The organism is Longimicrobium sp. (genome assembly GCF_036388275.1).
Lineage (GTDB): Bacteria > Gemmatimonadota > Gemmatimonadetes > Longimicrobiales > Longimicrobiaceae > Longimicrobium.
In genome coordinates this window covers 1-56745 of record NZ_DASVSF010000055.1, presented here as the reverse complement: position 1 = coordinate 56745, position 56745 = coordinate 1, and the positions used below count along the sequence as shown (strand labels likewise).

Sequence of the window (56745 nt, the reverse complement as noted above, 5' to 3'; positions counted from 1 at the left end):
TCCTCGGAAGCGTCGTCCACCACGACCACCCGCAGGCGGAGATACGCGGACGCCAGCAGCCCGCTCACGCAGTCGCCCACGTTGTGCGCCTCGTTCCGCGCGGGGACGATCACCGTCACCAGCGGGGCGTCTCCATCCGCCACCGGCGGGCACTCGTCCAGTCGGGGCCGCCGCCGGACGAACGCGGCCACCAGCACGGGAAGGAGCAGCCACGGAAGGGAGTAGAGCAGAGCCGCGAGCAACGGAATCCGGGTCTAGGGTGATCGGTGCGCCGCTCGAAGCTATGTCCAACCGCCGCCGCGTGGAAAGGGCCGCAAACCGCCTTTCCCCCACGCCCGTGCGCGGATTCACCACGACTCACCAGACGGGAAGGATCCATACCGCCGCGGACAGGCACGTCTCTACTAACGGCCGTCCACCCGAATCAAAAACTTGCATCTTCGGTTTTCATTCGGTACATTGACGCCCTCACGACGGCGGGTGTCAACCGGCGACTCTGGGGGGTGGATGGCGATGATCGGAGGTGAGCGAGCGGAGCTTGCGGCGTGCGCCGACAGTCGCGTCTCTCCCGCGCTCCAGCGGCGGATGGACGACGTGTTCGCGACGCTCTTCGCCAGTCGCCGGCCGCTGCCCGTCGACACGGAGGACGCGGACGAGCGGATGCGGATCTCGCCGCCGCGCCCGGAGCGGATCGCGATCCCGGCCGCCGATCCCGCGCCGCGGTGGGCGGATGCGGAGCCGGGCGAGGTACCCGCGATCGTCACTCGATGATCCGCCAGCACCGATCCGCTCACGCGGACCTCGTCCCATGGCGCTGTGGGCGCGCGGATGCACGCGCCTTGCCGTAGCCGCCGGCAGCGCGGACATTTCCGCCCCACGGAGCGCGTGCGAACGGGAGACGAGGACGGATGCAGAAAACGCTGCTGGTGGGGCTGGCCCACCCGGACGACGAGGTGGGGGCCGCGGGAACCATCCTGGCCCAGCGGGCGCGGGGCGACCGCGTGGTGGTGGTGTGGCTGACGCGCGGAGAGATGACGGAGGCGCTGGGCCCCATCCCCACCGCCGAGGTGGCCGCCCGGCGCGAGGAGCACGGCCGCCGCGCGGGCGAAATCCTGGGTGTGGAAACGCGGTTCATGGACTTCGCGGACTGCTCGATCGACGCCAGTCCCGAGAGCGCCCACCGCGTCGCCCGGCTGTTAGCGGAGATTCGCCCCGACGCGCTGCTCACCTGGGGCGACGCCTGGGGGCGCGGCATGCGCCACCCCGACCACCAGGCCAGCGGCAAGATCTTCCGCGACGCCATCACCCTGGCCCGCATCGCCAAGGTGGTGGGCCCCGGGCAGCCGCACCGCGCACCGGTGCCCGTCTTCACCTTTCGCGGCGCCCACTCCGCGCTGCCCGCCGTGGCGGTGGACGTGGAGCCCTTCCGCGAGCAGATCCACGAGCTGGGCCGCTTCTACCGGGAAAACATCGGCTTCGGCAACGCGGAATGGATCGACCGGCGGCTGCGCGTGACGGGCGAGCCGTACGGCCTGCGCTACGCCGAGGTGTTCGATGCCTGGGAAACGCGCGGCGGCATCGTTCCCTCGCTGCTCCCCGCCGAGTTCGACGATGGCGAGGTGCAGCACCCGGACCGCGAGGCGGGGGCGTAAGGTGCCGGGAACGAGAAAGGCGGCCCTCGCGGGGCCGCCTTTCTCGTTCGTCCGACGACTCCGTGCGGAGCTTACCGCGCGCGGTTGTACACCAGGCGGTAGGTAAGCGGCTGCGGCAGGCGCGGGCTGGTGATGGTGACGTTCATCGTCAGCGTGTTGCCGTCGGCGCTCACGGTGTAGACGTTCACGCGGCGGCCGTCCTCGGCCTGAAAGGTCTGCTCCAGGCGGCCGTTCTCCCACTCGGTGCTCACGCGGACGCAGTCGCCCTTCATCTGCGGGCAGGTGCGGCCGGTTTCGCGGTGCCACAGCACCGGCTGGCCGTTGGCGGGGCTGGAAACCGAGGGGCGCCCCTGCATGTCGACGCGGATGTTGGTGGCGTCGTGCGTCAGCACCAGCTGCGGGTACGCGGTGTTGGTGCTGCGCAGGCGCGGACGGGCGATCTGGCGAACGACCATGTTCATCCGCGCCACGGTGGTGTTGATCTTGGCGTTGATGTCGTCGCTCTGCTGACGATTGAGCGTCCACGTGCCCCGGAGCTGCGACTGCTGCGCCTGTACCGCCGACGGCAGGCCAAAGGCGAACAGGGCAACCAGCGACAGGCTCAGGATGCGTTGACGGCGCATGGCAAATCCTCCAAGATGCAGAGAGAAGTGGAACCGCGGCGTGCACCGCCCGCGGGCGGCGATGACCGTTCGAACGTTCGGTCGTGATGCAGGATGGGGGAAATCTAAACGTTTCCCCTCCAACGCGATAGTGGCGCGAAAGCACCAGGTACTGCGTACCCCGTGCGTCCGTCCTTTGGTTCCCTGCTGAAACCCGCGGCCCCGCCTTCCGTACGCAGGTTCCGTCCCCGCGCCGCCCCGGCGCGCCGTTTCGCTGCATCCGCATCCGTGAGCCCCGCATGACCGAGGCGCGCCAGACCCGCATCCTCACCGGCATCGACCCCCGCAGCTGGGAGCACCCGGCCGACCGCGCCGCGCTGAACGCGCTTCGCAAGATCCCCGTCTTCGACGAGGTGCTGCGGGCGGTGTTCGGCTTCTTCGGTGAAAAGCCGCTGCGGCTGGCCTTTCTTTCCGCCTCGGTGCGCGTGAGCCCCACCCAGTTCGGCCGGGTGCACCGGCTGTACGGCGAAGCCTGCCGCACCCTCGACGCGGAGCCCTGTCCGCTGTACGTGCGCCAGGACGTAACGTTCAACGCCTTTGCGTACGGCATGCAGAAGCCGTTCATCGTCATCACCTCGGCCACGGTCGACGCGCTGGACGACGACGAGCTGCGGTTCATCCTGGGGCACGAGATCGGCCACGTGATGAGCGGCCACACGCTGTACCTGACGATGATGACGGTGCTGTACCAGCTGGCGACGATGGGCTTTCCCATCGTGGGGCTGGCCGCCCGCGCGGTGCTCGCCGCACTGATGGAGTGGCACCGCAAGGCCGAGCTCAGCTGCGACCGCGCGGGGATCCTGGCGGTGCAGAACCCCCAGCCGGCCATGCGCACCATGCTGAAGTTCGCCGGCGGCGACTCCGGCGACACCAACCTGGCCGACTTCCTGGCCCAGGCCGAGGAGTACCGCGAAACCGGCGACCTGGCCGACCAGGTGTTCAAGGTGCTCAACGTGCTGGCGCTCACGCACCCGGCGCCGGTGATCCGCGTGGCCGAAATGCGCACCTGGTTCGAGAGCGGCGCCTACGAGCGCATCCTTGCGGGCGACTACAAACGCCGCGGCGAACCCGAGCCCGCATACGCGCAGGACCTGTCCGCCGCCGCCGCGAGCTACCGCGACAGCGCCCGCGAAACCTTCGCCAACGCCCAGCAGGCGGCCCGCCGCGTGGTGGACTCGTTCCGGCAGGGGTTCAGCGGCCCGCGGTAGCACCGGGCTCCTTCAGACGCCACGATGCGCACTCCCGCAGGTTTCCTTTCGGCGGCGTGTTTTCAGGGTTTTTGCGCGGCGCGGGGCGCTCTTCGGACCGCTGGACATTCAGCCTAACATCCTTCGCTACAAGAAGTTGGCGCCAGTGGACGAGAACTCCCGGCGCTTGTCCGGGCGCAGCGGCCCGTGCACTTTGCAGCCTGATGGGCCTTAAACCCAGCAATGGCGCCGCCGGAAGTGGAACCGGGTTTGCATCAGGGGTGCGCGGGGCGGCCGAGCGGCCGCGCCTTATCTCAACAGCCACTCGTGGAGAGGCCCAATGAACAAGTCGCAGTTCATCGATCAGGTCGCGGACAAGGCCCAGTTGAGCAAGGCGGCGGCGCAGCGAGCGGTAGACGCCATCTTCGACACGGCCGAGGGTGCCATCTCGGGCGCGGTGCACTCGCTCGGTGAGGTTTCCATCCCCGGCTTCGGCAAGTTCAGCAAGAAGACGCGCGCCGCCCGCACGGGCCGCAACCCGCGCACCGGTGCGGAAATCCAGATCCCGGAGCGCAGCACCATCTCGTTCTCGGCCGGCAAGAACTTCCGCGAGGGCACGCCCTCGGGCAGGCGGCGCGCGGCGGGTGCCGCGGCCGGCGCGGCGGTGGGCGCGGCCGCGGGTGCGGCGGTGGCGGGTGCCGTGGCGGCGAGCGGCGGCAGCAAGGGTCGCGGCAAGAGCACCGGCGGCACGGCTTCGGCCAGCACGTCGGGCGGAACCGGCACGCGCAGCGGCGGCGCCTCGAGCGGCACGACCGGCGGCAGCACCGGAGGGTCGACGGGTGGCAGCACCGGCGGCACCACGGGCAGCGGCGCCAAGGGCGGATCGAGCGGCGGCGCGGCCAAGACGGCCCGCGGCGGCGGCAGCGGCGGGGGCACCCGCGGCGGGCGTGGCGGCGGCGGCGCGAGCTGACCCACCGCACCGCGCAGGCGAGGCCGCGTCCCACCGGGGGCGCGGCCTCGCGCCGTTCTGGGGGCGGCCGCGGCGTTCACGCCCGAATCGTGCATCCACCCGGCGAAGTCCGTTTTCCGAGCAGGCCAGTCAACCGCATCGCGCCGCCGTCTGAATGTCAGAAGCCCAGGTTCGCCGCGTAGTCTGGAGATCCGCCGACGTCGCGCGGATCTTCGTCATGGGAATGCTGTTCCTGTTCCTGTGGCGCTTCTTCTGGTTGGTGCACGGCGCGGTGTTCGTCGTGCTGCTGGCCATCCTGATCGCCATCGTCATCCACCAGCCGGCGCGGTGGCTGGCCAAACACGGGCTGCCGTTCCGCATCGGCCTGGTGCTGATGGTGATTCTGTTCGTGGGCAGCATGGTGGGGCTGCTGTGGGCCATGATCCCGCAGGTGGTCAGCCAGATGCGCGTGCTGGCGGTTCAGCTTCCCGCGACGGTCGAGCACGCCCAGACGTGGCTGGGCGAAGAGACGGGCCAGGGACCCAACTCGGAGTTCGCGCGGAACGTCACCCGCCAGTTCACGGACTTCGTTGGGCGGTTCGTTCCGCTGGCGTTCAACATGATCACCACGGTGCTGGGCTCGTTCGCCATCATCGTGCTGGCCAGCTTCTTCGCCGCGCAGCCCAACCTGTACCGCTCGCTGCTGCTGGGGCTGATCTCGCCCGAGGTGCGGCCGCAGTGGACGCGCATCTACGACGAGGCGGGCCGCAGCCTGCGTTCGTGGGTGATCGGCAAGGCGCTCACCATGCTGCTGATCGGCGTGGTGACGTACGTGGGGCTTACGCTGTTCAAGATTCCCGGCGCCCTGGCCCTGGCCGCGTTCGCGGCGCTGATGGAGTTCATTCCCAACTTCGGCCCGACGATCGCCGCGGCACCGGCCATGATGGTGGCGCTCACCATCTCGCCCATGACGGCGGTGTACGTGGCGCTGTTCTACTTTCTGCTCCAGCAGGTGCAGAACGCCATCACGGTTCCGCTGGTGGAGCAGCGGGCGGTGAACATTCCTCCCGCCGTGCTGCTGGTGTGGCAGCTGATGCTGGCGTTGGGGTTCGGGCTGATGGCGCTGTTCGTGGCCACGCCGCTGCTGGCCGTGATCGTGGTGGCCGTGCGGGTACTCTACGTGGAACCGCAGGAGGCGCGAAGCCAGTGGGACCGCCGCGAGGCGCTGGCGGCGCAGGAGCGGAGCGAGGCCTTGGCCGATCCCGCGTCCACCGTGCTCGACCCGCCAGTCGCGCCACCCCTTGGCGAGGACCGGCCGCCCTCCTCGTGACGAGGACGAGCCCGGCGATGTCATCCCGACGGAGCGGCCACGGAGAACCAGCGGCCACAACGAGGACCGCAGCGACCGAGGGATCCGCCACACACCTCGCGTGATGCGTCCCAGCGGCCGGAACGCCCGAGCCTATCTCCCGTGGTCGCCTCGGAGGTGAGGGAGTTGATGCCAGGTTGGGCGACGCATGGGGTACCGCACAGCCTGACATCCGACGCAACGGCCGGTGCGGTGCGTCAGGGCGAGTGTGTGGCGGATCCCTCGGTCGCTGCAAAATGTGATGCAGACGCAGCTTACGCGTGGCCGCTCCGTCGGGATGACATGTGCGCTTCGGCAGGTTCGGTCACATGGCGGGATGACAGGTGCGCTTCGGCAGGTTTGGCATGCGCGATCTACGGCCCGACCGGGACGCGCCAGCGGACCGCTTGGAGCGATCTGTGGCGATCCCTCAGAGCCTCTCGCAGGGAAGGGCGCGCATCATCATCTCTTCCTGACGGTACTGCTCCGCCAGCCGCTTCCCGAAGGCGGACCACCAGTCACGATCCAGCTTTTCCGCCATCACCTCGACGGTCACCACGTCGTCGCGCGCCAGGTCGCCATCGTCGTCCTTCCACGCGCCGGCCGCAGGTGCGCGCAGGTGAGCCGTCACCCCGCCGAATCGCTCCGTCAGTTCCACGCGCAGCGCGTCCAGCCACGCCCGGGGGAACGGGTTCCCGTCGTTGTCGCGCAGCGGAACCAGGATCTGAACCAGGTGCATGGGCGATGTCGGGTGAAATGAGAACGGGGCCCGCATCCACTGGGCCCCGTCCAAGAATCTCAAATCGCGCGGCTACTCGCGTATCCGTAGCGTGACCGGCGACGAGAGCCCCACCTCGGCGGTGGACCGCACGCGGTTGATCACCTGCTGAAACCAACTGGGGCTGCGGCGCGCGCCGCCGTTCTCCATCACCATCTGCGCAAGCTCGATCACGTCGGCGTTGCGCATGCGGATGCAGCCGTGGCTTTCGGCCTGGCCCAGGGAATCTTCCTGGTGCGTGCCGTGGATGTAGTAGTCCGGCGCGCGGAAGAAGATCTTCACCCGGCCCATGGGGTTGCGCGGGTCGCCCGGCGCGCGCGCCCGGCGGTTGCGCGCCCACGCGGCATCGGGCGGAACCCACCGCGGATTCCAGATCAGCCGGCGGACGTTGAACGAGCCGCGGGGCGTGGGGTGCTCGGGCTTTCCGATCGCCACCTGGTACGTCCGCTCCACCTCGTCGCCCCGCATCACGTACAACTCGCGCTCCGACAGGTCGACGACGAGCGCGAACGGGCCGGTAGGAGTCCGGCGCTCCTCCGCCGCCTCGCTGCGCACCGTGGTACTGTCCTGCGCCCGGGCCAGCCCTCCCCCGAACAGCACACCCGCAAACGCCAGCGCCAACGACACTCCCCGGACTCGTGCTCTCAGCATAGATAGCGCTTCTGCAACGGGTTACGAGACACCTTCTGGACAGCTCCAAGGGAAGGATCGTGCCAAACATCTGAAATCCTTCGCATCGGCTACCATCGTGCCCCTCTTCCCCGGCCCTGCCCCGCCCCGTATCCTTCCGCCGCATCCACCCGATGATCCGCCGGACTCCCATGCGCTACGCGCTGATCTCCGACATTCACGCCAACCTCCCGGCGCTGCAGGCGGTGCTGGCGTCCATCGCAGCCCGGGGCGACGTGGACGCGACGTATCACCTGGGCGACCTGGTGGGATACGCGCCGTGGCCGCACGAAAGCGTCGACACCATCCGCGCGGCCGGCATCGCGGGCGTGGCGGGAAACTACGACTCCACCGTGGCCGCGGATTACAAGCACTGCGGCTGCAAGTACGAGGACGCCCGGCAGGAGGAGCTTTCGCACCTGAGCTACGCGTGGACGCGCGAGCACGTGTCGCGGGAAACGAAGGCGTTCCTGGCCGCGCTTCCGTTTCGCCTGGACCTGCGGCCCAACGGCGGCCACGCGCCGGGGCCCCGCGTGATCCTGGTGCACGGTACGCCCACCCTCAACACGCTGTACTGGACGGCGGACCGCCCGGACGACTTCTGCCTGAAGATGGCCGCGCAGGCGGGCGCGTCGGCCGGTGACGTGATCTGTTTCGGCCACACGCACGTGCCGTGGCACCGGGAGGTGGGCGGCATCCATTTCGTGAACACCGGCTCGGTGGGGCGCCCCAAGGATGGCGACTGGCGCGCGGGCTACGTCGTGCTGACGGTGGATGGCAGCGTGCTCGTGGAGGTGGTGCGCGTGGAGTACGACGTGGAGCGGGCGATGGAGGGCATCCGCCAGAGCGAACTGCCCGACGACTTTGCCGATCAACTGCGCCGGGGCGGATCGCCGCGGCCGGACACCAACACCGGAGGCGACACGTGACGGACCTGTACAGGCGCGCCGGCGCCGAGGCGCTGGGCACATTCTTTCTCGTCCTGATCGGCCCCGGGGCGGTGATGGTGAATGCGCGGACCGACGCGCTGGGCCACCCCGGCGTGGCGCTCGCCTTCGCCTTCGTGGTGACCGCGATGGTGTATGCGCTGGGGCACCTTTCGGGCGCGCACATCAACCCGGCGGTGACCATCGGGCTGGCGTCGCGCGGCCGGTTCCCCGCACGCGAGGTACTGCCCTACGTCCTCGCCCAGTGCGCGGGCGCCACCCTGGCGTCGTTCGCCTCGCGCGCGGCGCTGGGCAGCGTCGGCGACGTGGGTGCCAGCCTACCCTCGGTGCCGCACGGGGCGGCGTTCGGCGTGGAGTTCCTGCTTTCGTTCGTGCTGATGTTCGTGATCATGGGCGTGGCCACGGACGAGCGCGCCACGGCGGGCGCGTCCGGGCTGGCCGTGGGCGTGACGATCGGCTTCTGCGCGATGGTAGGCGGGCCGCTGACGGGCGCGTCGATGAATCCAGCGCGGACGCTGGGTCCGGCGCTGGCGGGAGGTGGATGGGAGGGGCACTGGATCTACTGGATCGCGCCGATCGCCGGGATGCTCGCGGCGGCGTGGGTGTACGATGCGCTCCGGCCGGCGGGTCGCGCGGGCGTTGTCCCGACGGGCGTGCCGCTGGGCACCGAGGGACCGATCGACCAGGGACGGCGCGTGTAGCTCGGGCTCGAGGGTCGGCTGAAGAAAAGAGGCGCGGGGGAATGCTCCCTCCGCGCCTCGTCGTCGTTCCCGAGCCGCCACCGGCCGATCAGATCTCGCCTGCGTCCGAGAGCGCGTGGTGGTCCTTGTACATGCAGCGGTCCTGCACCACGCGGATGCCGGCCTCCTGCAGCCGCGCCGCGGCCTCGTCGTTCCGGATGCCGAGCTGGAGCCAGACGGCCTTCGGCTTGAGCGCCAGGAGCTCGTCCACGTGCTTCGCCACCTGGTCCGAGCCGCGGAACACCTGCACCAGGTCCGGCGCGGCGGGCAGGTCGCCCAGGCTGGCGACCGCGCCGGGGTAGCCGTCCCGGGCCAGCTTGGGGTTCACGGGAGTGATCTGGTACCCGTGGGCGGCCAGGTACATCGGCACGCCGTGCGCGGGGGCCATCGCATCGTCGTCGCCCTTCATCCCCAGCACGGCGATGGTCCTGGTGCTCTTGAGGATCTCCACCGCTTCCTGCGGTACCGCTTCCATCCGTATCTCCCGATTGCTGGTCGACCGCTGATTGCTCGGCGGCCCGGCGGGCCAGTTCCGTGCCGCGTGGCGAGGGGCGTTTCAAATAGCTGCGGCGCATGCCTCGGCGGGCCCCTCCCCCGCCCCTCCCCCGGCAAACTGCGCCGGGAGAGGGGAGAACTTCGAACCGGGTGAGGCTGGCAGCCGGTGAATGCCTTGGCAGCCCCCTCTCCCCGACCCTCTCCCCCGCTTCGCAGGGGAAAGGGAGAATTCGATCGCGCGTCGGCTGGCCTGGTGCACTGGATTTCGCGCGCAGTCCGCGAAGGCGGACTTTGGGCCGTCGTTGCCGCGACGCCGCGACTTCAGTCGCCCCAGCAGGGCTGGCGGCCTCGAGATGCTAATACGTGATCAGCGAGTGCACGGGATCGTCGACCAGGCGCTCGCGGCCGCGCAGGAAGCCGAGTTCCACCACGAAGGCGAGCTCCACGACGTGCGCACCCAGCGCGCGGACCAGCGAAGCGGCGGCATTGGCTGTGCCGCCGGTGGCCAGCAGATCGTCGACCACCACCACCGACTCGCCCGGGAGCAGCGCGTCGCGGTGGATCTCCAGCGTGTTGGTGCCGTATTCCAGCTCGTACGACTGGCTGATGCGGTCGGCCGGCAGCTTCCCCGGCTTGCGCACCGGCACGAAACCCACGCCGAGCGCCACGGCCAGCGGCGCACCGAAGAGGAAGCCGCGCGACTCGATGCCCACCACCGCGTCCACGTCGCGGCCTCGGTACCGCTGGGCGAACGCGTCCACCACGTCCGCCAAACCGCGCGGGTGCCGCAGCAGGGGGGTAACGTCGCGGAACAGGATGCCCGGAAGAGGGAAGTCGGGAACGTCGCGGATCAGCGCCTTCAGGTGCTCCATGAGTGTGTTCGGATCGCGGGGGTAGATGCGCGGCGATGGCCGAAAATGTAGAAGGCAGCGCGGGTGATGAACAGCCTGAGCGTTGACCCGGGCCGGTGCGCGCCCTATCTATCCCGCCGAGCGCACACCGACCCGGGCACGCCATGCTGTTCTACCGCATCACCGACGGAATTCGCGTCACCGCGACGCCCTACTACCTGGAGGCGCACTCGGACCCGTCCGAGCCGCGCTTCGTTTTCGCGTACGGCATCCGCATCGAGAACGTGGGCGACCAGCCGGCGCGCCTCCGGTGGCGGCACTGGTTCATCCACGACCCCGCCGCGGGCGACAGCGAGGTGCAGGGCGAGGGCGTGGTGGGACAGGAGCCGCTGATCGCGCCGGGAGGCGTGCACGAATACCAGAGCTTTTGCGTGCTGCGCGGGCCCGAGGGCCACATGGAGGGATACTACGTGATGGAGCGGCCCGACGGCGCCACCTTCCAGGCCGCCATCCCCCGCTTTCTGCTCAGGAGAAACCAGGCATGACCCGCCGCCTCCCGGCGTTCGCCGCGCTGCTCCTGGCGCTCGCCGCCTGCGAAACCGGCAGCGAAAGGAAGCCGGCGGTCAGCGTGCGCCTGCGCACCACCCCGGGCGATACCATCGCGCCGGGCGATTCGCTGCACATGAGCGCCTGGGTGATCAACCGCGAGCGCGAGCCGCTGAAGCTGGAGTTCGAAAGCCAGTGCCAGGTAGAGATGTTCGTGCTGACGGAGGACAAGTCGATCGTCCACCCGCCCGGCGGCGGCAGCACCTGCATCAGCACGCCCACGTCGCTGGAGGTGCCGGCGAACGACTCCGTGCGCGTGGACGATGCATGGCTGGCGGCGGCGCCCCAGCCGGGCGAGTACGCGGCCTACGCGGTGGTCTCCAGCTATCACGTCACCCGCGGCGAGCGCCGGGACTACAAGCTCAGCCACCGCTCGAACATCGTGACCTTCCAGGTCGCCCGGCCCCCGAGCTGAACCGTCTGACGAACTAACCGAACAACGGCCCGGCGCTCGTGCGTCGGGCCGCTTTCGTCTGCGCATCCGCTCGGCCGGACCGAATCAGGCGGCGCCGGACTCCAGGGTGGCCTGCAGCTGGATGTCGACCCCGGCGAGCGCCTGCGACACGGGGCACCCCACCTTCGTGGCCTGCGCGATGGACTGGAACGTCGCGTCGTCGATCCCGTCCACCCGCGCCGTCACCTGCAGCTGCATGGTAGTGATCTTGAAGCCCTCGCCCACCTTGTCGATGGTGCAGGCGGCATCGGTGTGCACCCGCGTGGGCGGCGTTCCATTCTTCTCCAGCCCGAGGGACAGAGCCATGCTGAAGCACGCCGCCTCGGCCGCGGCCAGCAGTTCCTCGGGGTTGGTCCCCGGCTCGCCCCCGAATCGGGTGCCGAACGAGTAGGCGCCCGCGATGGCGCCGCTCTCGCCGCTGAAGCTGCCGTTCCCCTTCTGCAGTCCGCCTTCCCACGTCGCGCTCGCCCTGCGTGTCGGCATCGAGATCTCCCCGTTCCAAAGGTTTGGTCGCTGATCGCGAAAGCCGCCGGGTGGAAGCACGAACCGGGCCTTTGGCAACGGGAGCCGAGGCGTCGACGCAACCCGTTGGCAGATTGACAGATGCGCCCACGTGGGCACACCGTTTGCCACTGCGTGCGGCCCCAACGTCCACGAAACCAGGAGGATGACGATGAAGAAACCGCTGAACGCGCGGGCGCACGGAATGATCGACTACACCACGGTGGCCACGGTAGCCGCGGCGCCGCGGGCCCTCGGCTTTCCGCGCTCGGCCGAGGGGCTGGCGTACGGGCTGGCCGCCGGGTACCTGGGCCTTTCGCTGATGACCGACTATCCGCTCGCGGCCAAGCGCCTGCTGCCCTTCAAGGGCCACGGCGCCGCCGAGGTGGCCATCGGGGCCGCCCTTCCCTTCCTGCCCTGGCTGCTGGGCTTCGCCGACAACCGGCGCGCCCGCAACTTCTTCCTGGGGCTGACGGCGGTGACGGCCGTTTCGGCGGCGCTCACCGACTGGGACGCGCCCGACGCCGACCACGAGTCGGGCGGGACCATGGAAGTGAACCTGGACCGCGACCTCGCCCGCGCCTGAGGTCTCCCGGGGGACGAAAGAAGGGCGGGCGCCGCGAGGTGCCCGCCCTTTCTGCCGCCAAGAACGAGGAGAGGCGCCGACCCGCGGGGGCCGGCGCCTCTCCTCGTCCCGGTAGTCCGCTACTGGTACTGCACGTAGAGCGGTTCCGGGTACAACTGGATCAGGTCCCGCGGCGTGGTCAGCGGGCCGCCGCCCTTGGTGTCGTTGTGGTAGAAGTTCTTCCACCCCGTGAACTGCACCGGGTGCCGCAGGATGTAGTCCCGGTACGAGTCGTACTTCAGCCACGGCGCGCCCCAGCCGTCCATGTGCATCACCACCTGCACCTCGGGACGCAGCTGCACGTTCTCGGCGTCGGGCACCATGCCGCGGGTGAAGCGGTGGATGATCAGCACCTTCGGGGGCAGGTTGTGCTGCCGCACCATGTTGGCCAGGTACTCCGAGACGTAGTTGATGTCGCGGGCGTACATCGTCCCGATCTTCCGGCCGGGAACCACCCCTTCGCGCATGTAGAACTCCGGGTCCACCGCCAGGTGCACGTCGGGGTTCTTCAGGATGTACTCGAAGCGCGGCAGGATGTTGCGGATGTCGTCGGTTCCTACCTGGATGTCGACGAAGAAGATGCCGTTGATGGACTTCGCCATCTGGTAGATGGAATCCACCGTCTTGTCGCGGGCCTGGATCCGGTACTTGCCCGAGGGGCCGGGGTCGCCCTGCGCCACCACGGCCACCATGTGCAGCCCCGGGATCACCGGCGTGCCGGGATCGGCCTGCGCCCACGCGTCGGCCTGGCGCCGCAGCCGGGCCAGCATGTCGTCCCGGGGGAACTCGCCCAGGGCGCCCATCTTCTTGGAGCTCGGGTTGCCGTAGTACACGATGATACGGTTGCACGGCAGGAGCACCCCGTCGCGGAACTCCGGCATCCGCGGATACCACTTCTGCTCCTTGGCGAAGACGGGGTTGCGCCCCGCCCCGGGTGCCTTGGCCGCGGAGTCGGCCTGCATCGCCTGGGCCGCCGAGTCCAGCCGCGCCTGGCGCCGCTGCATGCACTGCTGCGCCTCGGCCGCGCTGTTGCCCATGGCGTACTTGACGGCCGGGCGCGCCGCGGCGCTGTCGTTCCCCGACTTGGCCGCGCCCGTGTCGCCCTTGGCGGCACCCTTTCCTTTTTCCGTCCCGCCGCCGTTGTCGCCACCGCACGCGGCAAGCGAACTAACCAGCGCGGCCAGGGCCAGGCTACGCGAAATTCCGTGCTTCAACGTTTCTCTCCTCCGTTCGGGGCCGCCGCCGGGGCGCCCGTCGCCATTTCGAACCCACGACCTTCCCCCGCGAACGGCAAGGGCCGCGCCGCGCCGCCGGACTACTGCCGTACGGGGTGCCCCCGCGCCGCCAGGTACCGGCGCGCCTCGGCCAGCGTGTACTCGCCGAAGTGGAAGATCGAGGCCGCCAGCACGGCGTGCGCGCCGGCCGCCAGGGCGCTGTCCAGGTGCTCCAGCGCCCCCGCGCCCCCGGACGCGATCACGGGAATGCGCACCTCGCGGGTGACCGCCTCCAGCAGCGGCAGGTCATAGCCGTCGCGGGTGCCGTCCCGGTCCATGGAGGTCAGCAGGATCTCTCCCGCGCCCAGCTCCTGCGCCCGCCGCGCCCAAGCGACGGCGTCGATGCCCGTCGGCTTCCGGCCGCCGTGCGTGTACACCTCCCACCCGCTCTCCGCCTGACCCGTGGTGGTGCGCCGCGCGTCGACGGCCACCACCACGCACTGCGAGCCGAAGTGGTCTGCCGCCCGCCGCACCAGGTCAGGGTCGGCCAGCGCGGCGGTGTTGACGGCGACCTTGTCGGCCCCGGCGCCCAGGATGGCGTTGAAGTCGTCGACCGAGCGAATGCCGCCGCCCACGGTGAACGGAATGAAGATGCTCTCCGCCGTCCGGCGGATGACGTCGAGCATCGACGCCCGGCCCTCGTGGCTGGCGGTGATGTCCAGGAAGCAGAGCTCGTCCGCGCGCTCGGCGTCGTAGCGGACGGCCTGCTCCACGGGGTCGCCCGCGTCGCGCAGCCCCACGAACTGGATGCCCTTCACCACCCGCCCGTCCTTGACGTCCAGGCAGGGGATGATGCGCTTCGCCAGGCTCATCCCAAAATCTCCAACCGGCGCAGCATCCCTTCCGTGAGCGTGCCGCGATAGACGGACTCCACCGGGCCCCGCAGCACGAGCGACCAGTCGTCGCGCACGTGCACGTGCAGGGTGCCCCCCGGCATGCGCACCGCCACCTGCCGCTCCGACACCATGCCGCGCCTCACCGCCGCCGCGGCCACCGCGCAGGCGCTGGACCCGGAGGCGCGCGTCTCGCCCGCCCCGCGCTCCCACACCCAGGCCTCCACCCCGTCCGGCTCCATCGGCACGGCGAACTGCACGTTGACGCCGCGCTCGAAGTTCGGGTGGGTGCTGATCTGCGGCGCCCGGCGGCGCAGGTCGTCCAGGTCCAGCTCGTCGGCGAACACCACGCAGTGCGGGTTGCCGATGGACACGGTGTTGATGCGCACCACGTCGCCCGACGCCAGTTCCAGCGGCTCGTCCTCCGTTTCGCGGTCCGGCCCGGGAAGGCCCACGTCGGCGCTGCGGAAGGTGGCGGTGCCCATCTCCACCTCCACCGACAGCACGCCGTCGCTCGACACCTGCAGCACCTCCATGCGCACGATTCCGCCGGGCGTTTCCACCGTGAAGGGCGCGCGCTCTTCCACGTCGCCCTGCTCCAGCAGGTACGCTGCGAAGATGCGCAGGCCGTTGCCGCTCTTCTCGGCCTCGCTGCCGTCGGGGTTGAAGATGCGCACGCCGAAGTCGGCGGCGGACGAGGGGACGCGCGCCAGGATGCCATCGGAGCCCACTCCCGTGTGCCGGTCGCAGAGCAGGCGCACGGCGGGCGGCGTCAACTCGAAGCCCAGGCCCTCCATCGCCAGGGCGACGTAGTCGTTGCCTAAGCCATGTCCCTTGAAGAAATCAGTCACGCGTTTCGCCAGACCACGGGTTGATGAGCGGTGCGCCCCACCCCGCGCAGTGCCGCTCGTTGCGGGTGACCAGCGTCAGGTTCAGCACGATCGCCGTCGCGACAAGCAGGCCATCCGATTCGGGGAGCCCGCGGCCGGTGCGAACCGCGTCCGCGGAGATTCGTCCCCACTCCAGCGCAATCGCCTCGTCTACGGGGATCGTCCGGTCCTTGTAGTTCACCGGGAGTTGCTCCCCCAGCCACAGCCAGAGCATGTCGGTACGCGGGCCTGGAGGGCGGAGAATCACGCCCCGCCGGATCTCCCCGTACGAGAGCACACTAATCGCGAGTTCGTTCGGAGGCTGAGCGTTGATCCATTCAGTCACGCCCAGGTTGGGGCGTTGGCGCACCGTCTCGGAGAGCACGTTCGTGTCGAGGAGGAAGCGCATCTCACTGATCGTTGCGCCGCATGGCCGCGTCCCACTCTTCTTCCGAGATCTCTCCCGTGCGAAGCGCATCCGCAAGGGGGGAGTTCTGCATGAAGTTCATGAACTCCAGACCGGGATATTCGCCCGGGGCCAGATCCTTCTCCCAGGGCAGAGCCCAGCGTTGGGCCCCTTCATCCCACTCCCATACCCACTGCCGATCGCTGCCTGGCTCGCCCGGGGCTGGCCGCTGCGCCGAGTGGACGGGAGCGTCACGGCGCTCTGCCGGAACGTCTGGCTCACGCTTCGCGACTGATCCGCCGTCCCGCAGGTTCTTGATACGCGCGAGGAACGACGGCCGCGTTCTCCGCTCTCCAGCCGCAGCTGGCATCGCCTGTGACGCCCGTTTGGCCGAGACGCCGAGCAAGCGATCGTACTCGCTCGCTGCGATCACGACCACGGCGTCCTTGCCGTTGGACAGGCGCTGCGGCTCCTTCGTCAGCGCCAGCCGAACCAGTTCCCGCAATCGATGCTGCGCGTTCTTCAGCTTCCAGGTGTGCATCGGCCTCCTCCCGTAGACGTCGCCCCCACTCTCCTAAGCGGAACGGTAAACGGGATTTACGAGCCGCGCAACGAGCCCGAAGCCGCCACAAGCGGGCACTCCGTACGCACCAGCGGCGCCATCGGAGCGTCCGGGTTCAGAGCCGCGAGAAGTTCCCCAGGATCCGCAGCCCGTCTTCCTGGCTCTTTTCGGGGTGGAACTGGATTCCCCACACGTTGTTGCGCCCCACGATGCTGGCGAAGGCGGCGTCGTACCGGCAGCGGCCCAAAACGGTCTCGCTGTCATCCTCCATCACGGCGAACGAGTGCACGTGGTAGAACCAGCGCGGCTCCGGCCCCGCCACGCCAGCCAGCACGGGATCGGCCTCGGCGCCGCGGATGAACTCCACCGAGTTCCACCCCACGTGCGGCAGCGGCAGGTCCGTGGGAATGCGGCGCACGGTGCCGGCCAGCATCCCCAGGCCGCTCACCCCCGGCGCCTCGTCGCTGCCCTCGTACAGCAGCTGCATCCCCACGCAGATGCCAATGAAGGGCCGTCCGGCCGCCACGTGCTCGCGGATGGCGTCGCCCAGCCCTTTCTCCTCCAGCCGCGTCATGCACTGCCCGAAGTGCCCCTGGCCGGGCAGCACGAGCCGGTCGGCCGCGCGCGCCACGGCGGGGTCGTCCGTCATCGTGACGGCCGCGCCCTCGTGCTCGAACGCCTTGGCGACGGAGCGCAGGTTTCCCGCGCCGTAGTCCAGCAGAACGACGTGCGGACGGGTCACAGCGCGCCCTTGGTGGAGGGCACCTCGCCCGCGCGGCGCTCATCCATGCGGGTGGCGGCGTCCAGCGCGCGCGCTGCGGCCTTGAAGGTGGCCTCCACCACGTGATGCGCGTTGTCGCCGCGCAGCCCGTCCAGGTGCATGGTCAAGCGCGCCTCCATGGCGAATCCGCGCCAGAACTCGGCAGAGAGCGCCGCGTCGAACTGGCCGATCATCGGCTGGTCCATCGGCAGGGGCACGTCGAAGTGCAGGAACGGCCGGCCTGACACGTCCACCACGGCGCGGACCAGCGCCTCGTCCAGCGGTACGGTCGCGTCCGCGTAGCGCACGATGCCGCGCTTGTCGCCCAGCGCGTCCAGGAAGGCGCCGCCCAGCGCGATTCCCACGTCTTCCACCGTGTGGTGCGCGTCGATGTGAAGGTCGCCCGCGCACTCCACCTCCAGGCTGAACATGCCGTGGCGGGCCAGCGCGTCCAGCATGTGGTCGAAGAACCCGACCCCCGTGCGGACGCTGGCTTCGCCCGTCCCGTCCAGGTCGATGCGGACGCGGATCTCCGTTTCGCGCGTCTTCCGCTGGCGCTCTCCCGTGCGGCTCATCCCTGTTCCTCCGTCATGATCGTACGGACCGCGTGCAGGAACGCGTCGTTCTCCGCCAGCGTACCTGCGTTCACGCGCAGGCACCTGTCGAGCATGGGATACTTGGATACGTCGCGCACCAGGATTCCGTACTCCGCCAGCAGCCGATCGAACAATTCCGTGTGCGTAATCCGGGGCGACTCCACGCGGAACACCAGGAAGTTGGCCGCGCTGGGATACACGTGGAGGCCGGGGATCGCGCGCAGTGCTTCGTGGATGCGGTCGCGCTCCGCCGCGATCTCGTGCACCATGGGCGCCAGCTCGGCGCGGCAGCGCAGCACCTCGGCAGCGGCCACTTCGGTGAAGAAGTTGATGTTGTACGGCAGCTTGGCCTTGTGCACCTCCGCGGCGAGAGACGGATGGGCCAGCATGTACCCCGCGCGCAGCCCCGCCATCGCCATCGCCTTGCTGAAGGTGCGCAGCACCACCAGCCGGGGGCGCGCATCCAGCATGGGAATGGCGTCGAACCCGCCGAACTCCACGTACGCCTGGTCCAGCAGGATCAGCGCATCCGTCTCGTCGTGAATGCAGCGGATCTCGTCTTCACCCAGCGCCGCACCGCTGGGATTGTTGGGCGTGCAGAGGACGATGACGGCGGCGTCCGTCTCGCGCGCGGCGCCGATGATCGCCTCCACGTCGAACGACAGGTCGTCCTTCAGGGGAACGGAGGCGACGGTGCCGCCGTTCACCTCCGTCATCAGCCGGTAGAGCGTGAAGGTGGGCTCGGGGATGACCACCGACACGCCGGGGCCCACGGTGACGGAGAGCACCGCCTGGATCAGCTCGTTGGAGCCGTTGGCCACCAGGATGCCCGTCGACGGCCAGCGCGTGGCTTCGCTGACGGCCTGGATGAAGTTGGAGGCCACGAACGGCGGATAGCGGTTCCACGGCCGCTCGGCGAGCTGGGCCTGGATGCGCTCCTTGAGCGCCCGGGGCACGTCGTACGGGCTCTCGTTCTGGTTGAGCTTGATGCGCGGCTCGTACGGCTTGAGCGTGTACGCGCCCAGGGACCGCACCGACGGCTTTACGTGCCGCAGCGCCGCGTCGACGTCAGGGGACTCAGTGGGATCGATTAATTCGGTCATCTCGACTGCCATTTCCTTCCTGAAACGACGGCGGGCGCAGTGAGTGCGCCCGCCGTGCCAAGCCGCCCGGACCCTCCGTGCGGCTCAGGGCCGTACGTGGATGATCTGGTCGCGGCGCGTGCCAACCGACACGTACCAGATGGGCGTCTCCGTCAGCTCCGAGAGGCGGCGGAGATACGCCTGCGCCGCCTCGGGCAGGTCTTCCCAGCGGCGCGCGCCGGCCGTGGACGCCTGCCATCCCGGCAACGTCTCGTACACCGGCTCGGCGGCCTCCAGCAGCCCCAGGTCGCCCGGAAAATCATCCAGCTCCTGCCCCTCGGCGCGGTACGAGATGGCGATTTTCAGCTCGGGAAGCGTGTCGAGCACGTCCAGCTTGGTGACCGCCAGCCCCGTCAGCCCGTTCACGCGGGCGGCGTAGCGCACCACGACCGCGTCGAACCAGCCGCAGCGGCGCGGGCGGCCGGTGGTGGCGCCGTACTCGCCGCCCAGCTCGCGCACCTGCTCCTGCATGGGCGAGGGGAACTCGGTGGGCAGGGGGCCTTCACCCACGCGGGTGGTGTACGCCTTCACCACGCCGATCACGTCGTCCACCATCGTCGGGCCAATGCCCACGCCCAGCGCCGCGCCGCCCGCCGTGGTGTTGGACGAGGTGACGTACGGATAGGTGCCGTGGTCCACGTCCAGCAGCGCGCCCTGGGCGCCTTCCAGCAGCACCTTCTGCCCGGCGCGCAGGGCGTCGTGAATCACCCGCCCGGTATCGACGGAGATGGCCAGCAGCCGCTCGCGGATGGAGCCCACCTCCTCAATCAGCGCCGCCTCGTCCACCCGCTCGTTGGACTGAAACAGGTGCAGCCGCTCGTTGACGCGGGCGGCGGCGCGGCGAAGCGCCTCCTGGGCGCGCGTCCAGTCGCGCAGGTCGGCCAGGCGAATGCCCTGGCGCGCGACCTTGTCCTCGTACGCCGGGCCGATCCCCCGCCCGGTGGTGCCGATCTTCCCCGCGCCGCGGCGCGCCTCGGCCGCGCGGTCCAGCACCTTGTGGTAGCTCAGCAGCAGGTGCGCGCGCCCGCTGACGCCCACGCGGCCCTCGGCGTCGATGCCGCGGGCGGTGAGCGCGTCCAGCTCGTGGAAGAACTGGAAGGGATCGAACACCACGCCGTTGCCCAGCAGGCAGCGGCGGCGCGGGTGAAGGATGCCGGACGGGATCTGGTGAAGGATGAACTCGTCGTCGCCCACGTGCACCGTGTGGCCGGCGTTGCTGCCGCCCTGGTAGCGCGCGACCACGTCCACGTCCTCGGCCAGCACGTCGACGATCTTGCCCTTGCCCTCGTCGCCCCACTGCGAGCCGACGATCACCACGCACCGGCTGCCGTTCGGTTCCCTCATCTGCCCAGTCGCCAAGCTTCTGTCCCGTTCAGTCGCACGAAAAACGCGGCCCCATCCCGCAAGGGTGGGACCGCGCGTTGACGTATCCTGTGCGCAATCTGCGAAGCCGCCCGGCGGGTGTCAACCGCAGGAGCGCGGTTTCTCTACACGCTCACCGGCCGCCTCGATTGCCTCCGCTATCTCACGCGCGACTTCTCGGTCCATGGTACCCGCGAAGCGCAGCAGTGCCGCGCCTGAACCGTCACGGCGCGGAGACTCGCCGAGAGCATTTGCGTAATCCAGGACTGCGCGCTGCTGTGCAGGGTCCAACTGCGCCAATCGCTCGCTGATTTCCTGTTCGAGTGTTGCCACGACTATCTCCGGCTTCCGATTCAGCGGATAGTTACGCCTCGCCCATCATCAGGCCCTCGATGCTGTGCGCCTGCACGATGGGCTCCAGCTCCTCCACCACGCGGCAGGTCAGGTGCTGCTTCACCTCGTCCGGCAGCGCCTCGTAGTACGCGCGGCTGAACTGCAGGTCGTGACGCTCGGAGTTGTCGGCACCGGGGGCGTCCACGCCCAGCACCAGCACCGGGCGCGACTTCTGGCTGAGGTTCGCGGTGCCTCGGTGGATGGTGAGCGCCGACCGGGCCGAGATGTCGCCCATCTTGGGCATCTTCCGCTGCGCCCGCTCGAGGTAGCGAGGATAGAGCGACTTGGCCGGAAACATCTCGTGCTCGAACCCCTCGGGCGTGTCCCACTGCGTGCCCGGGGCGATCTCGAAGGGCCCCATGTCCTCGAACACGTCGACGGTGGTCACGTTGAACGCCAGCGAGTTCAGGCGGCGTCCGATGAGCGTGTCTTCGGGCGCGGGAAAGTCGCGGTGCCAGGGCTGGTCCTGCGCGCCGGGCCCGGGCACGTCGAACCCGATCTCCACGATCTTGTACTCCGGCCCCAGCACGGCCGTGCACACGGCCACCACCCACGGATGCGTGACCAGGTCCACGAACCCGCGGATCTTTTCGGGATGGATCTCCACGTAGTACCGCTTGGGCCCGCGCCCCACCGCGCCGCCCGGGCGCTTGAGCGCGTCCTGGAACAGCTCCTCGATGTCCTCGCCCAACTCCTGCACCCATTCGCGGCTGAAGGCGCCCTTGTAGCCGATGATACCGTCGCCGTACAGGCCGCCCATGATGGCGGAAACGTCGAACTGGGCCTGCACAGGCTGCGGCGCGGGCGGGGCGACGATCGTCTCGGTCACGGGACCTCTCCTGGAATGCGGGGCTGGGGGACGCAAAAGGCAGGATGCAAACTGGGCACGCGCCGCCGCGGGCGCAATCGGCTCGGGGTCAGGGGTCTTGGGGCTGCACCGTGAGGCCGCCGTTGCGCAGGTCCAGGCGCATGGGCGTGCGGACGACCTCGTTGGGGCCGGCGGATGGGGACGGCAGCGTGTGCCGCGTGAACGTCACCACGTGCGGGCCGCGCCACACGGGGTCCGACGCGCCCCATTGGGTGCCGCCGTCCAGCCCCCACTCCAGTTGCAGGTGCGTATCCGTAACGCGCCAGACCCGGATGTGGTTGGGAGTGTACCCCGCGATCAGGTCCACCGACGCGGTGGCGATCCGCCGCCCGCCGGGCGCCACGGCCGGAAACCCGTGAACGTCCGTCGTAGCGCCGGTCTGCTCGTGAAGCAGCACCACGGCGCTGCCCTCGTAGTAGCCGACTTCCACGACGTGGTGTCGGATGGAGGGCAGGTATCCAGCGTAGACGTACCGTTTTGCGCTGCCGCTGTCCGACGTGTCGTTCACGAGAGCAGTCGTCTCCCCGTTGCCCAGGCGAATCGTCAGCCGCTGTCCCCGGCGCTGCACGCGGCCACCGGCGTTCGCGATTTCCCGCGCCTCTACCTGGGCCATGCAGGCTCGCCGCTCGTCCCCGGTGCAGCGCGCGAACGGAGCGTAGGCGGCCGACTGCTCGTCCGGCGGCTCCGGACGGGCGCAGGCCGCCGCAAGGAGGATGACGAAGATCGACAGCGTGGGGCGCATCGTTCGATGGATGGAGCTCAGGTCCGCTTCCGCAGGCACCAGGTGGTCATCGCCCGCAGGTTCTGCACGTTGGTCGTCTTGATCGGCTCCGCAAGCGTGGCGCCGAGGGATTCGGTGCGCTCCAGCAGGCCGGCTTCGTCCATCAGGAACCGCTCGCTGCCGTCCGGCAGGCGATAGCGGCCGGGCGATGAGGACGGCAGCCGCGACTCCAAACCGATGCTGGTCGCCAGGCGCGCGAAGAAGAGGCCGCCGGGCCGCAGCACCCGCCACATCTCGTTCAGCATCGCATCGAACTCCCGTTCATCGCTCGCGAAGTGCAGCACGGCGCTGCTGATCACCGCGTCCATCCGCTCGTCCCCGTACGGCAGCGCGTCCACCTCGCCAACCTGGAAGTTGTCCGCATGCAGTGCAGGAGCCAGTTCCGCGGCCATCCGGCGCACCCGAGCGATCGCGCGCTCATCGCGATCGACGCCGAACACCTCGTATCCGCCACGGAGGAATGGCACCAGGTTGCGGCCGGATCCGCATCCCGCGTCCAGGACGCTCCGCGCGGAGTCGAACGCGCCCTTCAGGAGCTGGTCGAACAGGTAGATGTCGATCTCTCCCACCGCGGCGCGCAGGGCGGCCGATGGCGGGCTTCCCGCGGAGAAGATCGTCATCGGGCGGTCAGCGTTTGCGAGCCGATCCATCGCTCGCCCGGCGCCACGTAGACGGGAGACCCGGCCGCCGCGGCCTCGATGCAGAGCATCCGCAGGTGCCCGTCCGGCTCCATGTCGGCGAGCTTGGCGGCAGCCTCCGCACCGGGGTTCCAGACCACGATGTCGGCGAAGCCGGTGGATGCCACCTCGACGGTGCGCCCGCCTTCCTGCAGTTCGACCACCCGGGGCGCGTTCAGGTAGACGCGATCCACCTCGCCGTCAATCCGCAGTTCCCGCTCGCGGTCCTCCGGCTCCGTCTCACCCGCGGCCTTGTCGCGGTAGCGCGTCCCCTGCAGCCCCACGATCGCCGCCTCCCGCACGTCATAGACGCGGAGATAGGTGTGCAGCGCGGCCGTGAATGAGAACGGGTCCTGCCCCGTATTCCCGACGACGAACTCCATGGAAATCGACGCCCCCGACACGCGGACGGTCATCTCCGCGACGAACGGGTGCGGCCAGATCGCCCGCGTCTCCGCCGAATCGGCAAGGCGAAAGACGGCAACGGCTTCCGAGCCGGCTTCGAGGGAGACCAGCTCCCACGTGGTCAGCCGTGCGAAGCCGTGCTTGGGCAGCGGGCCCTGCGTGGCGAACTGGGGAAAGCTGATCGGCACGCCGCCACGGATGGCCGTGCCCTCGCGGAACTCCGACCGGCTGCTCAGGAACAGCCGGTCGCCGTCCTCGCCCGCGGGCACCCACGAGGTGACGTGCGCACCGTGCAGGCACACCACCGCCCGCGCGCCGTCGCCAGTCACGAGCGTGACGAAGGGCAACCCGCCGGGGCCGCTCTGGACGATGCCGTCCGATTGCGAGTTGTCCATCATGGTCGATTCAGGGTCGTGAGACGGGCCCCACCAGTGCCCGGACGATGTCTTCCACGCTGTCGAAGAACAGGGCCGGCGATTGGGCGCGCAGGCTCGGCGGGCTGGTGTACCCCCACGCCACCGCGCCGAAGTCGATGCCGGCCGCCTGCGCCGCCTCCGCGTCCCGGATCTCGTCGCCGATGCTAATGACGTGCGCCGCCGGAGTGCCGCTGCGCCGGAGCACCCGCCGGAATCGCGCCCGTTTGCCGAACATCGACGCGCCGCACTCCACGTGCGCCATCAGCCCCGCCGTTTCGGTACCGAGCACCCGCCGCACGTTCTCGTACGAGTTGGAGGTGACGACGGCCAGCTCCACGCCCGCATCCGCCAGCGCGTGAAGCATCTCCGGAACTCCGGGGAACGGGCGCAGGGTGTGGATGTCCTGTGCCATCCACGCGCGCATGTCGCGGGCGACCAGCGGCAGCCGCCAGGCGGGAAGGCGCAGGTGCGCCATCATCTGACGCGCGCTGTTTCCACGCAGCGACTCCACCTCGTGCTCCTCGATGCGCTTGAACCGGTGGCGGTCCGCGAGATCGTTGAAGCGCTGGAGGAACCAGGGAAACGAATCGGCCAGCGTGCCGTCGAAATCGAAGATGGCGAGCCTGTAAGCCGTCACGCGTCGAGATTCCTTCGGGAGAACCGCGAGATTTCGCAGGGAGATGCGCGGTGAAATCGGACGCTAGCCGCGGGCCGAGTCGGGCGGGGGGAGCGGGCGGGCGACGCCGTCGTGGACGATCACGGCCTCGCCCTGCATGGCGCGGCGGATGGCCTCTTCGCCCTCGCGCGCCTCGAAGCTGCGCAGCGGCAGCGTGACGGTGAACACCGAACCCTGGCCGGGTTCGGACTCCACGCGGATGGCGCCGCCCAGCAGCCCCAGCAGCTTGCGGACGATGGAAAGCCCCAGCCCCGTGCCGCCGTACTCCCGCGTGGACGACTGGTCCACCTGCCGGAAGTCGTCGAAGATGCTGGCCAGCTCGTCCGCCGGAATGCCGATGCCCGTGTCGGCCACCTGCACCTCCACCCCGCCCTCCAGCTGGCGGGTGCGCACCGACACCGTCCCCTCGTGGGTAAACTTGATGGCGTTGGAGAGCAGGTTCAGCACCACCTGCTTCACGCGGAAGCGGTCGGTGACCAGGACGGGGAGCGCTTCGGGAACGTCCACCCGCAGCTGCAGCCCCTTCCGCCGGGCCAGCGGCTCCACGCCGTCCGTCAGCTCGCCGATGAGCGAGGCGATGTCCAGCGGCTCCAGGTGAAGCGGCATGCGCCCCGCCTCGATCTTGGCCAGGTCCAGGATGTCGTCCACCAGCTCCAGCAGGTGCTCGCTGGACGAGTGGATGCGCACCAGCGCCTGGTCCTGGCGCGGGGTGAGGTCGCCGTAGATGCGCTCGCGGAGAAGCGAGGTGTAGCCCAGCAGCGCGTTGATGGGCGTGCGCAGCTCGTGGCTCATGCTCGCCAGGAACTCGCTCTTGTGCCGGTAGGCGCGCTCCAGCTCCTGGCGCTGCCAGGCGAGCTCCCGGTTCTGCTCCTTGAGCTCGGCGGTGGCTTCGCGGATGGAGTGCTCCAGCCCAGCGTTCACCCGCGCCAGCTCGGCGGCCAGGCGCGCGTTCTCCACCTCGTGCGTGAGGTCGTGGAGGATGGAGACCACCGCCGCCGTGGCCCCGTCGCCGTCGCGGATGCGCCCGGAGATGAGCTCGGCGGGCAGGTCCTGCCGCGACGACGGCTCGCGCAGGTCCACCCGCGTAACCGCCGCGGCCTCTTCGCCCAGCGCGAACTCCTCGACCGCGGCGAAGAAGCGGTCCGCGTTGGCGGCGGCCGCGGCGTCGGGCACGCCGCCGGGGATCGCCTCGGGGCGAAAGATCCGCTGCGCCTCGCGGTTCATCATCACCACGGCACCGCGGTGGTCGGTGACCACGACGGGCGCGCCCACGTGCGCCAGGATCAGGTTCAGCTGGTCGCGCTCGCCGCGGGCGCGCACCTCGGCCTGCTGGGCGCGGCGCACCTGGTGCCCGAGCTGGTTCGACGTCTTTCGCAGCTCGGTGACGTCGCGCAACAGCGAGACAGTGGCGTCGCGCGGCACCGCGGCCCCCGCCGGCAGCGGCGCCGGGACGGCCTCGAACAGCAGCTCGTGGCCGGTGTCGGGGTCCACCAGCGTCAGCTCGCGCGCCTCCACCATCGGCGGGCGGGGGCGGGCCAGAAAGGAGGTGAACAGGAAGTTGTTCACCTCCACCATCCGCCGCCGCTCGTCTTGGTCGCCCGGGTTGGCGTGAAAGAGCGACCGCGCGCGCCGGTTCTCCAGCAAAATGCGGTTGCCGCCGTCCGTCACCAGCACCGGGTCGGCCAGGGCGTCGCAGATGGCCGAGAACAGGCCGCTGCGGCGCTCGGCCTCGTCGGCGCGCGCGCGAAGCTCCTCGTTTTCGCGGCGCAGGCGCGCCAGGTCGTCGGACAGGGGCTGCCTGGGCAAGTGGAAGGTCAGCGGAGCGCGGAAACCAGCGCCAGCGCGGCGATGGCGACGGCCACGGCCGACTTGGCGGCGACGGCCACCAGCCGGCCGAGGAACGCGCCCCACCCCACGCGCACCGCCGAGCCCAGCTCGGGGTTGCGCCAGTCCTTGGTCAGCGTCAACTCGAAGATCGCCGCGCCCGCGAAGGCGCCCACGAACGCGCCGATCACGCTGCCGATGACGGGAACGGGGACGCCCGCGATGGCGCCGACGATGCCCCCGATGATGGCGCCCCACCCCGCGCGGCGGCTGCCGCCGTACTTGCGCGCGTACCGGCCGCCCAGCGAAAACTCGATCACCTCGCCGATGGCCGCGAGCACGGCGGCGAAGATGATCGTAGGCCAGCCGATGGTGGCGAAGCCGCTGGTCCAGCCGTATACGCCCAGCGCCGCCACCTGCACCCAGGTGCCGGGAAGCCCGAAGGGAACCAGGACCAGGCCGAAGAGCTGCGCGGCCACGAGAAGGGCGTACGGCATGGGATCAGAAGTAGGATGGTGACACGCCCGCGGGCGGCGCCGAACCGGCCGCGGCGCTGGCGGCCGGCCGGCCGCCGGCAAGCATGTTCAGCTTCAGCTCGAAGTCGCTGGGATTGGTGGCCGCCGCCTTGGCCACCGCGTAATCCACCTGGTCGCTGGCCACCAGGTCCATCAGGCACTGGTCGAAGGTCTGCATTCCGTACGTCGCCCGTCCCTCGGCGATGTGGTCGGGAATCTCCGCCGTGCGCTCCGGGTCTACGATGCAGTCACGGATCGTGCCGGTGACCACCATCACCTCCGACGCCAGCACCCGGCCCTGGCCATCCTTCTTGGGCAGGAGGCGCTGCGAGATCACCGCCTGCAGCTGCTCGGCCAGGCGCAGCCTCACCATCTTCTGCTCCTCGGGGGGGAACGTGGCCATCAATCGGCTGATGGTGGACGCCGAGTCGCGCGTGTGCACCGTGCTGATCACCAGGTGCCCCGTCTCCGCCGACTTCAGCGCGATGTCGATGGACTCGGTGTCGCGCATCTCGCCGATAAGGATGACGTCCGGGTCCTGCCGCAGCGCGGCGCGAAGGCCCACGCGAAAGCTGTCGGTGTCGATGCCCACCTCGCGCTGCGTGATGGAGCAGTTGACGTCGCGGTGAAGGAACTCGATGGGGTTCTCGAGCGTGACGATGTGGCGGCGCATGTTCTGGTTCATGAAGCCCAGCATGGCCGCCTGCGTGCTGCTCTTTCCCGATCCCGTCACGCCCGTCACCAGCACCATCCCCCGTTCCAGCGCCGAAATGTCCTGGACGACGGAGGGAAGCCCCAGCTGCTCGATGGTGGGGATCTCGAACGGGATCACCCGCATGACGATCATGAAGCTGCCGCGCTGCCGCAGGATGTTCACGCGGAACCGACCCACACCCGGAAGCCCCCACGAGCAGTCGTAGTCCTGGAGCTCGTCCAGCTGCTCGCGGTCGCGCTCGTGCGGAATGAGCTTCACGGCGATGGCGCGCGTCTGCTCCGGCGTCAGCCGCTGCTTGGTGAGCGGGATGAGCTGCCCGTTGATGCGGGCGCGGAACACGTCTCCCGCCTTGATGTGAAGGTCGCTGGCCCCGCGCTGCACGGCGGCGCTGATGATGTTTTCCACGCTAATATCCCGCCCGCTTGTCGACGGTGTTGCGAAGCGTCTCGCCCCGCTGGTACCGCCGCAGGTTTTCGACGATGAGGTCCATCTGCCGCCGCCAGAACCGGGGCGACGCACCCGAAACATGGGGTGTTATCAGCACGTTGGGAAGGTGCCACAGGGGCGACGAATCCGGCAGCGGCTCGCGGGCGAACACGTCCAGCCCCGCCCCGCGCAGCCGCCCGCCGCGCAGCGCATCCACCAGCGCCTCCTCGTCCACCACCCCGCCCCGCGCGACGTTGATCACCACCGCGCCGTCGCGGAGCATCGCGAGCTCCCGCGCACCGACCAGGCCGCGCGTTTCCTCCGTCTGCGGAACGCAGAGCACCAGGTAGTCGGAGCGGGGGAGCAGCCGGTGCAGCGCGCCCTCTCCCGAGAGCACCTCCACCCCCTTGGGTCCCCCCGTGCCGCTGCGCCGCGTGGCGAGCGTCGTCATCCCCAGCGCCACCGCGCGGCGCGCCACCGCCCGGCCGATGCCGCCCAGCCCCACGACGCCGACGGTCTGTTCCGCCAGCTCGCGGCCGACCGGGTCCGCGCCTTCGAACGGCTCCTTGTTCCAGCGGCGCTCCGCCTGGGCGCGGACGGCGACGTCCAGGCCGCGGGCGAAATGGAGGATCATCGCCAGCACCGTATCGGCCATCGGCTCGGCGTAAATGCCCGCCGCGTTCGTCAGCACCACGTCCGACTCCCGCATGGCCGGGTGCAGCGAGGCGCCCACGCCCGCGGAGGCGCTGTGCGCCCAGCGAAGCCGGCCCTCGGGCGGTGCCGTGGCGGCCTCGAAGAGCGGCGCCGGCACGCCGAAGCCCAGGTAGATCTCGGCCCCGCGCACCGCCTCCAGCGCTTCCGCCGAATCCGCTCCGCCGTCGCCGCGTCCGTCCCCGGGCTCGTCCACGATCACGACTTCCCACTCGTCCGGCACCTCGGCGCGGATTTCGTCCAGCGCCCAGTCGGGGATGGAGTACAGCGGCCGCTGCTCACGAAGATGTACGACGAGGCGGCGGGGGTTTGTTTCAGGCACGGCGGATCGGGAGAATGCGGCGTAAACGCAAGGGACGCCGGAACATGGCTCCGGCGTCCCTCCGGGTCAACAGGGACCAGCACGCTACCGATGTCATCCTGAAGGAGCGGCCACGCCCAACCCGCCCCCTCGACAAAAACGGCAGCGACTGAAGGATCCGCCACACACTCTGCGTGATGCCGCCGGGCAGAGGTGGCAACGTGCCCCTGCACGGGCGAATGAATTCGCTGCAACAAACACACGATGTCCGCCTGCGCGGACTGCACGCTTTGGTGTGGCTCTGGCGGTCGTGCGCGCCCATGCTCGGGTGCTAGCCCGGCCGCGCCGGCGTGCTGTTGAAGCCCTTGGCGGGACGCGCCAGCGGCCCGATCGAGGGCTTTCCGCGGTTGTTGCGGCGGGTTCCCGCTCCTGGAGGGGGTGCACGCCGAGGTCTCCGGCTCGGACTAGCCGAGGCCCAGGACGTCGCGCATGGAGTAGGCGCCGGGCTCGCGGCCAGCGAGCCAGCGGGCGGCGCGCAGGGCGCCCTCGGCGAACAGGGCCCGGTCCTGGGCCACGTGCCCCAGCTCGATCCGCTCACGCTCGCCGATGAACATCACCGAGTGCTCGCCCACGATGTCACCGCCGCGGACGGCGTGGAAGCCGACCTCGCCCCGCGGACGCTCGCCCGGCCGCCCGCCGCGGCCATCCACGCGCACGTCGTCCAGCGCCACGCCCCGGCCGAGCGCAACGGACTCGCCCAGGGCCAGCGCGGTGCCGCTGGGCGCGTCCACCTTGCGGCGGTGGTGCGCCTCCACGATCTCCACGTCGTAGTCGTCGCCCAGCACGGCGGCCGCGCGCTCCGACAGGGCCAGCAGCAGGTTCACACCCACGCTGAAGTTGGCCGCCTGCAGCACGGGCGACCGCTGGGCCTGGCGTGTGAGCAGGGCCTGCTCCTCCGGCGTCAGCCCCGTCGTGCCGACGACGAGGGCCACGCCCTCCAGCGCGTCGCCGTGCATCTCCAGCAGCCGCCGCAGCAGCTCGGGCGACGAGAAGTCGATCACCACGTCGGCCTCGCGCATCCACGCGCCGGCCGTCTCGGGCGTCGCCACCACCGGGCAGCCGATGTCGCACCCGCTCTCCGGCACCCGCCCGATCCCCCCCACCAGCCGCATCCCGCCATCCTTCGCCATCAGCGCCGCGAGGGTGGTCCCCATCCGCCCCGTCGCGCCGCTGAGCACCACCCGCACCACATTCGCCATCAGCGGCCCTCCAGCAGCCCCAGCTCGCGCATGGCTCCCTTCAACTCCTTCAGCACCGCGTCCGACGGCGGGACGAGCGGAAGCCGCGGATCGCCTACGTCGAATCCCAGCATCCCCACGCCCGCTTTCACCGGCATGGGGTTGGACTCGCGGAAGAGCGCGCTGATCAGCGGCAGGAAGCGGAGCTGGATGGCGCACGCCTCGGCGGGGTTGCCCTCCAGGAACGCCTTCGCCATCCGCGAGGTGTCGCGCGGGGCCACGTTGGCCAGCACGGAGATCACGCCCTTGCCGCCCAGCGACATCAGCGGCACCACCTGGTCGTCGTTGCCGCTGTACAGCGCGATGCGGTCCGCCACCCGCCGCGCGAGCTCCGCTACCTGGCTGATGTCGCCGCTGGCTTCCTTCACCCCCACCAGCCGCTCGTCACCCGCCAGTTCCGCGACAGTCTCGGGGAGCAGGTTGCACGCGGTGCGGCCGGGGACGTTGTAGGCGATGGTGGGCAGATCGCCCGCGTCCATCACGGCGCGGAAGTGGGCGGCGATGCCGCGCTGCGGCGGCTTGTTGTACGGCGGCGGGGCGACGAGCAGGCCGTCCGCCCCGGCCTCGCGTGCGTTGGCGGCGATCCGTGCTACGACGGCCGTGTCGCTCCCGCCGCACCCGGCGATCACCGGGATGCGGCGGTCGCCCGCGCGCACCTCGTCCATCACCACCTCGACGGACCGGCGCTGCTCGTCGACCGACATGGTGGTGGCCTCGCCGGTGCTGCCGTTGATGATCAGGGCGTCGGTGCCCTCGCGCAGGTGAAAGCGCACGAGTTCGCGGAGCACGGCCTCGTTCACGGCCCCATCCGCGCCGAAGGGCGTGACTAACGCCACGCCCGACCCGGTGAACAGGCTTCTTCCGGTGGATTCCGTCATCCGGATCGTCAGATGTTGTTGAGGTCCATGATGTCACCCGGCAGCACGTCGCCCTCGGCATCGTCGGGGTCCAGGTCGCGCTCGGTGCTGTCGCGGAAGTCGTCGGCCGCTTCGTCGCCCACGTTGTCGTGGAACGAGCGGAAGACGGTGCCGCCGCACTTTGCGCAGGCCATCCCCTCGGGAGGTTGCTCGTTTTCGAAGAAGTAGTCCTTGCCGCACGTTTCGCAAACCAGCGTCAGCACCGTGGTCCCACGCGGAGTGTCGCCGGCCGGGTTGTCGCGCGGCTGGTCGGTGGCGCCTGCGTACTGGGCAGGGCCGGCGTCGGTGCCGGAATCGTAGCGGCCCTCGGTATTCGTCGGGTTGGAATCGGACATCGTTTCTCCTCGTGGATATCGGGTCCGGCGCGAGGGTGCACAACGTGTACCCGCACCGGAGGCCCGGTCTACAGCTGCGTCCCGCAGTACCTGCAGTACGCGGAGCCGGGCTCGTGGCGGTCCACGCCGCACCCCGGGCAGGGGCGGCGCACGCGGGCGGAGCGCGAGGCGCGGTCCAGCTCCAGCGTTACGATGCCCGTGGGGACGGCGATGATGCCGTAGCCCATGATCATCAGCGTGGCCGCCAGCGCCTTGCCCAGCGGGCCCTCCGGCGCGATGTCGCCGTACCCGACGGTGGTGAGCGTAACGATAGCCCAGTAGACGCTTTGCGGAATGCTGGTGAACCCGGCGGAGGGGCCTTCGATCAGGTACATCAGCGAGCCCACGATCACCGATAGCGTGAGCACCGCGCTGACGAATACGGTGATCTTGTAGCGGCTGGCCCGCAGCGCGGCCGAGAGCACGGCGCCCTGCTCCACGTATTCGGCCAGCTTGAGGATGCGGAACACGCGCAGCACCCGCAGCACGCGCAGCACCACCAGGAAGCGCCCCGGCGGAAAGAGGACGCTCAACCAGGTGGGGAGCACCGAGAGCAGGTCTACCACGCCGTAGAAGCTTCGCGCATACGCAAGCGGCCGGGGCGAGGTCCACAGCCGCAGCAGGTACTCGATGGTGAACAGCACGGTGAAGAACCACTCCGCGACGTACAGGATGTCGCCGTACCGGGCCGCGATGGATTCCACGCTGTCCAGCATCACCACCACGATGCTCAGCACGATGGCGGCGATCACCACCACGTCGAACGCGCGCTCTGCGGGGTCGTCGTGCTGAAAGATGATGTCGTGCAGCCGCTTGCGAATGTGCTGCATCGCTCCGGGATGGATGGCTACTGCGAGCGGAAAAGGCTGTCGGCGAAGCGTGTAGCGGCATCCATCACCAGACCTGGATGCTGCACGTGGGGCGCGTGCCCGCAGTCCGCGATGCGCAGCACGTCGACGGGTCCGCCGGACCGGCGCTGGACCGCTTCCACCTGCGCCCACGTGCCGTACTCGTCGGCTTCACCCTGGATGACCAGCGCGGGGACGCGGATGGAGGGCAGAAGGTGTTCGATGTTCCACGCGCGGAACTCCGGATCGAGCCATACGCCTTCCATCCCCCGAACGCCACGTCCACGTGCTGGTGATGGCGGGCCAGCCGCTCGCGCAGATCCGTCGACCGATACACATCCCCGATCCGCGTGATGCTGTCGACACTCACGTTCTCGACGAACACGTGGGGCGCCTCCAGCACCAGCCCGGCGACGATGTCCGACGGACGGCTCGCCGCGTGGATCAGGGCGATGGACGCGCCGTCGCTGTGGCCGAAGAGGACGGCGCGCCGCACGCTCGCGGCGCGGAGCACGTCGTCCAGCACCTTCGCCTCATGGTGCATGAACTCCACAGGCCGCGGGAGCTCGACGGGCTCGGATCGGCCGTAGCCCGCGCGGGAGTAGACCAGCGCACCGCATCCGGTCGCCTCCGCGAGCCGCATCGGGAAGTCGCGCCAGGTGGAGACCGATCCCAGTCCCTCGTGCAGGAACACGATCGTGGGTGCCTCGTCCGGCCCCGGCCCGATCCACCGGCACTCCAGCCGCACGCCGCCGACGGTCAGGAACGTCGGGCCGTCAGCCTCCATCAGCGGTGCGGGCCCACGTGGGTCTGCGTGCCGGTGAGCGCCGCGTCGGCGTACGAGAGCGGGCGGAAGAGGTAGTAGAGTGCCGTCGCGCCCGCCGGGTAGATGACGTACGGCTTGCCGTCGCGCTCCCACACCTCCGTGCGCGATGCGCGGAATCCCACGTACGTGATGAGATAGAGGGCGATCACCACCCCCGCGATCATCCACCCCCGCCGCGCTCGCGCCGCAGTTCGCATCAGCCCGTCAGCGCAGTCCCACGGCCTTCCACACGCGCTCGACGACGGGACCCGCCACCTCGCGGGCTCGACGCGCGCCCTCGGCCAGCACCTCGTCCACGTAGCCGGGGCGGGCCAGGATCTCTTCGCGGCGCTGGCGCATGGGTGCGTAGAACTCCCAGATCGCCTCGAACAGGCGCTGCTTGAAGTGGCCGTAGCCCACGCCGCCGGCGCGGAACTCGTCCTTCATCTGCTGCACCTGCTCCGCCGTGGCGAACAGGCGGTAGAGGGCGACGATAGTGGACGCGTCCGGGTCCTTGGGATCTTCCAGCGGCGTGGAATCGGTGACGATCTGCATCACCCGCTTCCGCAGCGCCTTTTCGGGCATGAAGATGTCGATGGTGTTGCCGTAGCTCTTGCTCATCTTCTGCCCGTCCAGCCCCGGCACGACGGCAACGTCCTCGGCAATCTGCGCCTCCGGCAGCTTCAGCGTGCCCTCGCCGAACGCCTCGTTGATCTTGATGGCGATGTCGCGCGTGGCCTCCAGGTGCTGCTTCTGGTCCTTGCCCACGGGAACGCGGTCGGGGTCGTACGCCAGGATGTCGGCCGCCTGCAGGATGGGGTAGGTGAACAGCCCCACGTTCGACGAAATACCGCGCTGCGTCTTCTCCTTGTACGCCACCATGCGCTCCATCAGCCCCATCGGCGTGACGGTGGAAAGAATCCACATCAACTCCGTGTGAAACGTCACGTCCGACTGGCGCCACATCGTCGTGAGCTCGGGATTCAGCCCGCACGCCAGCAGGTCCACCGCCGCGGTGCGCACGTTCTCGCGGAGCGCGTTGGCGTCCGTGAGCGACGTGAGCGCGTGAAGGTCTGCCAGGAACAGGAACACCTCACCCCTGCCCTGCAGATCCAGAACGGGTTTGATGGCGCCGAAGTAGTTGCCGATGTGAAGGATGCCCGAAGGCTGAAGCCCCGTCAGGATGCGCATTGCTCGCAATCGATTGTGATGTCCGGGGAGCGGCGTCCGTCGTTCTATTCCCTGCTCCCCATTCCCTATTCCCTCCCCCAGCACTAACCTGTCCCCTTGCCGTTCCACAGGCAAGCAACCCGCGCCCCGCATCCCGTGCCCGACACCACGCCCGATCCGCTCGCCGGCCTGCGCGCCGCGCCCGACCCGCGCGACCCCCGCGCGCCCACGCTGCTGCGCCCGTGGGATGGCCAGGAGGCGATGGAGGGCCGCGCCGTCGTCGTCGGCGTTCCGTACGACGGCGGCATCCCGTCGCGCCCCGGCGCCCGTTTCGGGCCCAAGGCCATCCGCGAGGCGCTGTCCTCCTTCGGCACCTTCGATGGCGACCGGCACGTCTCTCCCGCCATCGACCTGGGCGACGTCTCCGTCCCCACGATGAACGGCGCCGATGCGCACCGGGCGATCGAGGAAGCCTCTCGCCAGGTGTTCGCGTCCGGCGCGCGGCCCGTCTTCCTGGGCGGGGACCACGGGTGTACTGGATCGATCATTCGCGGGCTGGCCGCCGCGCGCCCGGACATCGCGCTCGCCCTGATGACCGTGGATGCGCACCTGGACGTGCGCGAGTACGACGACGAGGCGCACCTTTCCAGTGGCACCCCGTTCCGGCGGGCACTGGAGACGGGCATCGTGGAGGGCGCGCGGGTGGCGATGATCGGCATCCGCAGGTTCGCCAACTCGCACTACTACCTGGACTTCGCAGCCGGCCGGGGCATCCATCTGACGACGATGGACGCGGTGGAGACGCACGGCGCCACCAAGGTCGCCAAGGCCGCGCTCTACCGCGCCACCAGCGGGGCGAACGCGCTGTACCTGAGCATCGACATGGATGCCTGCGATGCGGCGTTCGCGCCGGGGGTGAGCGCGGCGGGTATTGGCGGGCTGACGGCGCGCGAGATGATCGAGATCGTCCGCACCGCGTGCACCGATCCGCGGCTGATCGGCGCCGACATCATGGAAACGTCGCCGCCGTACGACCAGGACGGGCGCACCGCCAAGCTCGCCGCGCGCCTGCTGCTGGAAGTCCTCGCCGCCCGCCCCTGACCGGAGCCACGCGTGAACCTGCGCATCATCGCCGTCCCCTACGACACCGCCATCCGCGACTGGCGGATGGGCGCAGGCCCCGATCGCCTGCTCGAATGTGGGCTGGAGGACCACCTGCGCGCGGCGGGGCATCGGGTGTCCATCGAACGCATCGAGCTCCCGCGCGACGAGCCGACGTCGGAGATCAGCACGGCGTTCGAACTCGCCGCCCGCCTGCGCGACCGCGTCCACGACGCGCGCTCCGCGGGCGAACTGCCGATCGTGCTTGCGGGCAACTGCGGCACCGCGCTGGGCACGCTCGCAGCACTGGCGGACGCCGAGCCGGGCGTGGTCTGGCTGGATGCGCACGGCGACCTGAACACGCCCGAGACCACGGGCAGCGGCTTCCTGGACGGGATGGCGCTCGCAACGGCGACCGGCCGCTGCTGGACACGCCTCGCCAGCACGATTCCCGGCTTCCGCCCCGTTCCCGACGAGCGCGTGGTGCTGATCGGCGCCCGCGACCTGAACGAGGGCGAGAAGGAAGTGATTGGCGCATCAGCGATTACACCTCCCGCCGAACCGCGTCGACGACGGCCTGTCCTCCGCGTTGGACACCCTGCGGCAGCGCACACCGACGGTCTACCTGCACATCGACCTCGACGTGCTCGATCCGTCGGTGGCCCGCGCGAACAGCTATGCGGCGGCAAGCGGGCTCTCGCTGGAGCAGGTGGCAGCAGTGGTCCACGCAGTCGGCGCCCGCTTCGAGTTAGGAGCGATCGCCCTCACCGCGTACGACCCGTCGTGCGATCCCGAAGGCCGGGTGGCCCGCGCCGCCTTCGCGCTGCTGGACGTGATGACGCGCAACGGTTTGTCATCCTGAGGCGCAGGCGCGCCGCACCAGCCCGCGCACGACACCCCGCGCGCCGAAGGATCTACTCTCCCCCAGTACAAGACGAGGGCGCGGCAGCGTCCACGAACCCCCGCCCGCGCCTAACCCCCAAACGCCGAGTCGCCCCGGCGCCATGAAGGCGACCGGGGCGACTCACTACCTGCAGCGTGCAACCAGGAGCTTACTGGTTCTGCTGCAGCACCTGCTGGCGGTACTCCTCGCTCGCGAAGATCGCGACCTCGACGCGGCGGTTCTGCGCGCGGCCCGACTCGGTGCTGTTGTCGGCCACCGGCTCCGATTCGCCGCGGCCTTCCACGCGAACGTCACCCGCCGGAATGCCCTGGGCAACCAGGAACTGGCGCGCAGCCTCGGCGCGGCGATACGAGAGGCGCATGTTGTAGTCGTCGGCGCCCTGCGCGTCGGTGTGGCCCACGATCAGCACTTCGGTGCCCGGATAATTGCGCAGGCTCGTGGCCAGGCGGCGCAGGTTCTCGCGGCCGGCGGGGAGCACCTGGTCGCTGTCGAACGGGTACAGCACCCCGGACTCGAAAGTCACCGCGATGCCCTCGCCCACGCGCTCGACTTCCGCGCCCTCCAGCGAATTGTCCAGCTCCGCCGCTTGGCGGTCCATCCGGCGCCCGATCACCGCACCCGCCGCGCCGCCCAGCACCGCGCCGATAATGGCGCCGCGGGCCGTGTTGCCCGACTGCCGCCCGATCACCGCGCCAATGGCGCCGCCCGCGCCGGCACCCGCCGCCGCGCCGCGCTCGGTGTTGTTCATCGACGCGCACCCGGCCGACGTGCCAACGGTGGTCACGGCGAGCGCAACCGTAAGAGAACGCTTGAACTTGGTCATGTCCGTCTCCTCAACGTGTGAAATCCAGTCCTGCCACTCGGCCTAGAAGGCGAGCGTGCCATCCCCCTCTAGCAAGCACGGTGCCCAAAGGCGCCCAAGGCCCAATGGCAGTCGCACAACGGCGCAGTTGCTGGCGGATTCGTTACCACAACCGTGTGGGCTTGCTCGGCGGAACCAGCGATCGCTCGTTCTGGAGCATGGCCTGACTGTCCTCGAGCTTAGACAACAAAGCAACTTAGTGACCATTCTAAGATTTACTCGTCTTCGGACGGGCGAGATGGACACTTACCATCCACCTTAGCCTTTGTACGTGGACCGCATCGCAGCGGAACCCACAACAGCCCAAGTTCATTGATGCGGTCCTGGATCCTTCATAGATGCACTTACGTGTACATGAGCAGAAGCCAGGTTCCCTTGCGAGCACACACCCCGACCGGCTTTGTTCCAGCGGAAACGTGGCGAACAAGCTTAAGATCTGCGTGAACCTCGCCTGGGAAGTGCGTCCGAAGACACAGGTCCCGTCCCTATCTGACGAATGTCCTCGATCAGCGACGACAGATAATCGAAATCCTCGTGACGTAATTGAATGGATGCGGGAAAGATGAACGGGTGCTTCAGGTGTCCGCCTTCAAGCATGCTTCCTAGGTGTGACCCAGCCGTGTAATGATCTGCTAGGAGGCTCCTCACAGTCCCAGTTTCGGCGGTCTGAGACTTCGTGTAGAGCGCCAAACTTCCGATGATCTCAGCCGCCTTTCGCTGATACCGCTTGGTTAGATGCGTTCTCATGAACTCGAGATCCCTCAAGAATAGCCCGACGTTAATGGAGGTTTGTCCTGTGTGGCGATCACGGTGGACGTGACGGATGAACATCAGATGTGCTGCGTAGACCGAATACGCTTCGTCACTCACATTTGTGAGGTGCTGAAGCGTCCGAACGCCGCTCTCCCGAGTAGTCGTTGCCATCTGCTCCCGCAGGAGGAAGAGCCCCGGCCAAGGTGATTCAAGGTCGGCCTCTGTCCAGATCCGTCGAATCTGACGCGTTAAAAGATTTGGGAATGCAGCAACAAGGCATTCTATCTGGATACCTAGGGTGCCCCTGTATGCATCAAGGTCCGAGATCCATCGCTCCAGCGCGTGCTCTGAAATCATGTTCTGAAGGAACTCTCGGACCTCGATTGTCAAGGCGCTCGTCAATTCAGGGACTGATGGGGGCGGTCGCCGACCAAGCGCACGGATGATTGCTTCGGCAACCAGAAACTCCTGAATTGACCGATGTGGGAAATACAAAAGATCGGGTGGCTTCACATCAAGTGCGGACGAAACGATCAATTCCCGACGCAGCACATCACTTTTCTTGAGATCCCTCGCATTAACAACCCGGAAGACACTGTCCGGGATATCATCAGCCCGCGTAAAATCTTTCCCAGAATGGGTCCACAAGTACCAAGCGAGCTCAGAGGCAAATAGGCGCCGATCAGCAACCGATACGCCACCCCGTGTCGGCTTTTTCCCCTCACGCATAACAAGTTGATCTACAAAATGGTCATAGAGCAACGTACGGCTCAGTTTGTCCAGCGGCTTATTCCACTGGGGGAGGACGGTGGCGAGCATACGCAACTGGACTGGCCGGCGAGCAAGGTTGTATAAGGATTCAGAAAATTCTCCACTCAATTGGTGAAGGATTTTCTTTGCAGCGCGCTCAGCGATAGTTGAATTCTCCTGAAGGTGCCCGAGGTACTTGCGCAGAAACTCATTCACCTTCGCGTTCGACAGCGGCTGAAGTGCAAGTTCAGTAAACCCTCCGAACGTGGAATAATGGATCCAATCCTCCCCAATCCTGTGTTGATCGTAAAGCACTCCGCGACGCTCATCATTTGTCATGAATGCCGAAGGTCGCCCGCATATAAGCAGGCGTGCATCACCCACAGCTAGCCGCTTGATCTCGTCCATGTTTCGGAGAAAGGCCGACATGGTAATACCGTGCTTCATTTCATCGAAAGAATCAAAAATGATCACGAACCGTCCACTCCGATTTAGTTCCATGAATAGGTCGAAGGTATAGTTTAGCACACGATGGTCGGATGTTAACAACTTTCCGAGGAGGCCATCCAATGACTGTTCATCTGATATTCTGCCTAAGTCCACGAGTATTGGGATTCTCGAGAGAGGATCAATCCTCCACTTCATTGCTATTGAGAACGCGAGGTGTTTTGCAAAAGTAGTCTTCCCCATTCCATAACTCGATAGGAGAGCTAGGGGCGGAGCCGGGTTCTTGCCTTCAAGCCACCGAAGCACGTAATCGAATAAGTCAAAGGAGTCGTCCTCCGCACCCGGAAGCAAGTGTGCGTCCATGGGCACGTAATAGCTCGCTATTCCATCTGTCGCGTAACTACTTTCTATCGAGCCGATATACGACGTGAAATCAAGTATTGACGCTTGCAGTTCACTAAAAGTCATGTGCCGGAACCCACGTTTCGCCTCTACAAACGACTTAGCTCCTGCCGAGACTCCGTTCAGTGTTATTAGCAGGAATTCATCGATGTCTCGGCTCTCGTACAAACTTAGGTACTTGACAACGACTTTCGAAACTTCGTCTTTGCTCAATTCGGCCGAATACGCTTTACATTCGACGGCAATGCGCCTGACCGCGCCCCACTCTCGCTTCTCGGCGAGAACATCGACCTGCTGGTGGTTCACCAAACGATTTCGTTCAACGCTCATCCCCGCTGCTCGCAAAAGGTGTACAATCGCGATTTCGAATTCCTGCCAAGGCTTGAGGTTCTGCATTATCGTTTCCATGTGGTGGATACGTCGACGGAGCGTGGAGCCGAGCAACAACCGGCGATTAGTAGCTCCCACACTGGGCGGCACATGAACGTCCGGGGCGTGACAGCATACCCGTTTGTCTTGGAAAACACACGAGCCCTATCTCTAGTATTCTAACTGGAACCGTGTAAACCCGCTACACGTGATGGTCCAGAGCTTGCCTTCGGGGCGCCGTTCCGATTGTCGTTCCCCGACCCGAGGTTCTGGATTGTCAACCACTGCGCCGGCGTCAGACGCACCTATGAGTCTCCGTTCCTTTCTACGAGACCAGTTCACGATAGATGAATTCCGCCCCGGGCAGGAAGAGACGATCCGCGCTGTCCTGGATGGACGGGATGCTCTCGTCGTGCTTCCCACCGGCGCGGGCAAGTCGCTGATCTACCAGCTTCCGGCGCTGATGCTGCCGGGGCTCACGATCGTCGTAAGCCCGTTGATCGCGCTGATGAAGGACCAGACGGACAAGCTCGACGAACTGGGCGTGGACGCGTGGACCATCAACTCGGCGCAATCCACAGCGGATAAGCGGGCGGCGGAGGCGGCGGTGGAGGGCGGCGAGGGGAAGATCCTGTACCTGACGCCCGAGCGCTTTCGCGACCGCGAGTTCTTCGAGGTGCTTCGTGCCCGCGAAATCTCGCTCTTCGTCGTGGACGAGGCGCACTGCGTGAGCCAGTGGGGGCACGACTTCCGGCCGGACTACATGATGCTGGGCGCCATCGCCGAGCGCCTGGGCCGCCCCCCCGTGATGGCGCTGACGGCCACCGCGTCGCCCGAGGTGCGCGACGACATCGCGCGGCAGCTGAAGATGCGCGACCCGTTCACCTGGGTGGGCGAGCTGATGCGCCCCAACCTGTTCCTGGAAGTGCAGCCGACGGTCAACGAGTCGGAAAAGGACGCCGCGCTCGAGCAGATCCTCCGGCGGGCCGAAGGGACGGGGATCGTCTACGTGGCGACGGTCAAGGAAGCCGAGCGCATCTACGAAGAGTTCGGCCGCAAGCACGACCTGGCGCTGTACCATGGCAAGCTCGGAGCGAAGGAGCGGCACGAGGCGCAGGACCGCTTCATGGCGGGCAAGGTGAAGGCGGTCGTCGCGACGAACGCCTTTGGGCTGGGCATCGACAAGCGCGACATCCGCTTCATCGTGCACTACCACTTCACCGGCTCCATCGAATCGTACTACCAGGAAGCCGGGCGAGCCGGGCGCGATGGGCAGCCCTCGCGCTGCGTGATCCTGTACCGGGAGGAAGACAAGGGCGTGCAGGGCTACTTCCTGGGCGGCAAGTATCCCGACCTGGACGAGGCCATTTCGGTGGCGCGGATCGTCAACCGCATGCCAATGGAGGAGAAGCGCCCGCTGGACGAGATCGCCGACATGGCCGAGGTGGCACGTCGCAAGGCGCGCATCGTCCTTACGCTGCTCAAGCGGCACGGGATGATGCGCGAGCACCGCGGCGGCGTGTGGGAGCGCCTGGTGCCCGACGTGGCCGCGGCCGACCTCAGCCAGGAGCTGCTGGATTACGAGCAGCGGCGCGAGACGGACCGCAAAAAGCTGGAGCAGATGGTACGGTACTGCCGCACGGCGCACTGCCGCACGAAGATGATCCTGGACTACTTCGGCGAGGAGCGCGCGGAGGACTGGACGTGCGGGCACTGCGACAACGACGCGGCCGGCAAGGCGAACGGCACGTCCGCCAAGCGCGAGGCAACGCCCGAGGGCTTCGACTTCTCCGACATCTCTACGCCGGAGCCAGCGGAGGAGATGCTCGGACCGGGAGACGAGGTGCGCCACGAGACGTACGGCGAGGGCCTGGTCCTGGCGCTCTCGGGCGGCGAAAAGGCCGAGGTCGACTTCGCCGGCCACGGCACGAGGATGATCCGGCTAGATTTCCTCACCCGCATCGAATAAAGAAGGAAAAGCGTCTCACACGGAGGGCACGGAGTACACGGAGGAACTGCGGAGGCGCGATCCCCTCCTCCTCTGTGTCCTCCGTGCCCTCCGTGTGAGGCCTGCAGTTTACGCAGCTTGGGAGATGCGCGGCATCCGCCCGTCACGAATCGCGATCCCCTCCAGCCGAAGCAGCGCCATCTTCATCTCCATCCCGCCCGCGTAGCCCGTCAGGCATCCATCCGATCCGACCACGCGATGGCAAGGGATGACGATGGGGATGGGATTCGTCGCGTTCGCCCGTCCGACGGCACGTGCGCTCCCCGCCCGTCCCAACCGCGACGCCAGCTCTCCGTACCCGGCCGTCACGCCAAAGCCGACGCCGCGCAGCTCCCGCCACACCTGCTGCTGAAACGCTGATCCCGCCGGGGCGAGCGGAAGATCGAACTCGGTCCGCTCCCCCGCGAAGTACTCCCGCACCTGGACCGCCACGGACGCGCACCGCTCTGCATCCGACACGGCGTCCGCGGGCGCAGCCTGGTGCGGGAACAGCAGGTGAGTGAGCGCGCCGCTCTCGTCCACGACGGCGGTGAGCGAGCCTACAGGTGTGTCGATGGACGATGCGTACGTGGTCATTGCGGGTCTCCCAGGCTGGCCCAGAGGTGAAAGGTCGCAAGGCTGCGGAACGGGGCGAAGGGCGCCATCAGTTCCTCCATCTCGGCCCCGCCCGGCCGGTGGTCAAGCGAAAAGAATCGTGTCAGGGCGGCGGAAAGGCCGGCGTCGCCCACCGCGACGCAGTCCGCGAACCCGAAGCCGCGCATCATCAGGTAGCGGACGGACCACGGGCCCAGGCCGCGGACGTCCAGCAGGCGCCGCTCCAGCGTGGTCGCCATCTCGCGCTCGGCGCCCTCCAGGCGCAGCCCTCCGTCGGCGATCAGCCGCGCCGTGTCGATCACGTACTCCGCCTTACGGCGCGAGAAGCGTCGGGCGGTCAGGTCCGCGTAGTCCAGCTGGGCGACGGCTTCGGGCGTGGGATGCGCGCGGAGGCCCGCACCCACAGGCGTTCCGGCCAGCTCCGCAACCACCGTCCGCAGGGCGTAGGCGAACGGCAAGTTCACCTGCTGCCCGACGATGGTCCACACCAGGCACTCCCACGCATCCGCCGTCTGCGGGATGCGCAGCCCACGCCGGCCCTCGATCAGCGGCGCCAAGTCCGCCCGGCGGGCCACCAGCCGCTCGAAGCCGGATGGATCGCCCGCCAGCCCGAGCAGCCGGACGGCCGCCGTATGAGCCGCCCGCATTCGCTCCGCCCCGGCTTGGTTGAGCCCGTCCACGCGGCACTGCACCACATCTCCCTCGAACCGCAGGTGAAGGTGGACGGGCGCATCGCCCAGCATCAAACCCTTCACGAGTTCGTCGCCCTCCACCCGCTCCAGCACGCTATCGGGATCGCGCCCATGTGAACGCAGCACCACGTCCGTACGAAACCCGGGCGGCAGCGCGATCGAGAACTCCGCAGACGAGCCGAGTGCGCGGTAGTCGCCCGGCGTAAGCCCCGTCTGCCGGCGGAAGTTCTCGTGGAAGGCGGACAGGCTCTCGAACCCCGCCGCGTACGCCGCCTCAGTGATGGACCGCCCGTCCGCCAGGGCGCCGCACGCGGCGTCCACCCGTTCGCGGGCCAGGAACGCGGCCGGGCTCAGGTGAAAGTGCCTGCGGCACAGGGCGTTCAGCTTGGTCGCGCCGATGCCGGAGGCGGAGACGAGCGCCGCCGCGTCCGCGAAGTCGGCCGGGCGGCGGCGGACGTCGGCGGCCAACGTTTCCAGCAGGTGCAGGTCGGGATCGTAGCGGTCGTAGAAGTTGTCGGGCCTGCAGCGGCGGCACGGGCGCAGGCCGGCGGAGCGCGCCTCGTCCTGCGTGGTGAAGAATCGCACGTTCTGCGGCAGCGGCTTGCGCGCGGTGCACGAGGGAAGGCAGTAGATGCCCGTCGTCAGCACGCCGGTGATGAACCGTCCGTTGCTGTCGTGGTCGCGAGCGTAGAACCGCTCCAGCATGTCTTCGTGCGTCATGATCATGGCAGGATGATACACCGCCCCGCGCGATCCGTCGTCCGGATCTCGCCGTTGGAATTTGGGATTGGTGGGTTCACCGGCGCAGATTCACGGGCGCATCGCGGCAAAGGATACTGTGCGAACCGCCGACCCGATCTCCGGCGGTTGAAACCGCAGCTGGAAAGTCACGAAGTCCGCCTGCGCGGACTGGGCGGGGCGGTTTCGCGCGCGCCGAAAACAGCCGAAGCGCACTCGAATTCTCCCCCTCTCCCGCTTGCGGGAGAGGGGGCCGGGGGGAGAGGGCAGCCGGGGACTGCACGACCCTCTATCGAAACGCCTCAATGCCCGCCAAGGGTCCCAAGCCCAAGCACCGCCAACAGGTGCGCTCACAAGACTGGCGCCCTTCCCCCGCGGGGTTTGCGGGGGAAGGGTTGGGGATGGGGGGCGCCGCGGAATGCGCCAACCTCAGCTAATCCGGTCCGATCACCGGGCCGCCGATCATCCACCCCGTAGATCCCCCGCCCCGACGCTCTTACCGCGATCCCGCCCGCCGCAGCCCCCGCCCCGGCCGCTCACCCGTGACGGCGCCGCCACGAATCACGGGTACGCCGTTCACGATCACGTGCACGATCCCCACGCTCGTCTGCACCGGCTCCTCGAACGTCGCGCGATCGCAGACGGTGTTGGGGTCGAAGATGGTCAGGTCTGCGAACATCCCCTCCTTAAGCACCCCGCGGTCGTCCAGCCCCACGCGCGCCGCGGGCAGCGACGTGAAGCGGCGGATGGCGTCCGGCATCGTGATCACGTTCCGCTCGCGCACGTACCGGCAGAGGATGCGCGGAAACGAGCCGTACGCCCGCGGATGCGGCTTGCCCGTCACCGTGCTGTCCGCCGCCCGCGCCCCCGCGTCGATCCCCACCATCATCCACGGCTGGCGCATTCCGTACTCGATGTCCTCCTCCGACATCGAAAAGTAGATCGCCGACGTGTTCGCCCGGTCCGCCAGCAGGATGTCGAAAAGCGCGTCCACCACCTCCTGCCCGCGCGCCTCCGCCACCTCGCTCAGACGCATCCCCTGGTAGCGCCTGAGGCTGTCGGTGCTCACGCCCGCGATCATCACCCCCGACGGCCCGCCCGCGGACGTGCCGATGCGCCAGTCGGTGCCGCCGCCGGTGAGCTCTGCGCGAAGGCGCGCGCGCGTCGTGGGATCGGCCAGGCGCGCCAGCAGCGAGTCGGTGCCGCCCGCGTGCGCCCAGTTGGGGATGGTGGCGTCCAGCCCGGTGCCGCTGGCGGGGTACGGATACTGGTCGGCGGTCACGTCCACGCCGCGGGCGCGCGCCGCCTCGATGGCCGCCACGGCCGCCACCATCTTCCCCCAGTTCGCGCGGCCAGACGCTTTCAGGTGGTGGATCTGCACCCAGGTGCCGCCCTCCTCCCCGATGCGGATGGCCTCGTTCACCGCCTCCATCAGCCGATCTCCCTCCGAGCGGATGTGCGACGCGTACCCGCCGCCGTACCGCGCCGCCACCTTGTTTAGCTCGATCACCTCCTCCGTGGTGGCGAACGAGGCGGGCGTGTAGATGAGGCCCGACGACAGGCCCATGGCGCCGTCCTCCATGGCCGCGGCCACGTGCGCGCGCATGGTGTCCAACTCGGCCGCGGTGGGCGCGCGGTTGGCGTCGCCCATGGCGTAGCGCCGCACGGAGCCCACGGTGACGAACGTCCCCAGGTTGATGGCCGGGCGCGCCCGCTCCAGCGCGGCGAAGTAGCCGTCCAGGTCGCTCCACGGAACCGAGTCGCGCCCCAGCTCACGCAGCGTGTTGGCATTCACCGGCACTACGCTGGTCACCTCGCCCGTGATCTCGCTGGTGATCCCCTGCGTGATCTTGCTGATGGCGCGCCCGTCGCGAAGCAGCGGATACTCGCTGTGTCCCAGCATGTCGATCCACCCGGGCGAAACCACGAGGCCCGTCGCGTCGATGGTGTCGCGCGCCTGCGCCGCCCGCAGCTGCCCCACCGCCGCGATCCGGTCTCCGCGCAGCGCCACGTCGCCCCGGTACCACGGGCTCCCGGTGCCGTCCACGATCATCCCGTTGCGGATCAGCACATCGTACGGTGCGGCGGCAGCGGGCGCGGGAGCGGTGGACGGCGCCGTCCCGGTGCAGGCGGAAACCGCGGCGGCGAGCGCGGACAGCAGGAGCGAACGTTGCGGTATCTTCATGGCAGTGCAGGAGACGGGCACGACGGCATCGCACGTCCGTGCCGTGGCGGATACTGGACGTTATTGACAGCAGCCACCAAACTGTGCATCGTTGGGGGTAACCTGTGGACGAGCAAGGGAAAAAGAAAGTGATCGCTGCCACCCAACGAGCCCGCATGGCGCCCCAGATGTCGCTCGGCCTCCGCCGCGGCCGCGAGCGAAACTCCGCTACGGAGTGGCTCATGCGCCACCCGGAGATCCTGGAACACCTGCTTCAGTTCGAGGCCGAGATGGAGGCGAGAGGCATCCAGCCCGCCGACATGCGCAGGGTAAAACAGCCGTTCGACTATGACTAAAACCAAACGCCGTGGCCCGGGGAACGTCGCGGAGCGTCTCGCCCAACGAGACGCAGTCGTGGAGCGTCGATTTCGTCATGGATCCCAGGATCGCTACGAAGGTTCTCGCCTTGGTGGAAGATGTCATGCGGGATCCGCATGCCGGCCTCGGCAAGCCCGAGCCGCTAAAGCACCGTCGACGCGCGGCTTGGTCGCGCAGGATCACGCAGGAGCATCGGCTCATCTACGAGATCACCGATCTGGCCATTTACTTCCTTGGTGCCTCGGGCCACTACAGCGGTTAAGGGCCGGCCCTCGCACCAGCAAAAACGGCCCCGGGCATCGCTGCCCGGGGCCGTTCTCCATCACTTCACCACCGGCGATCAGGCCTGGATGACGGCCGTCTCGCTGGCCGCCACCACCTCGGACGTGGCCGGGGCGCTCGACGGCGCATCGTCCGCCCCGAACGACACGTCCTCGTACCGGTAGATGCCGGTACCGGCCGGGATCAGGTGGCCGATGATGATGTTCTCCTTCAGACCCTGCAGGTCGTCGCGCGCGCCGCGGATGGCGGCGTCGGTCAGCACCCGCGTGGTCTCCTGGAACGAAGCCGCCGAGATGAACGACTGCGTGGTCAGCGACGCCTTGGTGATGCCCAGCAGCAGCGGCTCCGACGTGGCCGGCGTGCCCCCACTGGTCATGACCTTGGTGTTGGTGTCGACGAACTCGGTGCGGTCCACCGTTTCGCCTTCCAGGAACTCGGTGGTGCCGGGCTCCAGGATGCGCACCTTCTGCAGCATCTGGCGCACGATCACGCCGATGTGCTTGTCGTTGATCTTCACGCCCTGCAGGCGGTACACCTCCTGCACCTCGTTCAGCAGGTACTCCTGCACGGCCTGCGGCCCCTTGATCCGCAGGATGTCGTGCGGGTTCACCGGCCCCTCCGAGAGGCGGTCGCCGGCGCGCACCGAGTCGCCCTCGTGCACGCGCAGGTGCTTGCCCACCGGCACCTCGTACACCCGCTCGTTCCCCGTCTCCGGGATCACCAGCACCTCGCGCTTGCCGCGCTTGATGTCGCCGAAGCGCACGGTGCCGTCCACCTCGGTGATCACCGCCGGGTCCTTGGGCTTGCGCGCCTCGAACAGCTCGGCGATGCGCGGAAGGCCGCCGGTGATGTCGCGGGTCTTGTACGCCTCGCGGGCCAGCTTGGCCAGCGCGGCACCCGGCTGAATGACCTCGCCGTCGCGAACCGTGAGCTGCGCGCCCACGGGCACGATGAACTCGCGCACCTTCACGCCGTTGGGGTCGATGATCTCGATCATCGGGTGCAGCTTCTTGCTGCGGTCCTCGATGATCACCATCTGCCGGCGCCCGGTGGACTCGTCGAGCTCCTCGCGCACCGACTCGTCCTCGACGATGTCGATGAAGCGCAGGGTGCCGCCGAAGTCGGCCACGATGGGCTCGGAGTACGGGTCCCACGCGAACAGCGTGTCGCCCACGGCCACCGTCTGGCTGTCCTCCACCGAGATGGTGGCGCCGTAGGGCACCGCCAGCCGGCTGCGGATGGCCCCCTCGGCCGACCGCATGATGATCTCGCCTTCGCGGCTGGTGACGATGCGCGCGCCCTCGGGCGTCGTCACCGTGACGATGCGCTCGAACTGGGCCACGCCCTCGACCTTGCTCTTGCGCCCGGTGGTTGCCGCGATGCGGGCCGCCGTGCCGCCGATGTGGAAGGTGCGCAGCGTCAGCTGCGTGCCCGGCTCGCCGATGGACTGCGCGGCCAGGATGCCCACCGCCTCGCCCGGGTCCACGATGCCCATCGTGGCCAGGTTGCGGCCGTAGCACTTCACGCACAGCCCGCGGCGGCTTTCGCAGGTGAGCACGCTGCGGATCTTCACCGACTGGATGCCCACCAGCTCGATCTCGTCCGCCGCGTCCTCGTCGATCAGCTCGCCGGCGGCCACCAGCAGGTCGCCGTCGATCGGGTCGTAGATGTCGTCGTTGGCCACCGAACCGACGATGCGGTCCTTCAGCGGCTCCACCACGTCCTCGCCCTCCTTGAGCGCCGCCACCTCCAGCCCGAGGACCGTCCCGCAGTCCTCCTCACTGATGGTGACGTCCTGGGCCACGTCCACCAGGCGGCGGGTCAGGTATCCCGCGTCCGCCGTCTTCAGCGCCGTGTCGGCCAGGCCCTTGCGGGCGCCGTGCGTGGAGATGAAGTACTCCAGCACCGTCAGCCCCTCGCGGAAGTTCGACTTGATCGGCGACTCGATGATCTCGCCGATGCCGCCGGTCAGCTTCTTCTGCGGCTTGGCCATCAGGCCGCGCATGCCGGCCAGCTGGCGCATCTGGTCACGCGAGCCGCGGGCGCCCGAGTTCATCATCATGAACACGGGGTTGAAGCCGCCGCGGTCCGCCGCCAGGCGGTTCACCATGGCGTCGGCCACGTCGTTGTTGGCGTGCGTCCAGGTGTCGATGACCTTGTTGTACCGCTCGCCGTTGCTGATGACGCCGTTGTTGTACGCGCGGGTGAAGCGCGCCACGTCGTCCTCGGCCTCGCGAAGGATCTCGTCCTTCTCGCCGGGGATCTTCATGTCCTCGATGCCCACCGACACGCCGGCCAGCGTGGCGTAGCGGAAGCCGAAGGCCTTCAGGTTGTCCAGGAACACCACCGTCGTTGCCAGCCCCACCGTGCGGTAGGCGCTGAAGATGATGTCGCCCTGCTCCTTCTTGCCCATCGTCTTGTTCCAGAACCCCATCGCGGGCGGAACCGACGAGTTGAAGATGATGCGCCCGGGGGTGGTGGGCACCCACTCCTTGACCATCCCCTCGCCCGGCTCCTTCTCGGACTCGGGGCGCGGGTCGGTGAAGAAGTACACCGTCGAGTGATAGCCCACGCGGCGGTGCGCCAGCGCCATCTCCACCTCGGCCACCGTGCCGAAACGCGGGAGCACCACCGACTGGTCGCGGTCGGCCGGGGCCTTGGCGACCTCGGCCTGGTCCGCCACGACCTTGTCGCGGAAGTCGGCCTGGTCCTTGGTCAGCCAGTAGCACCCGATGACGATGTCCTGCGACGGCGCCGCCACCGGCCGCCCGTTGCTGGGCAGCAGGATGTTGTTCGACGACAGCATCAGCACGCGGGCCTCCAGCTGCGCCTCGAACGAAAGCGGCACGTGCACTGCCATCTGGTCGCCGTCGAAGTCGGCGTTGAAGGCCGCGCAGACGAGCGGGTGAATGCGGATGGCCTTGCCCTCCACCAGCACCGGCTCGAACGCCTGGATGCCCAGGCGGTGAAGCGTGGGGGCGCGGTTCAGCAGCACGGGGTGGTCGCGGATGATGTCCTCGAGCACCTCGTACACCCGCGGATCGTCGCGCTCCACGATCTTCTTGGCGCGCTTCACCGTCTCGGCCTCGCCCCGCTTCTCGAGCTCGTGGATGATGAACGGCTTGAAGAGCTCCACCGCCATGGCCTTGGGCAGGCCGCACTGGTGAAGCTTCAGCTCGGGGCCCACCACGATCACCGAACGGCCCGAGTAGTCCACGCGCTTGCCCAGCAGGTTCTGCCGGAAGCGGCCCTGCTTGCCCTTCAGCATGTCGGACAGCGACTTCAGCGGGCGCTTGCCGCGGCCGCGGATGGCCTTGCTGCGGCGCCCGTTGTCGAACAGCGCGTCCACCGCCTCCTGCAGCATGCGCTTCTCGTTCCGGAGGATCACCTCGGGAGCGCGCATCTCCATCAGCTTCTTCAACCGGTTGTTGCGGTTGATGACGCGGCGGTACAGGTCGTTCAGGTCCGACGTGGCGAAGCGGCCGCCGTCCAGCGGCACCAGCGGGCGAAGGTCGGGCGGGATCACGGGGATCACGTCCAGGATCATCCACTGCGGCTTGTTGCGCTCCGAGGGCGTGGCCCCCGAGCCGCGGATGGCGTCGATCACCTTGAGCCGCTTCAGCACCATCTTCTTGCGGTGCTGGCTGGTCTCGTTGGCCACCTGCGCGCGCAGGCTCTCGGCCAGCGAGTCCACGTCGATCTGGCCCAGCAGGTTGCGGATGGCCGGCGCGCCGATGTCGGCGGCGAAGTCGGCGTCGCCTTCCTCGCGGGCCTTTTCACGCAGGGCGATGTACTCGTCCTCGTCGAGCACCTGGCTGTGCTTGACGTCCTGGGCGCCCGGGGTGGTCACCGCGTAGGCGGCGTAGTAGATCACCTTTTCCAGGTCGCGCAGCGTCATTCCCAGCAGGTAGCCCATCTGGCTGGGAAGCGTCTTGAACATCCAGATGTGGGCAACCGGCACGGCCAGCTCGATGTGGCCCATGCGCTCGCGCCGCACCTTGCTGAGCGTCACCTCGACGCCGCACTTGTCGCAGACGTGCCCGCGGTAGCGGATGCGCTTGAACTTGCCGCAGTGGCACTCCCAGTCCTTGACGGGACCGAAGATGCGCTCGCAGAACAGGCCGTCGCGCTCGGGCTTGAACGAGCGGTAGTTGATGGTCTCCGGCTTGGTCACCTCGCCGAAGCTCCAGCCGCGGATCTCCTCCGGAGAGGCGATCTTCACCTGGATGAAGTTGAAGTCCTGAGACCGGGTCTCGCGGACGCGGGGGAAGTCGATCATGTTCGTGATCCCCTTACTATCGGTTTAAGGCCCGGCATTTCGGGCGCTCGACTGACTGACAGTGCCTGGTCCCAAGTGCCAAGTACCCGGTGGCGCGTTACCAGGCACTTGGTACTTGGAACTGGGTACCTTCCTAGCTTCCGAGCGTCACGCTGATGCCCAGCGCCTGAAGCTCCTTCACCAGCACGTTGAACGACTCGGGCAGCCCCGGCTCGGGCAGGTTCTCGCCCTTGACGATGGCCTCGTACACCCGGCTGCGGCCGTTCACGTCGTCCGACTTCACCGTCAGGATTTCCTGCAGCGTGTGCGCGGCGCCGTACGCCTCCAGCGCCCACACCTCCATCTCGCCGAAGCGCTGTCCGCCGAACTGCGCCTTGCCGGCCAGCGGCTGCTGCGTCACCAGCGAATACGGCCCGATGGACCGCGCGTGGATCTTGTCGTCCACCAGGTGGCTGAGCTTCAGCATGTAGATGGTGCCCACCGTCACCGGGCTTTCGAACTGCGCGCCCGAACGGCCGTCGCGCAGCTTCACCTTGCCGCCGGGGGTCAGCCCCGCCGTCAGCATGTGCTCTTCCAGCGCAGCCGTCAGCCCCTCGCCCGACTTCGAGGCGGCCAGCGCGGCGGCGGCCGGGAAGGCCTCCTCCAGGCTCTGCTGCCGGGCCTCGGCCAGCTCGCGGCCGGCGGACACCAGGTACGCCGCGAGGGAGTTCAGCTTTTCGGTCAGCAGTGCCGGAGTTTCCGGCGCGCCCACCATCCAGTCGATCGGCCGCCCGATGCCCATCTCGGGCCGGGCCCGCTCCTGCGCCAGGGCCTCGTGCGCCTGCACCGTCTCGGCGATGCTGCGCGCGTCGTCCACGTCGAAGGTGGGCGGCATGGCGCTCAGCACGCCCAGCGACTGCCGCGCCCAGGTGGCGCCCGCCAGGCGGATCAGCGTGCCGATCTCGTCCTCGGAAGCGCCCTGGAACACCGGCGTCTTGGCCTCGAAGCCCAGGACGCGCGCCGCCCATCCCAGGTGGGTTTCCAGGATCTGCCCCACGTTCATGCGGCTGGGCACGCCCAGCGGGTTCAGACACACGTCCACCGGGGTGCCGTCCGGCAGGAACGGCATGTCCTCTTCCGGCACGATGCGGGCGATGATGCCCTTGTTGCCGTGGCGGCCGGCCATCTTGTCGCCCACCGAGATCTTGCGCTTCTCGGCCAGGTACACCTTCACCAGCTGCACCACGCCCGGGGGCAGCTCGTCGGGCTGGAAGATCTTGTCGATCTGGCCCTCGGTGCGCTGCCGCACCCGCTCGATCCGGCGCTTGCTCTCGTCGATCAGGCGACGGAGCTGCTCGTTGGTCGGGCGGTCCGTCACCTTGAGCGTGGTGAGGTCGATGTCGTTGAAGTCCAGCGAATCGACCACCTCGTCCGTCAGCTGCGTCCCCTCGTTGAAGAAGGGCTCCACCGTCCCCTTCTTCAGGAACAGGGCGACCTCGCGGCCGCGGATCAGCTCGCGGATCTCCTCGTCGCGGGCCTCGCCGATGCGCTGGATCTCCATGCGCTCGAAGGCGCGCAGCTCGCCGATCTTCTGCCCCCGCTCCTTTTCCAGGATGGGGTCGTCGATGCGGCGGCTGAAGATCTTCACGTCGATCACGGTGCCCTCCACGCCGGGCGGCACCTTGAGCGACGAATCCTTTACGTCCTTGGCCTTTTCGCCGAAGATGGCCGTCAGCAGCTTTTCTTCGGGGGAAAGCTCCGTCTCGCCCTTCGGCGTGATCTTGCCCACCAGGATGTCGCCGGCCTTCACCCGGGCGCCGATGCGCACGACGCCGCGCTCGTCCAGGTCCACCAGCGACTCTTCGGCCACGTTGGGAATTTCGCGCGTGATCTCTTCCATCCCGCGCTTGGTGTCGCGCACCTGGAGCTCCAGCTCCTGGATGTGGATGGAGGTGTACACGTCGTCCTTCACCAGCTTCTCGGACAGCACGATGGCGTCCTCGAAGTTGTGGCCGTACCAGGGCATGAACGCCACCAGCAGGTTGCGGCCCAGGGCCAGCTCGCCGCCGTCGGTCGAGGGGCCGTCGGCCAGCACGGCGCCCTTTTCCACCACCATCCCCTTGCGGACGATGGGGCGCTGGTTGAGCGCCGTGTCCTGGTTGGTGCGCCAGTACTTCTTCATCCGGTAGCGGTCGAACTGCGCCAGGCGGCGCAGCGGCTCGGCGGCAGACCCCACGCCCTCCATCCCGGCATCCACCAGGATGTGGTCGGCGGTCACCTCCATCACCGTTCCGCCGCGCCGGGCCACCACCACGGCGCCCGAGTCGCGCGCGATCACCTCTTCCAGCCCCGTGCCCACCACCGGCGCATGCGGGAACAGCAGCGGCACCGCCTGGCGCTGCATGTTCGAGCCCATGAGGGCCCGGTTGGCGTCGTCGTGTTCCAGGAAGGGGATCAGGGCCGCGGCCACCGACACCAGCTGGTCGGGCGCCACGTCCATGTAGTCGATCTCCTCCGGCCGCAGCAGGGGGAAGTCGCCCCGCTCGCGGCACAGGACGAACTCGTTGTTGAAGGTGAAGCCCGGCGTCAGCGGGGCGTTCGCCTGCGCGATGCGGGCCGTCTCTTCCTCGTTGGCCGACAGCCACGCGCTGATGCGCGTGACCACGGGCGTCACGTGCGTCGTGCGGCCACTGGCGCCCAGGACGGCGCGCCCCACCTCGCCCTCGGCCGGCAGCGCCGGCACGCCCGAGGTGTAGTCGATCGCCACCTCGTCGGGGGTGTCGCCCCACTCCTGCACCTCGAGCCCGGTCATCTGCCGCTCGTTCAGCGACTCGACCACCTCGGCCGTCAGCACCGTCCCCGGCACGGCCAGGACGGCGGCCGTGGTAGGCTGGAAGACGCGGACGGACAGCGACATGGGGTTGCGGATGGCCTCGGGGGCCACGCCGCGCGCCGCCGCGCCCGCCCGGCGGCTGACCACGCGCACCAGGTTCACCGGCTGGGCGGCGATGCGCTCGGCCAGCTCCTCGGTGATGCGCTCGCCGCGCTTGGCCAGCACGGGAAGAGCCGCGAACTCCTGCTCCCAGTCGGTCTGGGCGATCTCGCCGGCCAGCATCCGCGGGAACAGCGTGCTCCAGTCGAACACGTCCTCGGCCAGCTCGGCGCCCACGACCATGGCGCGGAAGATCTCGCGGCCGCGGGCGGCGTCGATGGTTTCGCCCTTCTTGCCGAACACCTTGGCGCGGTCGCCCAGCACCAGGCGCACGGCCTCTTCCAGCTTGGCCTGCGCCGGGTACTTCACGATGGCGCGCACCACCTTGCGGTAGGGCGTCTCGATGAAGCCCAGGTCGTTGATCCGGGCGTACGTCGTCAGCGAGTTGATCAGGCCGATGTTCGGGCCTTCCGGCGTTTCGATCGGGCACATGCGCCCGTAGTGCGAGTAGTGCACGTCTCGCACTTCGAAGCCGGCGCGCTCACGGGTAAGACCGCCCGGGCCCAGCGCCGAGAGGCGACGCTTGTGCGTCATCTCGGCCAGGGGGTTGGTCTGGTCCATGAACTGGCTGAGCTGCGACGATCCGAAGAACTGCTGGATCACCGCCGACACCGTGCGCGCGTTCACCAGGTCGTCGATGTTGATCTTGTCGGGGTCCGACACGATCGACATGCGCTCGCGCACCAGCCGCGCCATGCGGCTGAGGCCCACGCTGAACTGGTTGGCGATCAGCTCGCCCACCGAACGCACCCGGCGGTTGCCCAGGTGGTCGATGTCGTCCGTTTCGCCGCGCCCCTCGTGAAGCTCGATCAGCTGCCAGAGGATGGCCAGCACGTCCTGCGCGGTGAGCGCCGTCATGCCCGCCGGCGGCACCGTGTAGCCCAGCGACTCGAAGGCCGGGGCCAGCCGCTGGTTGATCTTGTACCGGCCCACCCGGCCCAGGTCGTAGCGCTTGTTCAGCGCCTCTTCCGTGTACTCCGAGTAGTCGGTGCTGGCCGCGGCCGTGCCGTTGCCGCTGCCCGTCAGCTCGCCGGTGACGACGAGCGAGGTGCGGGGCTGGAAGAGCAGCCGCCACACGGCCACGTACACCTGCACCACGCGGTTCAGCTCGTACACCAGCACGCGGCTTGGCTTGCCGGCCTTTTCGGTGCGGTCGTCGCGGAAGCTTTCCCACACGTAGCGGATGCCGCGCTCCTGGGCGAAGCGCAGCATGCGCTCCTCCACCGAGCGCTGCCCCTCGCGCGACATGGGGTCTACCGGCTGCGAACCGCGCTCCGCCCACGACGCCAGGAAGTCGGCGACGTGCATGATGGTGTCGCCCTCGGCCAGGAACTCTTCCTCGGTCCACGTGTCGGGGGCCGGGGCCGTGCCCGGGCGCACCAGGTTGTGGATGGCGAACAGCGAGTCGAGCGTGCCGCGCGTGGGGTCCTTGGCCAGCGTGGCGCGCAGCGCCGACCCGCTCTGGCTGGTGGCCCGGTACGTGGCCACCGACTCGATGCCGGCGCGCAGCATGCGCCCCAGCGCGTCGCCGTTGATCTCGTCGCCCGCGCGCGCCACCAGCGCCGAGGCCACCACGGGAAGGGTGGTGACGCCGGCCTCGCGGAGCGACGCGTACAGCTCGGGGGTCACCCGGCGGCCGCGCTCGTACACCTCGCCCGTCGAGGGAAGCACGATGTCGCGGTACAGCACGGGGCCGTTGGGGCCCAGCACCGCCGGGTCCGGCACGTCCTCGGCCAAAAAGCCGTGGAACACCTCGCCGCGGCGCCCGCTCCCCGTGGCCTGCTCCAGCGTGTTGAGCGCGACGGTGTCGCGCTTCAGGAACACGCCCAGGATGTCGGCGTCGCGGCTGAAGCCCACCGCGCGCAGCAGCGCCGTGGCGGGGAACTTCTTCTTCTTGTCGATGTGCACCGCCACCACGTCGTGGATGTCGAGGGTGAACTCCACCCACGACCCGCGGAACGGGATGATGCGCGCGCTGAACAGCTTGCTGCCGTTGGGGTGGGTGTTCTCTTCGAACACCACGCCCGGCGAACGGTGCAGCTGGCTGACGATGACGCGCTCGGCGCCGTTGATCACGAAGGTGCCCAGCCCGGTGAGCAGCGGCAGCTCGCCCAGGTAGACTTCCTTCTCGATGATGTTGCGCGGGCGCTTGTCGCCGTTGATCTCCTCGAAGATGACCAGCTGCAGGGTCGCCTTGAGAGGAGCGGAAAAGGTCATGTCGCGCTCGATGCACTCCTCCACGGAGTACTTCGGCTCACCGAGCGTGTAGCGCACGAACTCCAGCGAGAAGTTCTCGTGCACGTCGGTGATCGGGAACAGATCTTTGAAGACGCGCTCGAGCCCGATGTCCTCGCGGTCCTGCGAGGCGGCGTCCAGCTGCAGCAGCGCTTCGAACGCCCGCGTCTGGATGTCGAGCAGATGGGGCATCCCCATCCCGGTCTCGAGCTTCCCAAACGAAATTTGCTTTATCATCTCAGCCATGGCTCACCCGGACGCAGGCGAAAACAGCCCCGTCCCCGGTCCCCGCGAAAAATTCGCGAGGCGGGGCGGAGCGGCGAAGCTTCAGTGTGTTGTGTGACGAACTGTAATCAACATCGCGCCGAGGTGGAAGTAAGTGAGACGGGACCGGGCGCCGGGAACGTGGGACCTGGAAGGGCGGAGCC

54 protein-coding genes and 2 pseudogenes (1 of these 56 only partly in view) are annotated in these 56745 nt (G+C 68.6%); 16 read left to right on the top strand and 40 right to left on the bottom strand.

The window, feature by feature from the left end; all coding sequences use genetic code 11:
• Window positions 1-242, bottom strand: the 5' end (the start) of a protein-coding gene (locus VF632_RS11485) for a glycosyltransferase family 2 protein (RefSeq protein WP_331023028.1). It extends 919 nt beyond the left edge of the window; only the first 242 of its 1161 coding nucleotides appear in the window; it begins with the start codon at window positions 240-242; its stop codon lies off the left edge, out of view.
• Window positions 243-507: 265 nt separating this feature from the next.
• Between VF632_RS11485 and VF632_RS11480 the strand changes: the two genes are divergently transcribed.
• The gene (locus VF632_RS11480; RefSeq protein WP_331023027.1) at window positions 508-771 is read left to right on the top strand and encodes a hypothetical protein; all 264 of its coding nucleotides are present in this window, start codon (window positions 508-510) and stop codon (window positions 769-771) included.
• Between the two features lie 137 nt (window positions 772-908).
• Window positions 909-1652 (top strand): PIG-L deacetylase family protein, encoded by a 744-nt coding sequence (locus tag VF632_RS11475; RefSeq protein ID WP_331023026.1) that lies wholly within the window; start codon window positions 909-911, stop codon window positions 1650-1652.
• A 71-nt stretch (window positions 1653-1723) separates the two neighbouring features.
• Here the strand turns inward: VF632_RS11475 and VF632_RS11470 are convergent, their stop codons facing one another.
• Window positions 1724-2275 carry a hypothetical protein gene (locus VF632_RS11470; RefSeq protein WP_331023025.1) on the bottom strand — a complete coding sequence of 184 codons (552 nt, stop codon included), beginning with the start codon at window positions 2273-2275 and terminating at the stop codon, window positions 1724-1726.
• Window positions 2276-2553: 278 nt separating this feature from the next.
• Here VF632_RS11470 and VF632_RS11465 point away from each other — a divergent pair, with 278 nt between their 5' ends.
• The 3 genes and pseudogenes from VF632_RS11465 (at window position 2554) to VF632_RS11455 (ending at window position 5780) form a co-directional block, all read left to right on the top strand.
• Entirely contained in the window at window positions 2554-3522 is a 969-nt protein-coding gene (locus tag VF632_RS11465) for a M48 family metallopeptidase (protein WP_331023024.1), read from the top strand.
• A 319-nt stretch (window positions 3523-3841) separates the two neighbouring features.
• A pseudogene (locus tag VF632_RS11460) lies at window positions 3842-4114 on the top strand (HU family DNA-binding protein); the annotation flags it as partial.
• Between the two features lie 511 nt (window positions 4115-4625).
• On the top strand, window positions 4626-5780 hold the full coding sequence (locus VF632_RS11455; RefSeq protein ID WP_331023023.1) for an AI-2E family transporter: 1155 nt from the start codon (window positions 4626-4628) through the stop codon (window positions 5778-5780).
• A 448-nt stretch (window positions 5781-6228) separates the two neighbouring features.
• Here VF632_RS11455 and VF632_RS11450 read toward each other — a convergent pair whose 3' ends face one another.
• Window positions 6229-6537 carry a hypothetical protein gene (locus VF632_RS11450; RefSeq protein WP_331023022.1) on the bottom strand — a complete coding sequence of 103 codons (309 nt, stop codon included), beginning with the start codon at window positions 6535-6537 and terminating at the stop codon, window positions 6229-6231.
• 72 nt (window positions 6538-6609) lie between these two features.
• Window positions 6610-7197 (bottom strand): L,D-transpeptidase, encoded by a 588-nt coding sequence (locus VF632_RS11445; protein ID WP_331023021.1) that lies wholly within the window; start codon window positions 7195-7197, stop codon window positions 6610-6612.
• 182 nt (window positions 7198-7379) lie between these two features.
• On the opposite strand from VF632_RS11445, the gene VF632_RS11440 reads away from it, so the two are divergent.
• The gene (locus VF632_RS11440; protein WP_331023020.1) at window positions 7380-8174 is read left to right on the top strand and encodes a metallophosphoesterase family protein; all 795 of its coding nucleotides are present in this window, start codon (window positions 7380-7382) and stop codon (window positions 8172-8174) included.
• A complete protein-coding gene (locus VF632_RS11435; RefSeq protein ID WP_331023019.1) occupies window positions 8171-8893 on the top strand; it encodes an MIP family channel protein in 723 nt (240 codons plus the stop codon). Before VF632_RS11440 ends, VF632_RS11435 begins: the two co-directional genes overlap by 4 nt.
• A gap of 88 nt (window positions 8894-8981) precedes the next feature.
• On the opposite strand, the gene VF632_RS11430 is transcribed toward VF632_RS11435, so the two are convergent.
• Window positions 8982-9407 (bottom strand): CoA-binding protein, encoded by a 426-nt coding sequence (locus tag VF632_RS11430; RefSeq protein ID WP_331023018.1) that lies wholly within the window; start codon window positions 9405-9407, stop codon window positions 8982-8984.
• 376 nt (window positions 9408-9783) lie between these two features.
• Window positions 9784-10299, bottom strand: a complete 516-nt coding sequence (locus VF632_RS11425) for an adenine phosphoribosyltransferase (RefSeq protein ID WP_331023017.1) — start codon at window positions 10297-10299, stop codon at window positions 9784-9786.
• Between the two features lie 143 nt (window positions 10300-10442).
• Between VF632_RS11425 and apaG the strand changes: the two genes are divergently transcribed.
• Both apaG and VF632_RS11415 read left to right on the top strand, forming a co-directional pair.
• Window positions 10443-10823 (top strand): Co2+/Mg2+ efflux protein ApaG, encoded by a 381-nt coding sequence (gene apaG / locus VF632_RS11420; RefSeq protein WP_331023016.1) that lies wholly within the window; start codon window positions 10443-10445, stop codon window positions 10821-10823.
• Window positions 10820-11299, top strand: coding sequence for a BsuPI-related putative proteinase inhibitor (locus VF632_RS11415; RefSeq protein WP_331023015.1), 480 nt, complete (start codon window positions 10820-10822; stop codon window positions 11297-11299). The genes apaG and VF632_RS11415 overlap by 4 nt, the downstream gene beginning before the upstream one ends.
• Before the next feature lie 84 nt (window positions 11300-11383).
• On the opposite strand, the gene VF632_RS11410 is transcribed toward VF632_RS11415, so the two are convergent.
• Window positions 11384-11821: an OsmC family peroxiredoxin gene (locus VF632_RS11410; protein WP_331023014.1), complete on the bottom strand. Its 438-nt coding sequence runs from the start codon at window positions 11819-11821 to the stop codon at window positions 11384-11386.
• Window positions 11822-12011: 190 nt separating this feature from the next.
• On the opposite strand from VF632_RS11410, the gene VF632_RS11405 reads away from it, so the two are divergent.
• Window positions 12012-12425 (top strand): hypothetical protein, encoded by a 414-nt coding sequence (locus tag VF632_RS11405; protein WP_331023013.1) that lies wholly within the window; start codon window positions 12012-12014, stop codon window positions 12423-12425.
• A gap of 119 nt (window positions 12426-12544) precedes the next feature.
• Here the strand turns inward: VF632_RS11405 and VF632_RS11400 are convergent, their stop codons facing one another.
• The 26 genes from VF632_RS11400 to trpS form a co-directional block, all read right to left on the bottom strand.
• Window positions 12545-13678: a hypothetical protein gene (locus VF632_RS11400; RefSeq protein ID WP_331023012.1), complete on the bottom strand. Its 1134-nt coding sequence runs from the start codon at window positions 13676-13678 to the stop codon at window positions 12545-12547.
• 101 nt (window positions 13679-13779) lie between these two features.
• Entirely contained in the window at window positions 13780-14550 is a 771-nt protein-coding gene (hisF, locus tag VF632_RS11395) for an imidazole glycerol phosphate synthase subunit HisF (protein ID WP_331023011.1), read from the bottom strand.
• The gene (dapF, locus tag VF632_RS11390; protein WP_331023010.1) at window positions 14547-15422 is read right to left on the bottom strand and encodes a diaminopimelate epimerase; all 876 of its coding nucleotides are present in this window, start codon (window positions 15420-15422) and stop codon (window positions 14547-14549) included. The genes hisF and dapF overlap by 4 nt, the downstream gene beginning before the upstream one ends.
• Window positions 15415-15849, bottom strand: coding sequence for a type II toxin-antitoxin system VapC family toxin (locus tag VF632_RS11385; RefSeq protein ID WP_331023009.1), 435 nt, complete (start codon window positions 15847-15849; stop codon window positions 15415-15417). Before VF632_RS11385 ends, dapF begins: the two co-directional genes overlap by 8 nt.
• Window position 15850: 1 nt before the next feature.
• Window positions 15851-16387, bottom strand: coding sequence for a hypothetical protein (locus VF632_RS11380; protein ID WP_331023008.1), 537 nt, complete (start codon window positions 16385-16387; stop codon window positions 15851-15853).
• Between the two features lie 136 nt (window positions 16388-16523).
• The gene (gene hisH / locus VF632_RS11375) at window positions 16524-17150 is read right to left on the bottom strand and encodes an imidazole glycerol phosphate synthase subunit HisH (RefSeq protein WP_331023007.1); all 627 of its coding nucleotides are present in this window, start codon (window positions 17148-17150) and stop codon (window positions 16524-16526) included.
• Window positions 17147-17743, bottom strand: coding sequence for an imidazoleglycerol-phosphate dehydratase HisB (gene hisB, locus VF632_RS11370; protein WP_331023006.1), 597 nt, complete (start codon window positions 17741-17743; stop codon window positions 17147-17149). Before hisB ends, hisH begins: the two co-directional genes overlap by 4 nt.
• A complete protein-coding gene (gene hisC, locus VF632_RS11365) occupies window positions 17740-18867 on the bottom strand; it encodes a histidinol-phosphate transaminase (RefSeq protein ID WP_331023005.1) in 1128 nt (375 codons plus the stop codon). Before hisC ends, hisB begins: the two co-directional genes overlap by 4 nt.
• Window positions 18868-18951: 84 nt before the next feature.
• Window positions 18952-20250 (bottom strand): adenylosuccinate synthase, encoded by a 1299-nt coding sequence (locus tag VF632_RS11360; protein WP_331023004.1) that lies wholly within the window; start codon window positions 20248-20250, stop codon window positions 18952-18954.
• Between the two features lie 120 nt (window positions 20251-20370).
• A complete protein-coding gene (locus tag VF632_RS11355; protein ID WP_331023003.1) occupies window positions 20371-20601 on the bottom strand; it encodes a hypothetical protein in 231 nt (76 codons plus the stop codon).
• A 31-nt stretch (window positions 20602-20632) separates the two neighbouring features.
• Window positions 20633-21421: a phytanoyl-CoA dioxygenase family protein gene (locus tag VF632_RS11350; RefSeq protein WP_349263994.1), complete on the bottom strand. Its 789-nt coding sequence runs from the start codon at window positions 21419-21421 to the stop codon at window positions 20633-20635.
• Between the two features lie 157 nt (window positions 21422-21578).
• Window positions 21579-22310, bottom strand: a complete 732-nt coding sequence (locus tag VF632_RS11345) for a hypothetical protein (protein WP_331023001.1) — start codon at window positions 22308-22310, stop codon at window positions 21579-21581.
• Window positions 22289-22930, bottom strand: coding sequence for a class I SAM-dependent methyltransferase (locus VF632_RS11340; protein ID WP_331023000.1), 642 nt, complete (start codon window positions 22928-22930; stop codon window positions 22289-22291). Before VF632_RS11340 ends, VF632_RS11345 begins: the two co-directional genes overlap by 22 nt.
• Window positions 22927-23790: a D-hexose-6-phosphate mutarotase gene (locus VF632_RS11335; protein WP_331022999.1), complete on the bottom strand. Its 864-nt coding sequence runs from the start codon at window positions 23788-23790 to the stop codon at window positions 22927-22929. The genes VF632_RS11340 and VF632_RS11335 overlap by 4 nt, the downstream gene beginning before the upstream one ends.
• Window positions 23791-23797: 7 nt before the next feature.
• Window positions 23798-24445 (bottom strand): HAD hydrolase-like protein, encoded by a 648-nt coding sequence (locus VF632_RS11330; RefSeq protein ID WP_331022998.1) that lies wholly within the window; start codon window positions 24443-24445, stop codon window positions 23798-23800.
• Between the two features lie 63 nt (window positions 24446-24508).
• A complete protein-coding gene (locus tag VF632_RS11325) occupies window positions 24509-26290 on the bottom strand; it encodes a sensor histidine kinase (RefSeq protein ID WP_331022997.1) in 1782 nt (593 codons plus the stop codon).
• Window positions 26291-26298: 8 nt separating this feature from the next.
• Window positions 26299-26805, bottom strand: coding sequence for a DUF456 domain-containing protein (locus tag VF632_RS11320; protein WP_331022996.1), 507 nt, complete (start codon window positions 26803-26805; stop codon window positions 26299-26301).
• Window positions 26806-26809: 4 nt separating this feature from the next.
• Window positions 26810-27943 carry a PilT/PilU family type 4a pilus ATPase gene (locus VF632_RS11315; RefSeq protein WP_331022995.1) on the bottom strand — a complete coding sequence of 378 codons (1134 nt, stop codon included), beginning with the start codon at window positions 27941-27943 and terminating at the stop codon, window positions 26810-26812.
• Window position 27944: 1 nt separating this feature from the next.
• Window positions 27945-28997, bottom strand: coding sequence for a D-2-hydroxyacid dehydrogenase (locus VF632_RS11310; RefSeq protein WP_331022994.1), 1053 nt, complete (start codon window positions 28995-28997; stop codon window positions 27945-27947).
• Window positions 28998-29440: 443 nt separating this feature from the next.
• The gene (gene dapB / locus VF632_RS11305) at window positions 29441-30235 is read right to left on the bottom strand and encodes a 4-hydroxy-tetrahydrodipicolinate reductase (protein WP_331022993.1); all 795 of its coding nucleotides are present in this window, start codon (window positions 30233-30235) and stop codon (window positions 29441-29443) included.
• Window positions 30235-31152 carry a 4-hydroxy-tetrahydrodipicolinate synthase gene (gene dapA, locus VF632_RS11300; RefSeq protein WP_331022992.1) on the bottom strand — a complete coding sequence of 306 codons (918 nt, stop codon included), beginning with the start codon at window positions 31150-31152 and terminating at the stop codon, window positions 30235-30237. Before dapA ends, dapB begins: the two co-directional genes overlap by 1 nt.
• 8 nt (window positions 31153-31160) lie before the next feature.
• Window positions 31161-31526 (bottom strand): hypothetical protein, encoded by a 366-nt coding sequence (locus tag VF632_RS11295; RefSeq protein WP_331022991.1) that lies wholly within the window; start codon window positions 31524-31526, stop codon window positions 31161-31163.
• 68 nt (window positions 31527-31594) lie between these two features.
• On the bottom strand, window positions 31595-32395 hold the full coding sequence (locus tag VF632_RS11290) for an ion transporter (protein WP_331022990.1): 801 nt from the start codon (window positions 32393-32395) through the stop codon (window positions 31595-31597).
• A 64-nt stretch (window positions 32396-32459) separates the two neighbouring features.
• Window positions 32460-33200, bottom strand: a complete 741-nt coding sequence (locus tag VF632_RS11285; RefSeq protein WP_331022989.1) for an alpha/beta hydrolase — start codon at window positions 33198-33200, stop codon at window positions 32460-32462.
• A complete protein-coding gene (locus VF632_RS11280) occupies window positions 33200-33436 on the bottom strand; it encodes a hypothetical protein (protein ID WP_331022988.1) in 237 nt (78 codons plus the stop codon). Before VF632_RS11280 ends, VF632_RS11285 begins: the two co-directional genes overlap by 1 nt.
• A 7-nt stretch (window positions 33437-33443) precedes the next feature.
• Window positions 33444-34409: a tryptophan--tRNA ligase gene (gene trpS / locus VF632_RS11275; RefSeq protein WP_331022987.1), complete on the bottom strand. Its 966-nt coding sequence runs from the start codon at window positions 34407-34409 to the stop codon at window positions 33444-33446.
• Between the two features lie 135 nt (window positions 34410-34544).
• Here trpS and VF632_RS11270 point away from each other — a divergent pair, with 135 nt between their 5' ends.
• From VF632_RS11270 to VF632_RS11265, 3 genes and pseudogenes are all read left to right on the top strand, one after another.
• Window positions 34545-35489, top strand: a complete 945-nt coding sequence (locus VF632_RS11270) for an agmatinase family protein (RefSeq protein WP_331022986.1) — start codon at window positions 34545-34547, stop codon at window positions 35487-35489.
• 66 nt (window positions 35490-35555) lie between these two features.
• Window positions 35556-35960, top strand: a pseudogene (locus VF632_RS28230) (arginase family protein); the annotation flags it as partial.
• A gap of 58 nt (window positions 35961-36018) precedes the next feature.
• A complete protein-coding gene (locus tag VF632_RS11265) occupies window positions 36019-36351 on the top strand; it encodes an arginase family protein (protein ID WP_331022985.1) in 333 nt (110 codons plus the stop codon).
• A 190-nt stretch (window positions 36352-36541) separates the two neighbouring features.
• Here VF632_RS11265 and VF632_RS11260 read toward each other — a convergent pair whose 3' ends face one another.
• A complete protein-coding gene (locus tag VF632_RS11260) occupies window positions 36542-37216 on the bottom strand; it encodes an OmpA family protein (protein WP_331022984.1) in 675 nt (224 codons plus the stop codon).
• A gap of 468 nt (window positions 37217-37684) precedes the next feature.
• Window positions 37685-40003, bottom strand: coding sequence for a restriction endonuclease (locus tag VF632_RS11255; protein ID WP_331022983.1), 2319 nt, complete (start codon window positions 40001-40003; stop codon window positions 37685-37687).
• Window positions 40004-40283: 280 nt separating this feature from the next.
• Here VF632_RS11255 and VF632_RS11250 point away from each other — a divergent pair, with 280 nt between their 5' ends.
• Window positions 40284-41945, top strand: coding sequence for an ATP-dependent DNA helicase RecQ (locus VF632_RS11250; RefSeq protein WP_331022982.1), 1662 nt, complete (start codon window positions 40284-40286; stop codon window positions 41943-41945).
• Window positions 41946-42053: 108 nt separating this feature from the next.
• Here VF632_RS11250 and VF632_RS11245 read toward each other — a convergent pair whose 3' ends face one another.
• The 3 genes from VF632_RS11245 to VF632_RS11235 form a co-directional block, all read right to left on the bottom strand.
• Window positions 42054-42560 carry a methylated-DNA--[protein]-cysteine S-methyltransferase gene (locus VF632_RS11245; protein ID WP_331022981.1) on the bottom strand — a complete coding sequence of 169 codons (507 nt, stop codon included), beginning with the start codon at window positions 42558-42560 and terminating at the stop codon, window positions 42054-42056.
• Window positions 42557-43996, bottom strand: a complete 1440-nt coding sequence (locus tag VF632_RS11240) for a DNA-3-methyladenine glycosylase 2 (RefSeq protein ID WP_331022980.1) — start codon at window positions 43994-43996, stop codon at window positions 42557-42559. The genes VF632_RS11245 and VF632_RS11240 overlap by 4 nt, the downstream gene beginning before the upstream one ends.
• A 508-nt stretch (window positions 43997-44504) precedes the next feature.
• Window positions 44505-46193 carry a D-aminoacylase gene (locus VF632_RS11235; RefSeq protein WP_331022979.1) on the bottom strand — a complete coding sequence of 563 codons (1689 nt, stop codon included), beginning with the start codon at window positions 46191-46193 and terminating at the stop codon, window positions 44505-44507.
• Between the two features lie 155 nt (window positions 46194-46348).
• Here VF632_RS11235 and VF632_RS11230 point away from each other — a divergent pair, with 155 nt between their 5' ends.
• Entirely contained in the window at window positions 46349-46528 is a 180-nt protein-coding gene (locus VF632_RS11230; RefSeq protein ID WP_331022978.1) for a hypothetical protein, read from the top strand.
• A gap of 77 nt (window positions 46529-46605) precedes the next feature.
• The gene (locus VF632_RS11225) at window positions 46606-46812 is read left to right on the top strand and encodes a Txe/YoeB family addiction module toxin (RefSeq protein ID WP_331022977.1); all 207 of its coding nucleotides are present in this window, start codon (window positions 46606-46608) and stop codon (window positions 46810-46812) included.
• 78 nt (window positions 46813-46890) lie between these two features.
• On the opposite strand, the gene rpoC is transcribed toward VF632_RS11225, so the two are convergent.
• Entirely contained in the window at window positions 46891-51111 is a 4221-nt protein-coding gene (gene rpoC / locus VF632_RS11220) for a DNA-directed RNA polymerase subunit beta' (protein ID WP_331022976.1), read from the bottom strand.
• 133 nt (window positions 51112-51244) lie between these two features.
• Window positions 51245-56515: a DNA-directed RNA polymerase subunit beta gene (locus VF632_RS11215; protein ID WP_349263992.1), complete on the bottom strand. Its 5271-nt coding sequence runs from the start codon at window positions 56513-56515 to the stop codon at window positions 51245-51247.
• Window positions 56516-56745: the final 230 nt, after the last annotated feature.

Bases quoted from the DNA above. Each gene is read 5' to 3' on its own strand.
- VF632_RS11480 (WP_331023027.1), top strand. From the start codon at position 508: ATGGCGATGATCGGAGGTGAGCGAGCGGAGCTTGCGGCGTGCGCCGAC.
- VF632_RS11475 (WP_331023026.1), top strand. From the start codon at position 909: ATGCAGAAAACGCTGCTGGTGGGGCTGGCCCACCCGGACGACGAGGTG.
- VF632_RS11470 (WP_331023025.1), bottom strand. From the start codon at position 2,275: ATGCGCCGTCAACGCATCCTGAGCCTGTCGCTGGTTGCCCTGTTCGCC.
- VF632_RS11465 (WP_331023024.1), top strand. From the start codon at position 2,554: ATGACCGAGGCGCGCCAGACCCGCATCCTCACCGGCATCGACCCCCGC.
- VF632_RS11455 (WP_331023023.1), top strand. From the start codon at position 4,626: ATGTCAGAAGCCCAGGTTCGCCGCGTAGTCTGGAGATCCGCCGACGTC.
- VF632_RS11450 (WP_331023022.1), bottom strand. From the start codon at position 6,537: ATGCACCTGGTTCAGATCCTGGTTCCGCTGCGCGACAACGACGGGAAC.
- VF632_RS11440 (WP_331023020.1), top strand. From the start codon at position 7,380: ATGATCCGCCGGACTCCCATGCGCTACGCGCTGATCTCCGACATTCAC.
- VF632_RS11430 (WP_331023018.1), bottom strand. From the start codon at position 9,407: ATGGAAGCGGTACCGCAGGAAGCGGTGGAGATCCTCAAGAGCACCAGG.
- VF632_RS11425 (WP_331023017.1), bottom strand. From the start codon at position 10,299: ATGGAGCACCTGAAGGCGCTGATCCGCGACGTTCCCGACTTCCCTCTT.
- apaG (WP_331023016.1), top strand. From the start codon at position 10,443: ATGCTGTTCTACCGCATCACCGACGGAATTCGCGTCACCGCGACGCCC.
- VF632_RS11415 (WP_331023015.1), top strand. From the start codon at position 10,820: ATGACCCGCCGCCTCCCGGCGTTCGCCGCGCTGCTCCTGGCGCTCGCC.
- VF632_RS11410 (WP_331023014.1), bottom strand. From the start codon at position 11,821: ATGCCGACACGCAGGGCGAGCGCGACGTGGGAAGGCGGACTGCAGAAG.
- VF632_RS11405 (WP_331023013.1), top strand. From the start codon at position 12,012: ATGAAGAAACCGCTGAACGCGCGGGCGCACGGAATGATCGACTACACC.
- hisF (WP_331023011.1), bottom strand. From the start codon at position 14,550: ATGAGCCTGGCGAAGCGCATCATCCCCTGCCTGGACGTCAAGGACGGG.
- VF632_RS11385 (WP_331023009.1), bottom strand. From the start codon at position 15,849: ATGCGCTTCCTCCTCGACACGAACGTGCTCTCCGAGACGGTGCGCCAA.
- VF632_RS11380 (WP_331023008.1), bottom strand. From the start codon at position 16,387: ATGCACACCTGGAAGCTGAAGAACGCGCAGCATCGATTGCGGGAACTG.
- hisB (WP_331023006.1), bottom strand. From the start codon at position 17,743: ATGAGCCGCACGGGAGAGCGCCAGCGGAAGACGCGCGAAACGGAGATC.
- hisC (WP_331023005.1), bottom strand. From the start codon at position 18,867: ATGACCGAATTAATCGATCCCACTGAGTCCCCTGACGTCGACGCGGCG.
- VF632_RS11360 (WP_331023004.1), bottom strand. From the start codon at position 20,250: ATGAGGGAACCGAACGGCAGCCGGTGCGTGGTGATCGTCGGCTCGCAG.
- VF632_RS11350 (WP_349263994.1), bottom strand. From the start codon at position 21,421: ATGGGCGGCCTGTACGGCGACGGTATCATCGGCTACAAGGGCGCCTTC.
- VF632_RS11340 (WP_331023000.1), bottom strand. From the start codon at position 22,930: ATGACGATCTTCTCCGCGGGAAGCCCGCCATCGGCCGCCCTGCGCGCC.
- VF632_RS11335 (WP_331022999.1), bottom strand. From the start codon at position 23,790: ATGATGGACAACTCGCAATCGGACGGCATCGTCCAGAGCGGCCCCGGC.
- VF632_RS11320 (WP_331022996.1), bottom strand. From the start codon at position 26,805: ATGCCGTACGCCCTTCTCGTGGCCGCGCAGCTCTTCGGCCTGGTCCTG.
- dapB (WP_331022993.1), bottom strand. From the start codon at position 30,235: ATGGCGAATGTGGTGCGGGTGGTGCTCAGCGGCGCGACGGGGCGGATG.
- dapA (WP_331022992.1), bottom strand. From the start codon at position 31,152: ATGACGGAATCCACCGGAAGAAGCCTGTTCACCGGGTCGGGCGTGGCG.
- VF632_RS11295 (WP_331022991.1), bottom strand. From the start codon at position 31,526: ATGTCCGATTCCAACCCGACGAATACCGAGGGCCGCTACGATTCCGGC.
- VF632_RS11290 (WP_331022990.1), bottom strand. From the start codon at position 32,395: ATGCAGCACATTCGCAAGCGGCTGCACGACATCATCTTTCAGCACGAC.
- VF632_RS11285 (WP_331022989.1), bottom strand. From the start codon at position 33,200: ATGGAGGCTGACGGCCCGACGTTCCTGACCGTCGGCGGCGTGCGGCTG.
- VF632_RS11280 (WP_331022988.1), bottom strand. From the start codon at position 33,436: ATGCGAACTGCGGCGCGAGCGCGGCGGGGGTGGATGATCGCGGGGGTG.
- trpS (WP_331022987.1), bottom strand. From the start codon at position 34,409: ATGCGCATCCTGACGGGGCTTCAGCCTTCGGGCATCCTTCACATCGGC.
- VF632_RS11260 (WP_331022984.1), bottom strand. From the start codon at position 37,216: ATGACCAAGTTCAAGCGTTCTCTTACGGTTGCGCTCGCCGTGACCACC.
- VF632_RS11255 (WP_331022983.1), bottom strand. From the start codon at position 40,003: ATGCAGAACCTCAAGCCTTGGCAGGAATTCGAAATCGCGATTGTACAC.
- VF632_RS11250 (WP_331022982.1), top strand. From the start codon at position 40,284: ATGAGTCTCCGTTCCTTTCTACGAGACCAGTTCACGATAGATGAATTC.
- VF632_RS11245 (WP_331022981.1), bottom strand. From the start codon at position 42,560: ATGACCACGTACGCATCGTCCATCGACACACCTGTAGGCTCGCTCACC.
- VF632_RS11240 (WP_331022980.1), bottom strand. From the start codon at position 43,996: ATGATCATGACGCACGAAGACATGCTGGAGCGGTTCTACGCTCGCGAC.
- VF632_RS11235 (WP_331022979.1), bottom strand. From the start codon at position 46,193: ATGAAGATACCGCAACGTTCGCTCCTGCTGTCCGCGCTCGCCGCCGCG.
- VF632_RS11230 (WP_331022978.1), top strand. From the start codon at position 46,349: ATGGCGCCCCAGATGTCGCTCGGCCTCCGCCGCGGCCGCGAGCGAAAC.
- VF632_RS11225 (WP_331022977.1), top strand. From the start codon at position 46,606: ATGGATCCCAGGATCGCTACGAAGGTTCTCGCCTTGGTGGAAGATGTC.
- rpoC (WP_331022976.1), bottom strand. From the start codon at position 51,111: ATGATCGACTTCCCCCGCGTCCGCGAGACCCGGTCTCAGGACTTCAAC.
- VF632_RS11215 (WP_349263992.1), bottom strand. From the start codon at position 56,515: ATGGGGATGCCCCATCTGCTCGACATCCAGACGCGGGCGTTCGAAGCG.